Source organism: Weissella paramesenteroides (genome assembly GCF_051903945.1).
Taxonomy (GTDB): domain Bacteria; phylum Bacillota; class Bacilli; order Lactobacillales; family Lactobacillaceae; genus Weissella; species Weissella paramesenteroides_A.
Genome location: NZ_CP192268.1, coordinates 977,845 through 1,035,515 on the forward strand (window position 1 = coordinate 977,845; position 57,671 = coordinate 1,035,515).

Sequence of the window (57,671 nt, forward strand, 5' to 3'; positions counted from 1 at the left end):
GAAGCTTTAGCTGATAAAGATTCAGTCTTCTATTATTATCAAAAGTTGATTCAATTACGTCATGAGTTACCTATTATCACAACTGGGCATTATCAACTCTTGGATCCAGATGATGAAGAAGTATACACATACAAGCGTATTGGTGATGATGAAGAGTTATTAGTCATTAATAACTTTACTGCATTAGAACAGTCTCGTGACTATGATGTTCCTGCTAATGCAGAGGTACTAATTAGTAATTATCCAGATGATCAAGGCACAACATTGCGTCCATTTGAAGCAAAGGTATATCGTTACAAAAATTAATAACACAAAAAAGCACATCGTTTTGATGTGCTTTTTTTGTGTTATTAATTTTAATATAGCCAAGCGGCAAGTGCATATAAGAAAATGAGATGCGCTGGATAGAAGATATAAAAGAAGTATTTCATACCCCGTCCCTTTGATCCGTTATATAAAGCAATTGGAATGATGGCGAAAATCATCATCCATTGTGTAGAACCAAAGAAACCATAGATAGCTGCGACTACAACGATACTTAATAATTGTGCCCATCGAACGTTTCGGAATATATACATGATTGGAATAAGCAAAACCATGGCACCATTTTCTGCAAGCATAATTGCTGGATTAATGGCTAATAAAGCTTGCATGATCAATTTTTGAGTTAAAGAAATTGAACCACTTGATGCAAGTAAGGGCATCATGATTATTGATAACAAGAATGGCAACAAAAATAAGAGCACACCCACCGTGATATGTTTACCAGCATGACCATCCTTTACTTTCTCAAATTGATCGATGGCAACCATAAAAATGGTTCCAATAAACAAATCACGAAATATGTTATTGATCAATTGAACTTGTTCAAAACCAATAATTTGTTGTGTTAAGTTCATTAGTATTGCCATGACCACCATACTAATATACAAACGAAGCATATAAGTTTTCTTACTATGTGTATGGGCAAAGCCGACAACGGCCGTAAAGAAAAATAAAGTTGCTACTGGACGACCAAACCAATCTAACCATGCTGGTGCGCCAAACGGTGCAAAATTTTGATGAAAATGGTCAATGACCATTAAAACTAATCCAATGACCTTAATATCAAAGGTCGTCAGTTGTAGAAAATGTCCTTGCTTTGTCTTCATAAAAATACCTCTCAGTAAATATGTATTTGATTTATACAAATTATCATAAATGATATTATACAGAAAATAGTATCAAAAAAGCTACCGATTTCATCAAAATCGGTAGCTAAAAATTTTATATTTGTAAAAAAATTAGTTTTTGTAAACTGGTTTCTTAATAAATACCCAAATCAATAATGAAACGATCAACATTACCATATAGATATTAAAGACAACGGATAAATTACCACCAGCAAGTGATAAAATAATGGCACCTGCTAAACTTCCGAAACCAAATCCTTGGTAAATTAGAGAGTAGTTTTGACTATGATTTTTCAAGCCGAAGTAGTCACCAACCATAGTTGGATAAACAGTAATCGTACCACCAAAGAAGAAACCAACGGCAATCATTGCGGCATAAAATACCGGAACACTTAGATGACTGCTAAATGCCAAAGTAGCTACGGCAATAAAGGTTACAATGTATGAAAGAATAAACATTGGCTTACGGCCAAACTTATCTGAAAGTGATCCAATCAAGAAACGACCAATAGTATTAGCAATTGCAACTACGGCAACAATATTTGTCGCTTGTGCAATATCTAATCCGGCCAAATTTGTACCTAAGTTAGATGAAATTCCAGTTAAGTAAACAGACAGAGAAATTGTTAGCAAGGCAATGAATAGCAAGTATGCTTGTGGCTTACGTAGCATCTCACGAGTTGTGAACTCATGGTGAGTTGGATCGTCAATAACATCCTCAGTCTTTGCTTCTGGTGCATCATGAATGAATAATGCACCACCTACGATTAGAAGCATTGATAAGAATCCCCATGCCATTAAAGCGTGTGGCAAGTTATGAACGATATTCGTTCCTAGAAAAGCTGAATCAATATATTTGAAAACAAATGAGCCTAATCCATAGAAAGCAACTGAGATACCAGAAATAAGTCCTGTTTTCTCAGGGAACCATTTAATGGCATTTGATAGTGTTGACATATACGCAATACCATCGGCAGCGCCTAACATAACACCTGCTGACAAATAGTATAGCCATAATTGATCTGCAGAACTAACGCGTGATGCGATAAAGACTGAAATACCAAATAAGATACCTGCTGAGATCGTGACTTTACGAACACCAAATTTCTTAACTAATGCGCCAACAAAAATTGTTGATAATGATAAGGCTAATGCACCAATTGAAAAAATCAATGAAATAGATCCTAAATGTGGCTGGACAGCCGCAGGTTTACCTGTAGCTGGATCTAATACCAATTGATGAAACATCTTTAAAATTGGTGTGTTAAAAATACTCCATGCGTAAAAGGTTCCCACACCCAATTGCACAAGAGCAGTACCAAAAATTACCAACCAACGATTGACAACTTTTGGTTGACTCTCTGACGATAATGCAGTTTGCATAATAATATCTCCTTAAAAAACCTAAATTAAACGTACACGTCGTGAAAACGCTTACGGTATTTAAATATAGTCCCATTTAAAGGATTTGTCTACATAAATCGTTATAAAAATCGGGAATTTATTTATTCCAGATTCTTTTTGAAAGAAAAAAGATAGGTACACCTTATTTAGTGCCCTATCTCATTTAAATTGATATTAATACAAAAACGATTATCCCTCTAATTTATGGCTAAGTTTCTGTAGTTTTGTTTCAATTGTGTTTGTGTGACCAGGTCGAATATCGGCATTCAAAGAAACATATGCACGGATACCTTTATCTGTTAACGTTTGAATGGCCTTTTGCACAGTGTTCATAACATCTGACCACTCCCCCTCAATTTCAGTACCCATGGCGGTTGTTTTGTAAGTAAGTCCAGATTCTTCGATTACCCCAATTATATCGTTTACATAGCTACTTAGTTCATCACCAACACCAAATGGTGCTATCGCAACTGAAATTAACGTATTCATTTTTAAATCCCTCTCTTCAATACATAGTCTATATTTATTATAACATTTAATACATTACTTAGTGTTGTGCCGCTTGCTCCCAAAAAGTAAGTTCATATTGATAAGATGTTAAATATGTTGATAAATAAGCTTGCTGTGTTTCAAAAGATAGTTTCTGCCAGTCAGGTACCTGCTGATCAACTACTTGCCAGCTCCGTTGAGTGAATGCTTTATAATCGGAACTCGTGTAGTAAGCTAACCAAGGTTCATAGGTATTACTAGGAAACTTATTAATAAAATGAGCGCCTATTAAATGGTACGACTCCGTACATGGTAATAAAGCCAACATCGCATTTGTGGCATCACCTTGCATAATCGTCTTTTCCATGTGCTCTAGATAGGCTAAATTATGTTGGTCAGGTGGTATATTTAGCATTGCTTGGCTTGCTAACAAGGCATCGTGAGCAGTTTGTTCATCTGTAGACACAGGCTTTGAAGCTTGCTGTAATGGTGTTAATTTTTCTATCGTTAAGTCAAATAGTTTACCGAAATAGTCGGTATAATAGGTATCTTGTGCAACATAATAATCTCGCTGTGTTTGCGATAAATTATCTGATCCTATGCCTTGTACAAAAGATGAGTGATAGATATCATTCCGTACTGATGCTGACTGTTGTAATAGAAATTCATGAAAGGTCATTGGTTTCCCTCCGTCCCCATTGTGATAGCTACCCAATGATTTAATGGGCCATGACCATGACCAACATTGATTGTTTGACGAATGGCTTCGTAAGTAAATTTTTTAGCAACAGGCATAATATCCTTCAAATCATATCCTTTTGCTAGATTTGCAGTTATAAAAGATGATAAGGTATCACCAGTTCCATGCGTACGTTTAGTTTTGATACCAGGCATTGTGAGCCATTCTGATGAACCGTCAGCATATAGCATATAGTCAGCAAATTCATTTTTTGAATCAGCACGATGGCCACCTTTTATCAAGACATTTTTAACCCCCATATTTTGGATTGTCCTAGCTGAATTAATAATGTCTTGATCATTTTTCAATGCACTACCAACAAGTACTTCAGCTTCCGGTAGATTTGGTGTTATCAAGAATGCGAGTGGTATAAGTTCTGTCTTTAAAGTATCGATCGCTGCATCACTTAATAAGTGCGCGCCACCCTTTGCTACCATTACTGGATCGATAATTAATTTTCCAAGGTTATGTGTCTGCCATCCTTGTGCAACCGCATGAACACGAACCTCATCCAGTAATGCGCCAGTTTTGGCTGCTTTGATATCCAAGTCATCAGCAATACTTTTAAATTCCTCTAAAATAAACTTTGCAGGAATCGGATATTGATCCTGCACACCATAAGTATTTTGAGCGGTTAGCCCGACCACAATCGTCGCAGCATAAACGCCTTGATTATGAAATGTTTTTAAATCCGCATTGATACCAGCCCCACCACTAGCATCAGTTGAAGCAATTGTTATAACTTGTGGTATATCTATCATGATTCCTCCTGCATTTATGGCAATTTAAAAAGCACAGAAAACCAGGAAATTGGTTTTCTGTGCTTTAAATCGCATTGACCATTACTTTCCTTCGTTAGTACTAACTAAACAGGTTCAAAGGGTCCGTTAATTAACGTCTCAGCCAAAAGGCTCCCCTAGTAAATATTAAATTACATGCTAATTATCACATTTATTTTTGGGTAGGTCAACAAATTATAAATTATCTGATAGGGCTAGTATTTCTGCTACGATAAGATCGATACCAGTTTGGTAGTTCGCCAAATTAAAGGATTCGTTTGCTCCATGAGCTGTTGATGGTTCATCTGTTGGAATGATACCAAATCCAACACCACTTGACATTAGACGTCCGAAGGAAGCCCCACCATTAACGCCTTGGTCGGGTAATTTACCAGTAACAGACTGAAAAGCATTCGCTAACAATTTAACAAGCTGGTTATCTTGGCCCACATAATGTGGCACAAGTCCTGCCGGATCACGAACGATGTTAGTTAACCAAGGTTCATCAATCAATATTTGCTCAACGGTTTCGGCTTCATCAAACGCTAGTGAATGACGGAAGTTCAGGTTAATATGTCCAGCTGTATTGTTAATGAAGTCAGTAATGCCAACATTTTGACTGGTTTTTCCAAGCTTTGGTTCTGATTTACCATACCCAGAATGCTCACCGTAGGGGTCCTTATGTAATTTTTGTCCAATAAATTGTAGGAAGTTAGCCGCATTACCTTTAAAGTCATACTGTGCTAAAAAATTAGCAAGATAGGTTGCGGCGTTTTTGCCAGTTTCTGGGCGTGCAGCATGGGTTGCAACGCCTTGTACTGTCAGAACAGTTTGTTCACCGTTTGGATTTAAAGTTCCTGAAATATCTTCTGTTTGACAGTATTGGTCAAAGTTATTCTGCAAATCATTGACAGAAATGCCAGATAAAGTTGCAGTAGCAAATCCAGGTAAAACATTAGTTGCTGACCCACTTTTAAAGTTGATTAACTTAATTGGGGCATCTTTAGGATTTGTGGCATCAAAATATAAATCAAGCTGACTAATACCCTTTTCACCGTATGATAGATTTGCTGCACCATCAGGTGAAAAACCATATTGTAGGTCCCCTTCCTCTGCAAAATACTGGTGCATATCTGCCCATTCGCTCTCTTCATCAGTACCAATGATAAATCTAATTTGGTGTTTCAATGGGAGTTGGGCATCTTTAATAGCTTTAATTGCATAGTAAGTTAACATAACGGCTGCCTTCATATCATCTGCCCCTCGTGCATAAATATGATTGTCATCTTTAATAACTGGCGTGAATGGTTCAGTTTGCCATTGATCAATATCGTTTACAGGCACAACATCGACATGCACAATGACACCAATTGGCTGTTCATCATCTTCAGGTCCAATATAGATGTATCCTGCTCGATTACCAACTGTTCCCACTTTCTCAAAGCCATCACGCTTGGCAATTGTCATCATAAAATCAAGAGCTGCTCTTGGACCAGGTCCATAAGGGGCATCCGTTGTGGCTAGTGCATCATTTCTTACAGAATGAATTTTAAGCAATTCTGTCAAATCGTTTAACCAAGCATCATGATATGTTGCTGTATTAATTATATTCATTTAATAAATCTCCCAAATAATTCATTATATTATCATAATCTTAGCAATTATTGAAATAATATGCAATAAAAATAATTAAAAGCGAATAAATAAACAAAAAAGAGACTGATATATAACTAGCTATCATAAACTAAGAAGGCAGAAATCTACCTATTTGAATTTGGTGGATTTCTGCCCCTTTAAACGTGTTCCAAAAGACTGAAGCCTTGTTGTTACAATCGGCTTCAGTCTTTTGGAACACTCACTTTTTGTATCAAATTGTGCAAACTAAATCAAATGACGCTGAAATATTTCTTGATATAGTGCCGTTATTGTTGTGTTTGCAAGTCGTTTTGGCCGCTTAGCTACTAAAATTTGACTGACACCAGCCTCCTTCAATGTTTGCTTAGCCCAAGCTTTTGTTCCAAACAATGCCATTATTATGCCTCCTTTGTCGACTTAAACTATGAAATAAATGATTATATAAAATATAATCATCACAAAGTAACCATAGTACGAACAAGGCAGGTAAAGCAAGGAAAAGCTTTTACGATGTTATTGAATAACGAACATCAGTATTGGAATAACTAACAACATCAATAAGGTTGTTTGTGTAATACTAATAGACGCAAATTTATAATCTGCTTTGTATTCGAGAGCCATGACTGCTGCGTTGGTCATCGCGGGCATAGCGGACTGAATGATAAAGACTTGTTTCAATAAAGTAGGCAAATCAAATGGCATCATAATGAGAGCCATTGTGAGTGGTGCTAAAACAAAACGACTTAATGATAAGGTTACAGTCTCTTTATTTGGTAACAAGTCTTTACGAGAAGTCTTCGCAATGGCGAAACCAATAAATACTAGTGCCAAAGGAACATTTGTATCCCCTAATTCTGTTAAATCAGTAACTAAAAATGATGGTAGTTTTATATTAATAAAAACTAGGATTAGTGAGATGAGTAGCGCAATCATTGGTGGGTTAAAGACACCAGCTAGCGTTTTTTTCATATTAAAATGGTTATTGTCATGATTGCCATCGATTGAAATCATATAAACACCTATTGTCCAAAATACAGTCGTGTTGGCCATATAATAGATTAAGACATATGGTAAACTATCCATACCAAATAATGCCATATTAACTGGTAAACCAACGGTTATTGTATTTGAATTAAAAAGTAGCGATTGAAAAAGGCCTTTATGTTTTGGATCAACGTGAATAATGCGCGCAATAAAAAATGATAAGACTAACAGTAGCATCATACTGCTTAGTGGAAATAAAATATTTGTTCCCATTGCCAATAATGTTTTAGGTGTGAAGTCTTGAGGTATATGAACAATTAAATAAGCTGGTAATGCAACTTTTGAAATAAAGCCAGATAAAAATCGACTTATTTTACCATCGGAATCATCAAAAATGTTTCCCCTAATTAAAATAAACCCCATTGCTACTAACCCTAAAATCATTAAAACACCAGTTATACTATGGGTTAATGCCGCCATTTAACTATAAATTCCTTCTTTCTAAAAAGATAAAAAAAAGATGGCTAATTAGCCATCTTTTATGCAACAGTATTAATTAAAATTATGGCTTTTATTTGCTATGTGAAGTACATCCATCACTAACGCTAATTCTTTGTCATTAGTATTATATTTTTCAAGAAATTCTTGATGATATAAAATGCCAGCTAGTGAACCAACAAGAGGCATAATACGCTCTGATTCGCCTGGTAAAGTTTGAGTAAGTGATATTGCATTTTCAAAACTTGTACTATTCAGTATGACCCAAATCGTTGCTGCCAATGTATCAACAACATATCCTGATGTATGCAATGACTCTACAGATTCACTTTTTAAATCAGGTTTATTTAGTGCTTGAAATGCTGGTAAAAATTGTGCAAATATTTGGTGTTGTGAATAGTATTCATAAGAACCACTCACTGCTTGATCAACTGCTTCAATAAGCGACATATTTTGTAATATGTTATTTACTAGCATTGCATATAAACCACTAGCAATTAATGACTGGGGATGATTATGGGTCAAACCAGTAATCTGATGTAACATTAACATCGCCGGTTCATGAGAGACAAAATCTTCACCATATTGCGATCGTAGATACAATATAACCGGCGTAATATGCATTAGAGCACCATTTCCATTGTCGGATAGTTCACGACCACCTGAATTAAATGGATCACTTGTTCGCTCGTACTTATCCAATGCGAAGGTTGTTGTGCTACCAACAGTTATGGGTTTTTTGGCATGTTTAGTGTATTCACCGGATTGATACCAACTTAGGTATCGATCCATCATGTCAGTTAAATTATAACCATATGACAGGCTACTGATTGTTGCTAAAGTTAAAGCGGAGTCTCCACTCCATGATGTTCGCTGACTGTCAACTTGCCGTTGTGCGATTAAATCACCAGTAACTAAACCTAGCGTACTGTTATTTAGGGGACTATACGGTAAAACCATGTAAAACTCCATCCTTTCAAGAATATTATTGTAACACTCATGTAAACTGTTGGCAAATTAAGCGTGAATACACTATAATTATTTTTGAACATTTAAAGGAGCAAACAATGACAGAATCAACAGTAAACCAGAACTTTGACATTTTTTCACTCGTATTGTTACGTGATCATCTATTACCTGAATTATTACAAGATGATCAATCAGAGATTACATACTGGGCTGGTAAGTCAATCGCAAATGAGTTCCAATTAACTGGAACTAATGAAATTCAGAATTTCTTTATGTCGGCTGGGTTTGGTTACCTTTCAAACACTTCTCAAAAATCATTTGAACAAAAATGGTTACTAAATGGTCCTGTTGTTGACGAACGGTTGCTTAAGCATCCAGATGCAAGTTTTGCGTTTGAAGCTGGATTTTTGGCACAAGAAATCCAACAACTAACAAATTGTGGTGCAGAGGCACAGTGGGAAAATGGTAAAAATTCAGTAACCATTACTGTTATCACTGAAGAATCCATTGAGATGCCAGACTAACGAATCAAATAAAAGACCTATAAATTAGCTTGCAAAAAGCTAATTTATAGGTCTCTTTTTATAGTAGCGTAAATTTAATTAAATGAACCCACAAACTTATAAATTGGATAACCTTGTGAGGCAAACTTATGTTCATATTCTGTTTCAACATTGTCGATCATTTTATCTTCATCCTCATGAAGGTTTAAAGATATACCAGCTGGATTAAAACGAATGCCAAAGTTAGCAAAAGAATAAAGTGAATATTCAAATAAACCACGATTATCAGTTTTGAATTCAAGCTCGCCACCTGTGGGTAAAACGGCTTGATAACTTTTAAGGAATGACTTATAAGTTAGGCGACGAGATTCATGACGTGTTTTTGGCCAAGGATCAGAGAAGTTTAAAAATAGTTTACTAACCTCACCCTTAGCAAAGTATGTGTCTACACCGGCACCATCACCATAGATAAACTTTAGATTTGGTAGCTCAGATTCATCTTCATCTGCTTTACGACCGGCAACAGCCACTGCTGCCTCTTGAATTTCCATACCAATGAAATTGATATCAGGATATTTCTTAGCCATACCAATAATAAATTGACCTTTACCAGTTCCAATTTCAATTTGTAGAGGTTGTTCTTTCGTAAAAATGCTCTGCCAATTGCCTTTTAATGAAACAGCACGGTCTTGGTTGATAACGAGGTCCGCATGATTTTCTAACCATGGTTGTGCCCACTTTTTATTTCGTAAACGCACGAGTGTTTCTCCTTTGTGTGCTTTTATTGATTTTTTGTTCCGTATACCAGAATACCAAAATGCCACCTACCACGACAAGACAAATTAGATTTTGTAACAACAAATTAATGCTAGGGTCGGCGATAAAGCCAACAATCACCCATATTAATTGTGTTGCTACTAACCAAGGTAGCATTGCTAACTGAAATGCTCGTAAACGTTGTTGATTTGGGATTGGATACAAGAAATTAAAGACGATATGTTGATGTACATTGCTTAGTGGTATTAACTGTAACACTAGTAGGTAAAATAATATAACTAATAGTGTTGTTTGTAGCCAGCCAGTAGTAAACCATGCAGCTAGTCCACCAAATATAGTTAGTCGAAGCCACAACTTAATATATTGTGTCCGACGTATAAATGCCGTCACATACAACCTGGTAATTGGATTGTTGTTGTGCTTATCCCAAAAAACAATAAGCTTATCAGCCCAGGATTGCCGCTTTATCCATGGTGTAATTCCTGGTACGTCAATAAATAAGTTGAAAAATGATAGTACGATAAATTGATGATTTTCTTCAGATGTAACTAAATGCCGCCAATTAATTAATTTTGAATTGGAAGTATCTAAAAATAAACGCTGCTTTTGTGCAATATGTTTGGTTAGTAACATTTTTAAGGCAACTAAAACGATTGTAGCAACTAGAACTAATGGAATAGAATCTGTTAACAATCGAAAAATCATGGGCCATAATGCTAACAATACAATGCCTTCAACAATTCCATTAATAATCATGCTATATGTCGTTGCTTGCTTTATTAATTTTCGCAAGGATGCTTCATCACTTAACAGTGCTGTTGGATCAGCTTGTTTGATAAAATTAGTTGGATTTTTGAAAAAGATGAATGTCATTATGATGATAATGATGATTAGTAATCTTGTCCAAATATTTATGGGAGCAGTTTGCCATAATGATTGATATGCTAGTCCCCCAGCCCCTGCTAAAATAAATAATGCTAAGACAGCATGATCATTAAATACATACCTGAGGTACTTGAGGTATTGATGCCATCGCTTAGCGACACGATCTTGGAATAGATGATTTAATTTCATAGATCTTATTCCTCATTTACATTTAATTCAGGTACGAGTTTCGAAAAATCAGTTGCTGGCCCTTCTGCAGCTATTTGTCCATCCTTTAGGTAAACAAATTGATCAGCATGACTTGCAATGGTATTTAGCACATGAGTCGTTAAAAGAAAACTAGTACCTTCATTTTTTCTACTATCAATAAGGGTTAGTAAGTCATTAACAGCAATAACATCTAAACCTAAAAATGGTTCGTCAATGATAAACAACTTTGCCTCTGTAATGAAGGCCATCACAATCATTACTTTTTGACGCATACCCTTTGAAAAATGGGTAGGAAACCATGTTAATTTATCTTCTAGTCGGAAAATTTTTAACAACTGTTCAGCTCGTTGCCAAGCAACCTTTTCATCTAGCTGATAAGCAGCGATAGTTAATGCTAAATGCTCTTTTAGTGTTAACTCTTCATAAACGATTGGTTGTTCAGGAATATAAGCAAGTTGCGCTTTATATGCAACAGGGTTCTCTCTTAATGTTAAATTATTTAATGTAATACTACCCTGCTTGGGATTTAATAGACCAATAATATGATTGATCGTTGTTGATTTTCCAGAGCCGTTCAAACCGACTAACGCAGTTAATGTCCCATCAGGGATAGTAAATGAAATATCCTTTAAAACAGTTAGTTTGCCATATCCTCCAGATAAGTTCTTAATTTCTAAACTCATGTTATACACCTGTATTTCTATTATTTATTCTATTTTACCAAAAAACTTTCCATTATTTATACCAGACAGGAATTATAATTAACTGTATAATGAAGTTAATGTTAGAGGAGGAATATTAAGATGTCAGATGTATTTGATAAGATAATTGATGGTGAGATTCCTTCATATAAGGTATATGAAGATGACGATGTCTTTGCATTTTTAGATTTAACGCAAGCAACACCTGGGCATACACTGGTTGTCCCTAAGAAGCATGTCGCTAATATTTATGAATATGATGACGAACTAGCTGCACGTGTATTGGGTATTTTGCCTAAAATTGCTCGTGCTATCAAAGCAAGTGATGATAAAATTATCGGATTAAACATCATCAATAATAATGGTGAAGCAGCTGGGCAATCTATTTTTCACTCACACTTCCACTTAGTGCCCCGCTATATTGATGATGAGTTCGATATTCCTGTAGTTGACAATAGTGAAAAAATGACTGACACAATTTATCAAGAACGCGCAAAAAAAATTGCAGCACAATTTGAAAAGGATTAATTTATGTTTGAAAAAGCAAAAATACGATTCCACGATTTGAAAGATGCTATTAAATATGAGAAAGATTCTGTTAATGATATAAAAAAATCAGTCTCAGACATTCAAGAGTCTTTAAATGGTATTAATTCTTTAGTAAATGACTTGCAAGGTCAACTTAAAAAATTGGATTTCAAAAATAAACCTCATCTTGAGCGTATTAATGAAGCACAAACACGCATCACGGAATCTTTAGCTAACTTTCCCAAAAAGCAAAAAAAATGAATAGACATACCGAAGAGAGTGCAAAAATTAATTTCAGTCTCTTGGAACGTATTTAAGGGTGATCAATCTTCCGACTTCAGGTCAGTGGCGTGATCATCTTTTTTATTGCCTAATATGATAGACAATCATGTATTTGATTTTCATTTTGAATAAGCGTAAAATTACAAACGTTCGTTTTAAAATTACAAACGTTCGTTTTTTAGAATAAATATGCACATTTTTTTGATGTGAAGTGAGGTTTTTTTGATGAATCAGAAAGATAGTGCCTCATTTTTTGGTCAACCACAAGGTTTAATGACTTTGTTCTTTACTGAAATGTGGGAGCGCTTTTCATACTATGGTATGCGAGCCATACTATTATTTTATATGATATACGCCGCTGATAAAGGTGGTTTGGGATTTAATGCCGTCACTGGTGCGGCAATTATGTCTATTTACGGCTCGATGGTCTATCTATCAGGTATCATTGGTGGGTATCTAGCAGATCGTATTTTAGGCTCTTGGCGGACGGTATTTTATGGTGGTGTCCTCATTATGTTTGGTCACATTGCCTTATCAATGCCATTGGGAACAACTGGTCTTTTTTGTTCGATTTTCTTAATTACCTTAGGTACCGGCCTGTTGAAACCAAATGTCGCAACAATGGTAGGGAATCTATACGCCGCCGATGATGAGCGCCGAGATGCTGGTTTCTCAATTTATGTTTTTGGAATTAATTTAGGTTCCTTTATCTCTCCGATTTTAGTAGGATGGTTTCAAGTACATGTTAACTTCCATGTTGCCTTTTCATTAGCTGCTATAGGAATGTTTATTGGTCTGATTCAATATACGATTGATGGACGGAAACACTTAAGTAATGTTTCGAAAAAAGCGCCATCACCTTTGCAGCCTGAAGAAATCAAATCATTAATTTGGAAAGTTGGATTGGGAATTATTGTTATTCTGTTAATCTTAGCTATTTTACAAATGACAGGCACGTTGAATATTAATTCAATTATTAACCTATTAACGGCTGTTGCTATCCTTGTGCCAATTGCTTATTTTGTCGTCATGTTAACATCAAGTAAAACGACTAAGTTTGAACGACGCAAAGTTGTGGCATATATTCCATTATTTATTGCAGCAATGTTGTTCTGGGTCATTGAAGAACAGGGATCAGTTGTTTTGGCGCTATTTGCCTCAAACCAAACAGCGCTTCATGGCATTCCTGCTTCTTGGTTTCAATCATTGAACCCACTATTTATTATGCTATTTACGCCTTTCTTCGTTTGGTTATGGTCAAAGAAGTTACGTGATAAGCAACCGGCAACGGGCGTAAAATTTGCCTTAGGACTTGTATTTGCAGGTTTGTCATATGTTTGGATGGCTTTCCCAGGGATGCTATTTGGTGTAAATAATCATTTTAACCCACTTTGGCTTGTAGCTTCTTGGGCATTAGTTGAAATTGGTGAAATGTTAATTTCTCCAGTTGGTTTATCAGCATCAGCCAAGATGGCTCCTGTTGCATTCCAAGCACAAATGTTAACTGTTTGGAATCTATCTGATGCGACTGCTCAAGCAGCCAATGCACAATTAGTTAAGCTATATGCACCTAATACTGAAATTGCTTACTTCTTGATTATTGGACTTGTTACTGTGTTAGCAGGGTTATTGCTTTGGATTGCAACCAAAAAAATAAAAATTTTGAATGATAGTTTAAGTGAAGCTAATTAAGTAAAGTGCGCCATAATTGTTAGACATGAAAATCTAACAATTATGGCGCACTTTATTATTTACTTACCGATTTGTAATTTTAATTCCATGACTGCATCACGGAGATTAGCTGCATCCTCAAAATCAAGTCGTTTTGCTGCAGAACGCATTTGGTCTTCAAGATTTGCAATCATTGCATTTTGATCATCACGTGCCATATCTTTAAAGGCAACATCGGTAAAGCTACCCTTCTCGGTAGATTGATTCTCAACCTCATGGCTTGCCGAAATCAAATCACGAATGGCCTTCTTGATCGTGTGCGGCGTAATATTATGATCTTCATTGTATTGCATTTGTATATGACGGCGCCGAGAAGTTTCATCCATCGCTGCTTGCATTGAAGCAGTGACTGAGTCCGCATACATAATAACATGACCATTTTCATTACGGGCAGCACGCCCAATCGTTTGAATCAAGGAACGTGTGTTACGTAAGAATCCTTCCTTGTCAGCATCGAGAATTGCGATTAATGAAACTTCAGGTACGTCAATTCCCTCACGTAATAGATTGATTCCGACTAATACATCGAATTTACCAAGACGTAAATCACGAATAATTTCGGTACGTTCTAATGTTTTAATATCGGAATGTAGATATTTAACTTTAATACCAACATCCTCGAGATAATCCGTTAAATCTTCAGCCATTTTTTTGGTCAAAGTTGTAACAAAAACACGTTCTTCATTATCAACACGTTTGTTAATTTCTCCAATTAAATCATCAATTTGTCCCATAACTGGACGTACTTCGATTTCCGGATCTAATAGCCCGGTTGGACGAATGATTTGTTGTGCAACCTCTGTTTCAGGTACACGATCGTTTTCGTAGTCACCTGGTGTTGCTGACATATAAATAATTTGGTTCACATGTTTTTCAAACTCTTCAATACGCAATGGTCGATTATCCAATGCTGATGGCAAACGGAACCCGTAGTTAATCAAGGTCTCTTTTCTAGCACGATCCCCTTTATACATACCTCGAACTTGTGGCATGGTAACATGCGATTCATCCACAATAATAATAAAATCATCAGGGAAAAAGTCTAATAATGTAAAAGGTGGTTCGCCTGGTTGCCGACCATCCATATGACGTGAATAATTTTCAATTCCCGTCGTGAAGCCCATCTCTCTAATCATTTCAATATCATATTCAGTTCGCTGTTTCAACCGTTGTGCTTCAAGTAGTTTACCATCCTTTTCAAGCTTTTGTAATTGATCGTCTAGCTCTGCTTGAATTGTTTTTAAAGCACGATCACGTATCGCATCATTGGTCATAAAGTGAGTTGCTGGGAATATTGTGGCAAGGTCCAATTCAGCAGTTATTTCTCCAGTAAGCGAGTCAATTTCGCGAATACGGTCGACTTCATCACCAAAAAATTCAATTCGTAGTGCTTTGGCATCGGATGATGCTGGGAATACTTCTAAAACATCACCTCTAACGCGAAAACGGCCACGTTGAAAATCAATATCATTCCGTTGAAATTGAATGTCGATTAGTCGGTGCATTAAGTCATTTCTTTCTAAAATATCTCCTACTCGAACATTAATGACATGATCATGATATTGTTCTGGATTACCCAAACCAAAGATTGATGACACTGAGGCGACAACAATTGTGTCATTACGAGCTAATAGTGAAGCAGTTGCAGAGTTACGCAACTTATCGATTTCATCATTAATTGATGAATCTTTTTCAATGTAGGTATCTGATGATGGTACATAAGCTTCAGGTTGGTAATAATCATAATATGAAACAAAGTATTCCACGGCATTATTAGGGAAAAACTCCTTAAATTCACCATACAATTGTCCCGCCAAAGTTTTATTGTGTGATAGTACTAAGACTGGCTTGTTCGTTTGCGCAATAACATTCGAAATGGTAAAAGTTTTTCCAGTCCCAGTTGCGCCTAGTAATATTTGTTCTTTAATACCATTTTTTAAGCCATTAACTAACTTTCTTATAGCTTCAGGCTGATCGCCGGTTGGTTGATATTTTGAAACTAATTCGTATTCATTATCAGTATGACGATTAATCATTATAGATATCCTGCTTTCTAGCTAAAATTAAAAGAGCAGCTGAGACAGTTTATTTTCTGCAGCTGCCCTTGTTAATGCTATTTTGTAAACTTTCTAACGCCATTATAACAGACTAATCAGCATTAAAAATACCAATGTAAATACGTTGTAGTTTTTCGGAACCTGGGAAATGTTCATTTAATAATTCAGGTAATACTTCCTTAATGAAATATGCCACACTTGGCATATCACGAAAAGCAAAAATAGTTTCGAGACTTTCTTTATAAATTTCCGTAAAGACCGGTTCGGGATTGCCTTTTTGAAGTTCACCAAATGCCTCATATAATAGGTCTACCTTATCGGCAACAGATAGGATTCGGCCTTCTAAGGTATCATCCTTTCCCTCATGAAGACGACGGGTATAGACTTCTTGTAATTCTTCAGGTATTTCAGTCCGAATAAAATTATCAGACAACGTATCTTCTACATCTGCAAGCATATGTCTTAACGTAGATGATGCATATTTTACAGGAGTTCTGATATCACCAATAAAACGTTCAGTGATATCATGATTCAACGCCTTTTCATATAACATACGCCAATCAACTTCTTTGCCATGTGCTTCTTCAATATCTCCAAGGAATTGAGCCGCCTCAGCCACTTTCCAAGAATGAGCAGCAACCGAATGTGGTTGGTATTTAAAATATCCGGGTGCTCGAGTAATCATCTCTAGCTCATTCAAACCTGACAAATATTGGTGCATTCCCATTAGTATATGCCTCCTCATAAAATATATATTTTTATCATACTACTGTTAAATGTATAGAAATGCAAGAAAAAAAGCCACATTTCTGTGACTCTTTTATTGCGATTAGTATGAACCTAGGATAGTGACTTTATATTTACTATCGTTTGCTCCTTGAATTAAGTATGCTTGCATACCCGTTGATGCTTCTATTTTAATCTTTACTGGTACGCCCTTAGGTAGATAATTTGGTGCACTCTGCGCAATATAGTTAGCAAAACTTTCTATTTCAGTGGCTGAGTAGAATTGCGTTGAGACATCAACAATCAATCCCTTTAGATTATTTCCTTCATAGGATGCCTGTCCAGTTACAGAAGACAAATTAGGGAAAAAGCTTTGAATGTTATCTGAGAAGTTAGTAAAACTTGTATTCAATTTTGTTGCAACTGCTTTTTCATCACCAGTACCTGTCTGCATAGGTAATACAACAGTTTGATCATTTATGTCTGTCCAATTACCAAGTGTATTACCTGACTTTGAGACATTCCAACTGTAGAAATTACCACCTGCCAGTGAGTCATCCTTTGATTGGGCATACATAGCAACGTAGATTGGAATATCATTACCAATACCACTCATCTTACGGTATCTTTGGACAATTTCATTGGCCATTTCTTTACCTTTTTGAATACGATCGGCACTATTGATATCTTGTGTATAGCTAGCGCCATATTGTTCCTTTTGGTAAACATCCTGTGTATTCATAGCTAACCCAAGTACAATACCATTCAACTTTAGATTGCTACCCTCTTTAGTCATAAAGTCTTGTTCTTCGATAGTTTGCAAGTAAATTGGATTACGACTGCTGTCTGTTTTACCATTATCTACTGGATTTAAGCCAGTTGGATTACTATTTGATTTACGATCCAGCCAATTATTAGCGGTATCGGTTGTTAAATATTGTCCCTCTTGGAAAATATATTTTGATGTACTAAAGTGCTCTTTCGCGAAATCCTGTAAACCATTTTCAAAACTGACTTGATCATAAGTGTTATTTTGTTGAGTTGCAGAAACACCTCTAGCCTTACTCGTTAAATATCGACCATTCTTTATCACTGTCTGATAAGATGAGTTGTTATTTTTTTCGGTTATTTGAATTCCTTTTTTAGAACTTGATTTTGTTGCCGTGGTTGTTGTTTTGCCACTATTTGAATTTGAAACTGAAGAAGAGTTTTTAGAAAAAAAGTTTCCAAAGAAAACTAGTGCTGCAATTAACACCGCAACAACACCAATGGCAGAAAGCCATTTTACTGCACGCATACGTGTTCTCCTTTTAATCTAAACCATTTAGTTTAGAAATTTATTCATTATTATCCATAGTATCACGCAATTGTTTTTCTGACCAAATTTCAATATTTAAATCTTGGGCTTTTGTGAGTTTAGAACCAGCATTTTCTCCAGCAATCAGCAAGTCAGTTTTTTTCGAAACTGAGCTGGCCACAATAGCTCCTTGAGACTCTAACCATGCAGATGCATCACGTCTTGAAAATAGTGATAGCGAACCTGTTAATACGATTTTTTTGCCTGAAAACATTGGATTATCGATTACAGCTGTTTGGGAAGTAAATTCTGTATTGACTTTAAGATTTATAAAGTCATTTAATAGTTGCTGTGCTTGCTCTGTGGCAAAGTATTGTGCAACACTATCACCAATCGTTAACCCCATACCTGGTAATTTGGCAATGTCATCAGCTGTTGCTTCAGCTATTGCCTGAAGATTACCAAATTTTGTAGCAATTGTTTTAGCAGCCTTTGCCCCAACGTTTCGAATACCTAAGCCAAATAGTAAACGTTCTACAGAATTATTTTTTGATAAATTAATAGCATTTAATAGATTATTTGCAGCTGTATCACCAAACTTATCTAAGTTAATTAAATCATCATATTGTAATCGATATAAATCAGTAACTTTTGTAATTAATCCATGTGCTAGTAATTGTGAAATAATTTTAGGACCTAGTCCGTCAATATTCATGGCATTTCGAGAAGCAAAATGCGTTAATGATTCTTGTACTTGTGCAGGACAAGCTGGATTAATACATCTTAATGCAACCTCTCCATCAACGTGTACAAGTGATTGATGACAGGCAGGACATTCTTTTGGTAGTTCGTAAAGTACGCTATCTTCTGGCCGTCGTTCAATAATAACTTTCCCAACCTCAGGAATAATATCACCAGCTTTATGCAGGGTGACCGTATCACCAATTCGAATATCTTTTGCTTGTAAATAATCGGCATTATGCAGTGACGCACGAGAAACGGTTGTTCCTGCAAGTTGAACAGGATTCATCACTGCAGTAGGTGTTACAGCTCCAGTACGTCCGACAGTCCATTCAATATTTTGGATGACTGTCTCTGCTTCTTCTGGTGGAAATTTGTATGCAATTGCCCACTTTGGCACTTTCACTGTATTCCCTAGTTCTTCATGAAAACTTAAATTATTTACTTTAATCACAATACCATCAATACCATATGAAAGTGAATCACGATGATTTGTTTGTGAAACAATATAATTTTCAACATCTGCCATACTTGTAACAACAGCATTTGTACTGTTTGCTGGTAGACCTAATTGACTTAATCGTTTTAACAGTTCGGATTGTGTTGTAATGTTTAAATATCGAGGTGCATCTACTACCTGATACATGAATGCAGATAGTCTACGCTTTTTTGTAATAAGCGGGTCTAATTGTCTAAGTGATCCTGCTGCGGCATTACGTGGATTTGCAAATGTCGGCAAACCATCTCGTTCACGACTTTCATTTAATGAAACAAATGCTTCTTTAGGCATATAAATTTCACCACGAACTTCAATAGATAGCGGTTCACTTAATTTTTTAGGGATGTCATCAACGTACTTAATATTGCTAGTTACATCCTCACCAACATTACCATCACCACGTGTGGAAGCTTGGACTAACAGTCCTTCTTGGTAGACCAAACTAATTGCTAGTCCATCTATCTTTAACTCCGCATTATAGCTCAGTTCTTCGGTAAATGATTTTTGTGTGTTTACCATCCAGTTGGTTAATTCATCCATTGAAAAAACATCTCCCAAAGATAACATGGGAACGTCATGTTCAACCTTAGGTAATTCAGATTTTGTTTTATGACCACCAACCTGTTGTGTAATAGAGTCTGGGCTGGCTAATTCTGGAAAGGATGCTTCAAGTTCTTGTAAACGTTTATAAACTTTATCATATTCAGCATCTTCAACAGTTGGAGAATCATTTTCATAATATTCCTTGGCCCATTGCTGTAACTGCAATTGTAGCTTTTCCATTTGTTGAGCAGCTTCAGTTGGGTCTGTTAGAGTAACCTCTGTCATGATTAACCTCCTGTCTATTATTCAACTTTACTAATGGGAGCGAAGGCAGCTAATAGTCGTTTAATGCCTTGATCTGGAAAAGCGATGTCTAATTCTTTATCTTCGCCCTCTCCTGTAATCTTGATGACATGACCAATTCCCCACTTTTTATGTTGCACGGCATCACCAATTACCCAATCCTTCTTTTCAGCACCAGTATTGGTGACATTTGGTCTTGATTGACTAGTGAGCTGGACAGGTTGTTGTCGCTTACGGCCACTAAATGTTACTCCCTGTGCAGGAATAGAACGTTTACTGAATGGTAAATCTCTTTCACGATTCAAAGCTTGGAAACCGGAACCATCATACTTTTCATCGATTAACTTTGCATCAATTTCATCTATAAATCTCGAAGCAGGATTACTAGTTGTTCGTCCATATAATAATCTTGAATAAGCATTTGTTAGAAATAGTTTTTCTTTTGCCCGAGTAATACCCACATAGGCTAGGCGTCGCTCTTCTTCAAGTTGATCATCATCCGCGGCCGCTCTTGATAATGGGAAGATATTCTCCTCCATACCAACTAGAAAGACCACAGGGAACTCCAATCCCTTCGCAGCGTGAAGAGTCATTAATGTGATCTGGTTATTACTATTTTCATCAACGTTATCTAAATCAGAAACTAATGCTAGCTCACCTAAAAAGTCAACGTACTTTGAGATACTTTCATCACTTGGCTCATAATTTTTATCAAATTCTTCTGTAACTGATAAAAATTCGGACAAATTTTCAAGGCGTCCTTCATTTTCTGGCGTTGGTGACTTTTTAAGTTGGGCTTCATAGCCAGATTTTTCCAAAATAGATTTTGTTAAATCAGTCAAGCTTAAATCAAATGACATTTGTTTGATAAAGTCCGAAATCATTTTAGCAAAATCAGTTAGTTTATTAGCTGCTCTTGCAGAAAGTCCAGGAATTAAAGTCGCATTAGCCGCACTATCCAAAAGTGTCCAGTTGTTTTCTAGTGCAAATCGACGTAATTTCTCTAGTGAAGTTTGACCAATACCACGTTTTGGCTCATTAACAATGCGTAAGAAGTTTTCATTATCAGCTGGATTTGTTACTAATGACAAATACGCCAAAACATCACGGATTTCCTTACGATCATAGAATTTTGAACCGCCAACGACAGTGTATGGCATGTTGGCCTTTACCAACGCCTCTTCAACCCCACGCGATTGTGCATTTGTTCGATATAAAATGGCAAAGTCTTTATAATCATGTTGTTGCGAATCAACGGTGTCACGAATTTCTTTAATAACAAAAAGGGCTTCTGAGCGATCAGATTGACCACGATAGTATGTGATTTTTTCACCTTCACCATTATCAGTCCAAAGTTTTTTAGCAATTCGTTCATTGTTATTACGAATCACTGCATTCGCAGCGTCAAGAATCGTTTGTGTTGATCGGTAGTTTTGCTCTAGCATGACTGTTTTGGCATCAGGATATTCTTTACTGAAGTTCAAAATAATCTGCATGTTTGCACCACGCCAGCCATAAATCGATTGGTCTGAATCCCCAACAACCGCTAAATTACGGTGCTTACCCGAAAGTAATGTTACTAACTCATATTGTGCATCATTCGTGTCCTGGTACTCATCAACATGCACATAAAGAAACTTTTCTTGATAATAACTAAGGACTTCTTGATCTTTATGTAATAATTCTATTGTCAACATAATCAGATCATCAAAGTCTAATGACTGGGCTAAAGCTAAACGGTGTTGATATTCTTTGTAAGCTTTACCAACGATTTCCTCAAATGGACCCGTTGCCTTTTTAGCGTATTCTTCTGGCCCTTCCATTGCATTCTTTGCATTAGAAATGGCACCTAATACTGAACGAGGAGCATATTTTTCAATATCAACATTAAAATCCTTTAAAATCCGTTTTATTAAAGTACGCTGGGCACTTGCATCAATAATAGAAAAGTCTTTTTTATAACCTAACTTATCAATGTCACGGCGTAGAATACGAACAGCCAGTGCGTGAAAAGTCGATACCCAAACAGCCTCGGCATCTGATTCATCCACAAGCTGACTAATACGTTCTTTCATCTCACGCGCAGCTTTGTTAGTAAATGTGATTGCCAAAATACGCCAAGGTAAAACATCCAAATCCTGTATTAGATGAGCGACCCGATGCGTTAACACACGTGTTTTTCCAGAACCCGCACCAGCCATTATTAATAGTGGCCCTTCTGTTGTCATAACAGCTTCAGCTTGCTTATCATTCATACCCGCAAGTAACGGATTCATAGTATGTCTCCTCTCGAATTTCAAATATTGTCTAACTAATTGCGAATTTTTTTACCCCAATATTGATATAAATCAACTTTTAGTGCACCGTTGTATAATTTGCGCTTTTTTGTTGCTTTTTTACCAAATGCGGTTTCAAATTCTTCATCTGATGTCAAAATATATTTAGACCAAGTTGGCATATTGTTATAGATATGTCCCATTTGACTGTATAGCTTACGAGCAGCTTCTTCATCTCCTAGACGCTCACCATAAGGCGGATTAGCGACTAGGACACCATTAATTTTATCAGTTGACCAATCGGCTGCAGCTAACTGTTTAAATGTAATATCTTCGCCTACACCAGCAGCTTCAGCATTGGCTTTAGCAATCTCAATCATATTTTCATCAATATCGTAACCTGTTATGTCTAATGATTCATCAAAATTAATCATACTACGTGCTTGTGCTTTTAAGGTTTGACCAATATTTTTATCAAACCAATCCCAATCAGTAATATCAAACTCACGATTTAAACCAGGAGCAATATTGCGTCCGATTAATGCCGCTTCAATAGCAATTGTACCTGATCCAGTTGTCGGATCGACAAATGGGTTATCCGTGAACCAATGTGCTAATTTAACTAGTGCTGCAGCCATGGTTTCTTTTAAGGGAGCCCCACCTTTTTCTGTACGGTAACCACGTTTGAATAATGAATCACCCGTTGTGTCTAGTGTAATCATAACGTGGTTTTTATCGATGGCCGTTTCTAAAACATACCGTTGACCAGTTTCTGGAAGATAACTATGAGTATGGTAAGCCTCAGATAAACGCTTAACAATTGCTTTTTTAGTAATTGCCTGTACAGTTGGAACGGAATGTAGTATTGAATTTTTTGATCGTCCATTTACTGGAAAATTAGCATCGTATGGTAGTAAATCTTCCCAAGGAAATGATTTTGTTTTTTCAAATAATTGATCAAAAGTTTTTGCATCAAATTCTTGAACAACTATTTTAATTCGATCAGCGACGCGCAACCATAGGTTTGTTCGATAAATATCTTCAACAGTACCATCAAAAAAAACTCGTCCGTTTTCTGTTTCAGTTGCGTACCCCATCTCTTTTAGTTCGCGGGCCACTAGTGATTCCATACCAGCACCCATTGTTGCCATAAGTTTAAAGTTTTTCATGTTCCGTTCTCTTTTCAAGTTGATACTTTTTATTATAAATGAGATTAAAAATTTGGGCAAAAAGAAAACCGACGCCACAAGGACGTCGGCTGCCTGATGTATTAGCTGTAAGCCATGTTTTGTTCCAAATAAAAATTGGCAATTGTTATTTGGTGGTAATCATCTATCTCAAACATTTCTGTTTCCCCGACCATCACTTCTTTTTGTTAGGTCAAGCGCCCCTACCAAAGTTTGGGTTGCCCGCTCGTGGGGTTTACCGCGTTCCACCCATCGCATTTCTTTGATGGTTCGTCACTGTGGCACCTTAACAGTTACTAGATCATAGACAAAGTCCTTAGATCTTTCACTGGCCGTCATTCAAGTTACTTGAATGCCTAGCCTTATTTTTTCAGCTAGCGCGAACACTACTAACATCACAGTTAGTGCGAGCATGGACTTTCCTCATGCAGCATAAGCCACACGCAATTACCCACCAACACATCACGAATAATCATTATACACTTATTCAGCGGATTGTGAACTACTTTCTTTTACAATAACATCTTCTACTTCTTCAGGTTTGTCATCAATTTTTTCTTGATTTCTCTTAAATTGATCCGATGAAGCACCAAATACACGGCGTTCCAAATTTGACAAGCGCTTTAGAATATCCATATTTGTATTAACAGCAGGAGCAGGCGATGCTTTCGGCGTTGACGTTGGAGCTGCTGAAACTTGTTTTGTTAACTCAGCAACTTGATCTTTTAGTTTTTGGTTTTGATTATTTAATTCATTGATATTAGTCTGAAAGGCTTGATAGTCAGAAATAATCTCATCTAAATAAGCATCGACATCTGTTATATCGTATCCGGTACCAATCCGAGTTTTTTTAAAATCCTTGTTTAGAATTTCTTCACGAGTATGTTGCACGTTTTCCATCACTTGCACTCCTTAGTTTTCTTCTTATCCTAGTTTACCAGCTTTCTTTAGAGATGACAAAATTAGTTATGTAAAAAATAATATTTATTATTCTAAATAGTCAGATTTTTCAAGTTGGTATTCATCAGCATAATCTTGTAGACGATCTAAATCAATTAACATGACCGGATAATTGTGGTTTGACGCATAATTTTTCATCGCTTGATAGTCAAATCGAGCACGTGATGATTCTGCTTCCTCGTCATAAAAAATAATTGCTCTATCCGTATGGTTTAACATAAATTCTTGATACGCTTGTAATTGTTTTGGACTTTCATAATTTGAAGCAAATACTGAACTACTAAAGTCGACAGCTTGCTTTAAAGAAGTCAATTTATCCCGGTTGCCCTCCTGCCAGTTTTTTCCAAAATCTAAAAATGGTGTCATCAAAGCAATTTGGAAGTCTGGAAAATTTGTTTGCTTTAATCGCAGTGCTTCTTCTATTGCCCACTGTTCAATGCCAAGTTGCCCACCAGTGATGAGCCAACTGCAATTATCATAAATAGCGTTAGTCAAAAGTTTATTTAGGGCAAAATTAATAATGGCTAATTTTGGATCTTTATTATTAAAAATACCTAAATCATAACTTCGAAATCCGGTTATCCAAATACGATTCATTAAGTTTTATACACCTTCCTATAACTGATATTTTTTGACAAATCTATGGAACCTGTCACTATTACGCTACTTTTGGTATAATAACAAAGATAAAGTTTAACTATAGGAGTTCGTCATGGCTTTTAATTATCCGAACGGACAGTCCTTTGATAACAGTTCTTTCAAACAACCAAGAGTAAGTCAAGGTGGTTCGCAAAGTAATCGAGGAATGTCTTTAGAGGCTGATATCAACGCAGCGAATAACTATTACTTAGCAACTGGACAGGCAGTTATCCATAAGAAACCAACACCAATTCAAATTGTTAATGTTAGTTATCCGGCTCGTTCTGCAGCTAAAATTACAGAGGCATATTTTCGTCAAGCCTCTACAACAGATTACAATGGTATCTACAAAGGATATTATATTGACTTTGATGCAAAGGAAACAACCCATAAACGTTCGTTTCCATTAAATAATATTCATGACCATCAAGTCGAACATTTAAAATCGATTGTTAAACAACACGGCTTAGCGTTTATGATAATTAGATTTTCGGTTTTAAAAGAAACTTACGTCGTGTGGGCAGATCTTATTTTTCAATATTGGGATAATAAGGAAACTGGTAGAAAGTCCATTCCATATGAAGTAGTTGTTAAATCAGGCGAGTTGATTACACAAGGAATTAACCCTACTACTCCTTATTTAACGGCAGTGGATAAATTACTAGCACGACGTGAACAAAAAGGAGATAACTTAGTATGACGGAAGAAATGTCACGTGTTGAACGAGGACGTAACAGCACGAAAAATAACAAACGGCCAACGCAGCCGAAACCTAAAAAGTCTGGCTCTAAAGTAAAGCGTGTTTTGAAGTACACTTTCTGGACGCTTGTTATTTTATTTGTGGTTGGTGGATTTGCTGGTGCAGGTTTATTTGCTTATTATGCATCTTCTGCTCCTAAGGTCACGAATGCCGCACTAGTTGGAACTTCACAAACTAAATTCTTAGATAAAGATGGCAATGTATTTTATACAACTGGTTCAAAACGAGAAACGGCAAGACAGAGTGAAATTCCAAAGGAAATGCGTATGGCCGTTGTTTCAATTGAAGACCGACGTTTTTATAAGCATCATGGTGTAGATCCTCGTCGTATCATCGGTGCAGCTTTCGCTAATGTAACCGGTTCATCACTAGGCTTACAAGGTGGTTCAACGCTAACGCAACAGTTAATTAAATTAACTGTTTTTTCAACAAATGCCAGTGATCAAACGATTAAGCGTAAGGCACAAGAAGCTTGGTTGGCAATGAAATTAGAGAAGCAATATTCAAAAAATCAGATTCTAACTCTTTATATGAATAAGGTTTACATGGGTAACGGTGTGTATGGTATGAAAACTGCCGCACAATATTACTTTAACAAGGATTTGTCTCAATTGACGGTACCGCAGATGGCACTACTTGCTGGTCTACCTCAATCACCTTCTGGCTACGACCCATATACTAATCCTAAGGGTGCCACGCTTCGTCGAAATAATGTATTAAAGGCAATGGCGAATAATCATGTCATTTCTCAAGCTGATGCTACAAAATATAGCAAAACATCAATCAAAGATGGTTTAACTGCTGAACACGCAGCAGTTGATTCAGAAGATAAAAATGCTAAGGTTGATGATGCCTATATCACATCTGTACGTAATAAATTGACTAGCTTAGGTTATGACTTGAACAAAGATGGTTTGGTCGTACAAACCAACCTAGATCCTGATGTTCAACAACGAGCCTACGATATTACTAATACGAATGATTATGTCTCATGGACAGATGACTTGATGCAAGTAGGTTTGACAGTAACTAATCCAAATAATGGTGAAGTTATGGCTCAAATTGGTGGTCGTAAGCAGAGTGACTTGCAAGGAACAAATCGCGCAACGAACACAAACCGTTCATCAGGATCAACTGCTAAGCCATTGGTTGACTATGGACCAGCGGTTGAAAATCTAAGTTGGTCAACCAACCATACTGTTGATGATTCAGCTTATGTTTATCCTGGTACAAATACTTCTGTTTATGATGCTGACCGTGCTTATCTAGGAAAGATAACCATGCGTAAGGCCCTTGCCCTTTCACGAAACATTCCGGCTATTAAGACATTGCAGGAAGTTGGCTATGATAATTCATCTGCCTTCCTAAAAAAACTAGGGATCACGATCAAGAGCAATAATGGTAACCTAGTGGCAGCAAATGCGATTGGTATTGATGTATCAAGTGAACAAGAAGCTGCAGCATTTGCTGCCTTCGACAATGGTGGTACGTATTATAAGCCACAATATATCTCAAAAATTACTGATCAAAGTGGCGCTGTCAAAGAATTTAAAAATTCAGGAAGCACTGCTATGAAATCGTCAACAGCATTTATGTTAACTAATATGATGAAGTCAGTTATTACTGATTCATATGCCAAGATTATTAACACATCAGATTATGCCCAAGCTGGTAAGACTGGTGTTACAGCTTATGATGATTCATTGAATATGCCAGATGCCTCTGCCTCAGATGCTTGGTTTACTGGTTTCACGAAAGCAGCTTCAATTTCCGTTTGGACTGGTTACGATCAACCAAACGAAACTGGACATTCGTTAGCAGCTGGTGAGCAACAGTTTACTCCTCTTCGTGTATACAAGGCGTTGATGGATTATATTATGTCAGGTAGTGGTACTGATGGTTCGGATTGGACCATGCCAAGTACTGTAAAGAGTACAACAGTTAATGGTGTAAAAGAGTATTCAGTTGTTGGTGCCGATACATCTTCTGAAGATACAATCAGTCAAGTTGTTAAGAGTTCTTCATCTAAATCTTCTTCATCACGTAGCTCATCTAGCTCGTCATCAAGTACTAGTTCGGAGCCGTCTTCAAGCTCAAGTGTATCATCAAGTAGTAGTTCCTCATCATCAGCGTCGACATCGTCTTCTGATGAGTCAACTTCTTCTTCAGAACCACAGAGCAGTAGTACTTCTGAGGAATCAAGTACGCCGAGTCAACCATCGTCAAATAATGGTAATGGCAACTCACAGTAAGATAGATTTGAAAAAATTGCATAAAGTTTAAACGACTAACTGGTCGGAAATATTATGGTTTTAAACCAGATTTTCCGGCCAGTTTTTTTATGTTAAATTATAAATTTAACATAAAAAAACTGAGTTAAGATTATTCTCAACTCAGTTGGTGATTATTTTTCTATTTAAATTTATCCCAATCAGTATTTAAAATATCAACATCGGTTGGAATGTCGACGACTTCGTCAGCTTGCAATTGTTTATATTGACGATGTTTTTGTCTTTCATTTTTGATGTCATTTAGTGAATGGTAATTCTTTTTTTGCCAAGAAACAAGGATGGTTTCTATATACCGCAAATTGAGTGCTGAGTTTAACACAGCCTCTTGAACAGCAGCTTTAATAAACTTTGGATCGAAATGATCAATATCAAACCATTGCTTAATAGTCTCAATTTCTATCTGACTTAAAGGACGTCCAAACTCTTGTTCAATTAAATTGTAGATATCTGCCTGTTGCGTTTGTTGTTTATCTATATTAGGAATACCTTGATTATTAACACGTTCATCCGCATGTCCTTCTGTTGATTTTATATTTAATAATGCTAGATAAAGTGGATTAAAATCTAATTCTGTTGTCACCTTACCATCACTAGCATGACGACTTTTAAAGTTTACTAACCCTTTTTTACGCATGGCATCTAAATATGAAAAAACTTTTTTAGCTGACCACCCCATTGTCTGGCTAATTAATTCAGTACTAGGTTCGAAATTTCCTTTATCGATTCCCAATTTTGTTTGAATATATACAAGTAATTCTTCATTATTCATACCAATTTCTCGGTAATGTAATAGCAAAAAATTATCTAATGTTGTATGACCATTATTTAAAAATGTTAGTAGTTTATCCTGATCAATTTCCATTTTTCGGTCACCTCTTAATAAATATCAATTATAAGCATACCATAGTCGCATGTGACAATGAATACTTAACTTCAAGTACAGATTGAAGTTTTAGAAATGAAAATAACAAATAAAAACCGACACAAACGTTGATTTAACAACATTCGTAGCGGTCTAATAGTATTTATATTTAGTTTATGGCCAAAGACGGTTCATAGTTCTTGGGAACGGTATCGCCTCACGGATATGTTCTTCTCCAGTGATCCAAGTGACTGCACGTTCAAGTCCCAGACCAAATCCTGAATGTGGTACAGAACCATATTTACGTAAATCTAAGTACCAAGAGTATTCATCGATATCCAACCCCTGCTCCTTGATTCGCTTTTCTAGGTAATCAAAGTCAGTATCACGCTCTGATCCACCAATGATTTCACCGTAGCCTTCAGGAGCTAATAGATCGGCGGAAATGACAACATCATCACGATCTGGGTGTCGCTTCATATAAAATGCTTTAATTTCCTTAGGGAAGTTTGTGATAAATACGGGCTTTGCAAAATGGTTTGCTAAGAACGTTTCTTCAGGAGAACCAAAGTCAACGCCCCACTTCACATCAAAGTCATTTTCTTGCAATAGCTTAATTGCATCATCATAAGATACACGTGGATATGGCAGTTGTGTATATGACTTTAATAGTTCTTTATCACGACCAAGTAGGTCCAACTCATATTCATTACGATCCAACACTGATTGAATTAGGTAGGCAATATAACGTTCTTGAATTTTTAGAGAATCTTCTTGTGTCATCCATGCCATTTCCGGCTCAATCATCCAGAATTCAGTTAGGTGACGTCGTGTTTTAGACTTTTCAGCTCTAAATGTTGGTCCAAATGTAAAGACACGACCAAATGCCATTGCACCTGCTTCCGCATACAATTGACCTGTTTGTGAGAGATAAGCGTCATCTTCAAAATATTCTGTATGGAATAGCTCAGTAGTTCCTTCGGGAGCAGATCCAGTTAGAAGTGGTGAATCAATTTTAATAAACCCTTCTTTATTGAAAAATTCATAGGTTGCTGCTATCAATGTATTTCGAATTCGAAGGACAGCAAATGGTTGGATATGACGTAAGTATAGATGGCGATGATCCATCAAAAAATCTGTACCATGCTCCTTAGGAGTGATTGGATAATTTTCTGAAGAGCCAACAACTGTCAAATCCTTAACTTGCATTTCGTAACCAAATGGTGAACGCTCGTCGGCAACAATTGTTCCAATTAAGTACATGCTTGTTTCCTGTGAAAGTGCTTTTGCTTTAGCAAAAATTTCTTCACCAACCACAGACTTTACAACCACTCCTTGAAAAAAAGCAGTTCCGTCACGTAATTGCAAAAATTGCATTTTACCTGATCCACGTTTGTTCCTTAACCAAGCACCTAAACGTACTTCTTGGCCAACATAATTTTTCGCGTCTTCAATGCGAATTGTCTCCATTGTCCTGAGCTCCCTTGTTATTTGTTACTTTTATAAATGACGAATCGTTTGAACTTGTTTACCATCTGAAAACTGATAGGTAATAAAATTTAAGTTATTGTCCTTATCAACAAAAGTTAGTTGCCAAACAGGTACTTGTTTATAAAGTGCTAAACCAATACTCGTTACCTTTTTCGGATGAAATTGCTTGTTTGCTAGCCTTCTAACCTGTTTTTCGGATAAACCATCCGTCATATTTATAGTTGTTAGTTTATCTGATTTTCCTTGAACAATAACGCCGACTTTCTGATTTTTTTTGTTTTCGCCAACAGCACTATAGTAAACTTTCTGTCTAGAAATACGATAAAATTTTGATACAGAGGTCAACTTATTTGATTGCTTTGCAATTTTTGTGACACGTTCTTTAGCTGTATCAACAGGTTTTTGTGCTTCTCCCAGGATCGATACGCCAATCAAAATAATGAATAAAAACATCAGAATGCCAAGTAACCAGTGTCGAAGCCGCTTACCACGGCGTCCGTGTACCGTTGATCGCATCTCCATATTACTAAGCTCCTTTGTTGTGTATAGTTTTTGCCCACTGTAAAAATAAACCACTTATTACTTTACCAAAGTTTGACAGCATATTAAAGATATTTATGATGTTCATCAAAGAAATTCTTCAACTCTAGAGCTACTTCATAATCATTCATTTCTTTTTGAGGTAAATTAGATGGCATCATTTTACGTAAGGTTTTGCCATATGATTTAGTCAAAATTCTAGCATCATAAATAATGACCGCACCATAATCTGTAGGTGTCCGAATAAGTCTACCAATACCTTGTCTTAATCGTAAAACTGCTTTGGGTAAAGTACTTTGATAAAACGGTTGTTTACCTTCTGAACTGATAACAGCCTCTTCAGCCTTTTGTAGTACTGTATTTGGTCGATCAAATGGCAAACGAGCTATGATAAGCAGCCTGAGCTGATCACCAGGTAAATCAATGCCTTCCCAAAAACTAGCAGCACCAAGTACCACAAGGCCATTTTCAGATTGCATGCGTTTCTTTATCTTCCCCCGGGTACCAGTGACGCCCTGAGCTAATAAAGTTAGTGAACTTTGTTGAAATTTTTTATTTGATTGTATGTGATTATAGACTTGCTGAATAGTATCTAATGAATTGAATAATACTAATGTGTTTTGATTAACAGACGTTGTCACATCAACCAATTGTTTTGCTAAGTAATTTGAAAAATCTTTTTCTGTTGGTAAAGGTGCATTTTTCACCATAATCAAATCAGCTTGATTTTTGAAGTCAAAGATATCAGGATAATGTCTGACCGTTGCCGTCTCTTTATCCAAATTTAAACGATCGTATAAGTATCCTGATTTGGTTGATGTGAATAAAGTCGCCCCAATAATTGTGGGTGCCATGAAGTGCGGATACACTTTCTCTTTAAAATAATTTAAAGTATGCAGTAGACCACCACTTAACTGTAAATTACTACTATCATGACTTTGTGTCTCTGTTAGCCAAAAGATGCTGGCCTCTGGAAAATCAACTAAATCTTGTTGGAAGGTAGTTAATTGTTTTTCGTACTGGCTGATATTATCTAGTAATCGACGAAAATCAGCTAACTGTTGCCGTTCACCTAATGAAAAAGCTCCCTTTGTATCACTAAATTGTGTCAGCAATTCTTGTAAAGCATTTTCTAAGTCGGAAACTCCCGTATGAATACTTTGAACGTGGTTACTCTGATCAATCCAAAATTGTGCAAAATCATTGTTAGCTAACGCAATTTCATAAGTTCCTTGTGTTGCAGGGGCTTTCTGATTCAATAGAAAGCGGCGATACAACGAAACTTGTAATTGTGGAATCTCAACTGACAGCATTTCTAATGAACGAAGTAATTTATTCTTTAATTGATTACCACCAAATATGTTTCTTAAAATATCACCAACAGCTGGTTTTGCATCTTGCAAGATAAGATTAATTGCAGTTTGCACTCGTGCCAGCCATGTTTGTATTGGCAACTGATGACGGCTTTGATTTAAAACAGCGTCCGGTAAATTCTGAGCCTCATCAATAACTAAATACGGTTTATTCTCAGAGGTACCTAATTCATTGGCATATTCTGCTAAATAACTGTGGTTGACAATTAAAAATTGGGCATTTTGCGCAAGTACATATTGCCTATCAAAAAACTCGTAACCATAAAATGGCGATCCTGCAGGATTATTTGCGTTTTGAGATAATTTTGCAATAAATTTTTGTTGTGCATTCATGAGGTGTAATTCATCAAAGTCCCCTCGCATTGTTTCCGTCAGCCAAACTAAAATTTGCGCTTTAATAAATTGCAAAGATGTTGTGCCTTCATCAATTTGCAAAGAGCGTTTAAAACTTTGCAAATTCAAATACTGTCGACGACCTTTCAGGCTAACTGCACGTACCTCAAATGGTAGCACGTCATGCAATACTGTATTGACGGTTTCTGTCACTTGAGTTTGCAAAGTGATTGTTGGTTCAGTAACAATCACCTTTTTTTGGTTTTGATTGGCTAGGTATGCATAAGGTAGTAAAAACCCTAATGTTTTACCCATTCCTGTTGGCGCCTCAGCTATAAATGCAGATTCTCCAGGCTTTTCTGATAATAAATTACCTGAGTAATGATTATTAATAGCATTCATTAGTTTTGCTTGTTGCTCTCGATAAACTAACTGGCTACCATACAGCTGTTGTTTAGCTGCTCGTTTTGCAGGATAAGTGACACTCTTTTTGGCAGCTAATGGTTCCGGATCACTAAATCGACGAATAGCCAAACCATCAATCACCTGTAATTGCTTAGGTAATGGTTGTCGCTTGATTTTTGCTTTTGTAAGGGCCTTCTCAAACAACGTTTTTGTGTTTTGAGGTAACACCAACGGCAAGTCAACCAACGATTGCAAAGTGACCATCGGCAAACTTTCAAGACGATTAAAAATTTCAATCAATAGTGCTGCTGTAGCTAATGCATCACTATCTGCCTGATGTGGTCGTCCATGTGTTAAGGCCAAATATGATGTTAAGTCAACTAATCTAAATCCCGGTGCGGTTGGCCAAACGATTTGACTCAATGTTACCGTATCAATTGCTACTAAATTCAGAGTCGTCATGCCAATTCGTTGAAATTCTGCGTTTAAAAATGGTAAATCAAAATTGACATTGTGAGCCACAAAAATAGTGCCAGTTAGCATTGTATGAATTGATTCAGCAACCTCTTCAAATGAGGGAGCCCCTGCCACCATTTCGGAGTTAATGCCCGTAAGTTGTATGACATTACGTGGAATTGATTCATGAGGATTGATGAGTGTTGAAAACTGATTAATTATTTTTTTGTTTTGTATGAACGCAATCGCAATTTGAATTATACGACCTGATTCGCTCGTTGTACGGGTTGTTTCTAGGTCGACAACCGCATAGATGTCCTTATTTAGCATCGAAACGTACCACGACTTTCTCTTAGTAATCTTATGTTGATTATAGCATATTTGCAGTTTAATATTTATCGATAATAGCAACAAATTATTTCCCAAACATATAAAATATATCTAAAAATTACTTATTCAGAATATTTTAAAATTAAAGATTAAAAAAACTTTTAAGTTTGAAATCCTAATATCTATGATGTAATTAGTCATTGAATTTGGTATGATTAAGAAAGCTAAAATAAAAAATAGAATGGATTGGTAATTTCAAAGTGAAAAAACCAGGAATTGGCGTCAGCCATGCCAAAGTTATTTTACTTGGCGAACATGCGGTCGTTTACGGCCAGCCAGCTATTGCACTTCCTTTAACGGATTTAGCAATGACTGTAAAAATCGAATCACGTGAAGCAGGTCAGGTTGTGCTATCACAATCCTATCAAGGCCCATTGGTAGCAATGGCGGAAGTCTATGAGGGAATTCGACAACTTATCAACCGTTTATTGCAGCATTTCAAATCAGATGAAATGCCCTTTACAATGACGATTACATCCAATATTCCTCAAGAACGAGGTATGGGTTCATCAGCAGCAACTGCAATCGCAATTGTTCGAGCCTTTTTTGATTTTTTTGGTGAGTCATTATCTAAACAAGAACTGCAACGTTGGGCAAGTATCGAAGAAGCTATCACACATGGATCCCCTTCTGGATTAGATACCGCAACGGCAGCACATGATGAAGCTGTTTGGTTTATTAAAGGGCAGCAACCTGAAAAAATTGATATGTCTCTAGATGGCACGTTAATTTTGGCCGATACAGGTATCCAAGGTCAAACGGGATTAGCCATTTCGGTTGTCCGTGAGCATTTAACAAACGATCCTGAAGTTGGACAACAACATATTGATAAAATTGGTGAAATCGTTAAAGCAACAAGAGAAGCAATTGCTGAAAATAATTTAGCGAAAATAGGCCATTTTATGAACGAGGCTCAAAAGCATCTGTCTGCTTTAGGCATCTCGCATCCAAAATTAGATGAATTAATTGCGGCAGCACGTCATGCTGGTGCCTTAGGAGCTAAATTAACTGGTGGTGGTGTCGGTGGTACGATGATTGCAATCACAAAAGACGATGAACAAACAACTCGAGTGATCAAAGCACTAGAAGATGCTGGCGCACAAGAAGTTTGGACACAAAATTATACCAATGACAAATAGTTTTAGGAGTATTTAACATGCATTATACCGCTCGGGCGCATACAAATATTGCATTACTAAAGTATTGGGGAAAAGTAGATGAGGCACTCATTACACCTACGACAACCTCAATTTCATTGACACTAGACGAATTTTATACTGATACAACTGTTTGGTTTGATAAGTCGTTGCAGAGTGATCAATTAATTCTTGATGGTGAAACAGTTTCTGGTAGTGCTGCTCAAAAGGTCAGTCGATTTTTAGATGTAGTCCGAGAAATGGCTGATGTCAATGACAAAGCATACATTGTTTCTAATAACCATGTACCAACAGCTGCTGGATTGGCATCCTCAGCCTCAGCCTTTGCGGCTTTAGCTGGTGCTGCTAGTCGAGCTGCTGGATTAAATTTAAGTGTTACGGAATTATCTAGATTAGCACGTCACGGCTCAGGATCGGCGACAAGATCAATATTTGGTGGTTTTGCTAAATGGGTCCCTGGTGATGATCGTACATCATTTGCTATGCCCATATTTGAAAAAGTTGATTGGCCTATTCAATTATTGACGGTGGTTATTAATGATCAGCCTAAAAAAATTGGATCACGTTTAGGTATGCAACATGCTAAAAACACTGCCCCTTTTTATGACATGTGGGTAAGATTAGCTAATAGTCAAGTTAATGACATGATTTTGGCAATTCAACAACATGATATAGTGAAATTGGGTGAACTTGCTGAAGCAAATGCTTTGCAGATGCATGCAATGAATACAACAGCTGTCCCTCCTTTTAACTATTTGACTGATAAAAGTTGGCAAGTTATAATGATTGCTCAGGAATTGCGAGAGCAAGGAATTCCTGTGTATGCAACGATGGATGCTGGCCCTAACGTGAAATTAATTTCTAGACCAGAGGACACATTCATTATTAAAAAAGAACTTGCCAATATAGTGACAAGTTCGCAAATTATTATCGCTAGTCCGGGTCCCGGAATAAAAGTTACTTCAGGAGATAAAATATGATAGCAACTGCTAAAGCGCCAGGTAAATTGTACCTTGCCGGTGAATACTCAATTACTCTTCCAAATCAGAGTGCAATTATTGTCGCCGTTGATAAGTACATTACAGCACAAATTGATAAGATCGATATTCAAGAAATTCAATTGAATAGTGACCAATTAGGAGATCTTACTATTCCAGTCGAGCAACTGGATCAGATATCCTATCCAGATGACTGGCAATTGGTTATACGCACGATCCAAGTGTTGAATAAATATCATTTTGATGATACTTCCGCTTTTCCAGGTATTAAAGTAACTCTAACAAGTGATCTCACTTTTGAGGGTAAAAAGTTAGGATTAGGTTCTTCTGCTGCAGTTGTCATGTCTATCATAAAGGCATTCCACAAACTGCTTGATCTTAAGTTAACTGAACAACAACAATTTAAATTAGGGACACTTGTGATGTTAACCCTACCCCACTTTGATAAAGGGTCAATGGGTGATTTAGCAGCTGCAACATATGGTGGCGTCATTTCATATCGTAAATTTGATGATCAATTTGTAAAACAGTTGATACAACAAAATTCAGATTACGAAACAATCATAAGTACACCTTGGCCATATTTAGACGTTCAACAATTAAATTGGCCATCAGAATGGCAACTTTTAGTCGGTTGGACTGGCAAGATTGCAGATACACAGAAATTGCTTGAAACAGTATCTTCAGCAGAACAAGTAAAGGCAAAAGAAATGTTAGCGTTACAAACGCGAGATATTATTACAAATATCAGTATGGGAATCAATAATGCCGACTATTCATTGATTAGCATAAACATTTTTTATAATTTGACCAACTTAATGGCATATACCCATCAAGTTGGTATTAACTATTTAACTGAAGATTTATCAAATGCCATTTCCGAAGCCGTAGATTTAGATGTTCCTGCAAAGGTTTCTGGAGCTGGTGGTGGTGATAACGCTATTGCTATCGCCGATAATGATGAGGTGGCTGAAAAGCTTCGTCAAGCTTGGCAAAATGAAGGAATTATTCCGTTGCCATTAAATATTGCATTATTAGGAGAATGATCGTTATGGAATCAGCGCACGCACATCGAAAAGATGAACATTTAGCATTGGCTGAAGCCGAATATCGGAGGCATCAACCAGTATCATCATTAGAACAAGTTCGGCTGATTCACCAAAGTTTACCGGAATTAAAAATTAGCGATGTTTCGACAGCGATTAGGGATGAAAACTTCAACTTTACCACCCCTTTTTATATTGAAGCAATGACTGGTGGTAGTGTTCGTACAGGTCGTATTAACCAACAATTGGCTGAAGCAGCTAAAGAAACCGGCTTAGCAATGGCTGTTGGTTCTCAAAGCGTTGCTTTAAAAGATAAAGATGCTATTGACAGTTTTACCATTGCCCGTGAGACAAACCCAGACGGTTTTATTATGGCCAATATTGGTGCCGGGCATTCAGCACAATCAGCACAGCAAGTTGTTGATATGATTGGTGCAAATGCGCTTGAAGTACACGTCAATGTCGCACAAGAAATCGTTATGCCTGAAGGAGATGAAAATTTCTTATGGCTTGATAATATTATCGAAATTATTCAAACCGTATCTGTTCCTGTCCTAATTAAAGAAGTTGGTTTTGGTATGGATGCGGCAACGATTAAAAAATTATACGAAAATGGTGCCGAGTACATTAATGTTGGTGGCCGTTCTGGTACAAATTTTGCTGTTATTGAAAATCGCCGTCATCGTGATAAGGAATTCAATTATGATTTTTTATATGATTGGGGACAAACGACCGCAGAAAGTCTATTAGAAGCACAGTCATTACAGCAAAAACCTATCATTTTTGCAACAGGTGGTATTCAAAATCCGTTAGATGTTTTAAAAGCACAAGTTTTAGGGGCTAAAGCTGTGGGAGTTGCTGGACATTTTCTTCATACAACTCTTCAGGATGGCACAACTGGTTTAATTAATGAGATTACAAATTGGCAGCAACAATTAAGAAAATTATATGCGCTTGTTGGTGCTCATTCTGCAAATGATTTAACCAAAGTCTCCTACATACTATCGACAGAGTTACAAAATTATAAAAATCAACGACAATTATAATTTTAACGTTTCGGTTGTAATTACAAAGGTTTTCTTAAACATTTAAAATGAATCTTCAATTTGCTTAATTTCTCACCTACTTTAAATGCAAAGGCGTAAAATTAAGATATGAAAAACATGTTAACAGAAAGTATTCGTCAAAAAACTGACGATCAAATTATTGACGCAACGCTGACCTTGTTGCAAAGTCAATCCTACGACCAACTTGCGGTTACAGAAATCACCCGTAAGGCAGGCGTGTCACGGATGGCTTTCTATCGCCATTTTGGTACAAAAGAGGCAGTCATTAAAGCTATTGTTGTCCAATTAACACAAGATTTTGAAAAGGAAGCTGCGGAATTACCTTTAAATTCTAGTGAAATTTCACGAGCATTTTTTGGCTTTGTAAAAGCAAATGGTATTGCAATTGCTGTCTTACTTAATGCCGGGTTACGAGAACAATTCTATCCCCCACTAAGAGATATATTGCATGGTTTATACGCAGAATTACTACAAAGTAAGATTTCTTTTAATCGTTCAATTGACTACGTTTCTGACTTTACTGCATCAGGTATGCTTGCTTTAGCTATCCGTTGGATTGCAACTGGCGCACATGAATCAATAGACCAGATGGTAGAAATTGCAAATGAAATGACCACTGACCAACATGCAAACATTTAATTATATAAAGTAAAAGGACTTGATAAATTGTTTATCAAGTCCTTTTGTTATGTGTTATTTACGTTGTTGCTTTCCAGCGTTACGACCACCATTTGAATTGCTTGTACGTTCTTGAGTTGATTTTGTAATATCTTTACGTCCAGCTTGCTGTTGTTGCTGCTGTTGTTGTTCTTGAGCAGCTTGCATTGCTTCAGCAAATCGTCCGGTTGGCTTTGATTTAATTTTACCAGCCAAAGCGTCATCAACAACATCTTTCACTTCAAAAGTTTCAGCAACATGAGCTTTCAACTTTGGACGCCAAACAATAATAATTAGAGTTTGGAGAATCATCACTAGTGCACCAGCGAAGAAGTATAGCGCAATACCAGCATTAGTAACCCAAGTCATAAACAACATCATTACTGGCATGACATACATCATCATTTGCATCTGTTTCTTTTGCTCCGCAGGAACCCCAATTATTGATAGGTATGCTTGAATACCATAAGCAACTGCTGTTGCGATTGCTAAAATTGGTGCGTGAGAAGAAAGATTAATACCAAAAAATGATGCATGAGCTATTTCATTAGAATATCTAATTGCTGAATAAAGTCCCATAAAGATTGGCCATTGAATAATCAATGTTGTAAAGTTCATACCACCTAATAACGAGACATTATTCTCACGATAGATTGTCATCATTGCTTGTGAAGCCAATAATTGTTCTTCTTGGGTTTGCGCATTTTTTTGAGCATCTTGTACTTTTTTTAATTGTGGTTGCAATAAACGCATTTTTTCTTGTTGGATTGTTGCGTTACGTTGTTGATGAACCATCATTGGTAGCAAAATTAGTCGTACAGCTAAAGTCAAAATAATAATTGACCAGCCAACTGCATTTACTCCCCCTATTGTTGATTCTGACCAGTTCATAAAGTCAGTCAATGGACTTTTCAGAAAATCTGCATGTCCAGTAACGAACAAAACGACTAGCACAATTAATAATATGGGTGTTAAACCTTTAATTTTCATGGAGTATGTCATCCTACCTATTTCATTTTTTCAAGTAATAATTATATCACGAAACGTGATATATGTTCTAATTCTTTGGCTCCCCTAAGAAATTAAGAGTTAAATTTATTAATAATAGACGCAATATCTTTAATAACGAGTGACATTGTGCCGTCTGGTTTGTTAATAAATTCAACCTTACTTTTATCTTGGTAGACATCCATTGGAATAGAAATTTCAATTCCTGAATCAAGTTTAAAACGTTGTAAACGATATTTTTTTTCAATCTTTTCAATATTTGGTACGGCAATATCCTCGTTTAAATGCTTATCATTTATGATTTCGTGATATGCTTCTTTTGCTGAAGTATTGCCATTAAAAACTGATTCAGCAATTGCAGCAGTACTAATTTCACCATCATCCTGAACATTATCAAAAATTGTATTCTGTGTATTTGCTAACACTTCATGTTCGGGAAGATCAAATTTACTAGCGACAGATTTAACAGCTTGTTTGATCACTTTAATATTGTCTTTAGTTGAATTCTCTGGTGAGAGCTGCAAGAATTTTTCTGAAAAATAATTAACGCGATGGCCATCAATTAGATAACGTTTTTCTAGTAGTTTATAGGTACCAGACATTAAATTAATTAACACACCTTCATCAACAGTCTGTGTTGCGGCGGGTAATACTGCTTGATTTAAGACCAAGTTATTAATTAATTTGTCATCTTGATATTCAACTGCATGTGTATATCTCGGCGTGAAATTCAATTTCAACAGGCCAAAGAAATCATCAGCACCCTCTGAGAATTCGACAGCCAATAAATCTCCTGCTGGAATAGATTCACTGGGAGCAATAATTTCGAATAATTGTTCAGCTAAATCTGTTGCTTTCTCTGTAAAAGAACGTGTGTCATTATCTGATACAACCCTGCCAATTGTGTCGTTGTCAGTTAATTGACCTACCTTGTAGTTGCTATTTTCAAATTTTTCAATCAACTTCTCAATGTAATCATGTAAATTAGGCTGAGCTAAATCTAATTCATTCTGAGATGCAATTAAATTGCCACTATTTTTGTCTAAAACATGCAAAATCACGTGCTTAATAATCATATTTATATCCTTCATAACAAAAAAGTAAGGTCAAATAGCAATAAGAAATTTTTCTCGTAACTATCATGCCCTACTTTCTTTATTAATTTTTATCCATGTTTTTAATTGGTAATGTGATTCTAAAAATTGATCCTTGTCCAATAGCAGATTCCAGTTGAATATGTCCACCATAACCTTCTACCAGCTTTTGAGCAATACTTAGCCCCAAACCGTTACCACCTTGTTTTCGAGACCTTGCCTTATCAACACGATAGAATCTATCGAAGACACGACTGGCATCTTCAGGGCTAATCCCTTCACCAAAGTCTTGAACAGCTAACTCAACAACATTTCCTGAACGTGAAGCAGCAAAATGAATTTCTTTTCGAGACTGGCTATACTTAACAGCATTATCAGACAAAATAATCAATATTTGCTCTAGATGATCACGATTCATATTAACAATAGTTGGACCTTTTAAATCATCATCTATCATGAAAGTAAATTCAGGGTGAATCATCTTAAAGTTCGTATAAATGCCATTTATCAACTCTTTCGCATCAGTATCGCCATCTCGAAAAGTTAATTCTACCTGGTCAGCACGGGTCAAGTCTAACATTTCTGACACTAAGCCTTCCATTCTACTTATTTCTTGTAGCGATGCAGCAATTGATTCATTTAGTACTTTCGGGTCATCTTTTCCCCAACGGTTTAGTAGTTCCATATGTCCTTTAACAATTGCAACAGGTGTTCGTAATTCATGAGAAACATCTTCTACGAATTGATGTTGTTGTAGAATAAAGCGTTGCATGCGGTCTAACATATCATTTAGCAGGTTAGATAAATCAGTTAATTCATCCGGTTTGCGTTCTTCATTAACAACGCGAACTTGAGCCTGTGGATCACGATTAATATCATCAACAGTTTTCTTAATATTATCAATTGGACGTAAGAAAAATCCTGACAACCAATAACCCCATAATGCAATCAAAAATGAACCAAGAATAATAAGAATTGCAATGATAGAATAAACACGATTGAACGTTTTATGATAACTCGTTAAATGATTTTCGACAACAATGTGACCAATAATCGTATGGTTATTATTGCGTAATTCCTGATGGCCAACCAGCATCTTTACACCTTGAATACGTTCTGTTCTAATAACTCGCTTCTTAGTCTCATGAAATGGAATCCTGGCTCCTCCGACAGGATATATTTGCGCACCATTTTCGTTATATACACGAATTGTATAATCTTTTCGAGTAATTTGTTGCAACACTGGATCATTAACGACTTGATCAAGATCTGTGCTATCTGGACGTAGTAATTTATCAATTTCAGAGGGTAACATCTGAGATTCATTAATATGCTGCAGTCGATTAGTTACGGCATTTAGCGAACTAGATACCTGCTGCTTTTCAGTGTCCATCATTTGCGTTGCAAATGCTTGCATCACAAACCATGTAAAGATAATAAATATTAAAAAAACACCAGCAACAGATCCAAGTGCCCATTTCCATTTTAAGGAAAGGCCTGTACGTTGTGGTGTTTCTTTAATAATGGACGTTTGCCTACCCATTAAAATTCCTCCAAATTACTGGCGCATTACGTATCCAGTACCACGAACCGTTTGGATATATGATGCTCTTGAATCAGGTTGATCGATTTTATTACGAAGGTAACGGATGTACACATCAACAACATTGGTCTCAATTTCTGAATCGTATCCCCAAACCTTCTTAAGTAACTCTTCACGTGATTGAACAACATTAATGTTTTCCATTAAAATTAATAGTAATTCATATTCACGTTTTGTGAGATTAATGATTTCGTTACCGCGACGGGCAATTCGATTCTCTTTTTCAACTGTCAAATCACGATATCGAACGACGCTTTGATGAGTACTATGCTCTTCTGTTTCAATATCAATACGACGTAGAAGTGCACGAACTCGAGCCAATAATTCTTCAATTGCAAATGGCTTAACAACGTAATCATCTGCACCGTAGTCCAATCCTGATACACGGTCGATAACAGAATCACGTGCAGTCATCATAATAATTGGTGTATTCTTTTCTTCACGCAAGCGGCGGGCAACTTCTAAACCACTTAACTCGGGTAACATTAAATCAAGCAAAATTAAGTCAAAATCATTTGCTAAGGCGGCATCTAACCCACTACGCCCATTATCCTCAACGTGGGTTTCATACCCCTCATGTTGTAATTCTAACTCAACAAAACGAGCCAAATTTTCTTCATCTTCAATCACAAGCACACTGCTCATACGCTATACCTCTGGTTACTTTCTTACAAGATATAATGCCACTCCACTACTCTGGCATATTTATTCTAATCATACCATGATTTTCTAATAAATCATAGTTCTCCCCTATTAGAGTCGACTTTTTGATGTTTTTGATAAAGCAAAAAAATTATAATCGTGATTGGTAGCGTAATTATGACCCCTAGTAACGCGTATAGTAGTGACAACATTGAGGAAGTAAATAATTTTGCATTCAAAATCTCGCTAAATGTATATTTTAATTTACTAAATAATACAGCTAGACTAAGAAAGTCTGCAAGAAATCCAAAGAGTACAGTATTAACAGCAGTACCTATAATTTGTTTGCCAAGTAATTGACCAACACCAATCAATTCATTGTCTTGAAGTGACGGTTTGCTATTTAATAATTCGCCAATACCTGTTGCAATGGCAACCGATGCTTCAGCAATCGCTCCCAATGTTGCTAATAGGGCAGCAACAATTCCTAAGGTACCAAAGTTTATATTAATAGCTAGTGATAATCCCTCTAACTCCTCAGAATTTTCTTCTGCAAACCCCTGCGCAATGGCAATATGTTCAGTAGGTAATATAACCGCTAATAAAATTAACATAACAATGAGACTTGCAATTAACGCAATGATTGTCGTTCTTTCATCAGCACTTGCACTTAGAACGGTGACAGTTAATAGACTTGCACCACCAATAAGTAACACCCAAAAAGCATTAAATTGAAAACTAATCAATATAGTCATCACGACCATAATAGCAAAACTGATCCATAAACTAACAAAAGCACCAATTCCTTTAACACCACCAATTGCTAGCATTAAAACGAATAAGATAACTGATAACATCATTAGAACGCTCATGATTGGATACCTGCTTTCTTTTGTTGCCATTTATGAAGGATCCAAACCCAAAATATACCAGCTGGAACTGTTAAGACGATACCAATGGCACTAATTAGTGTTTGAATCATCCCCAGTGATAAGTTCATTGTGTAAGTGAATCCCCAATTGTTCCCATTTCTCAGGTATAAAATTGCCATTGGAATTTGTTCAGCCATAAAAATTAAGAACAATGTATTACTTAATGCCCCAAAAATTTCCTGACCAACATGCCGACCAGTGATTAATAGGTCCTTCAAACCAATATCTGGATGTTCATGTTCAACACTGAAAAGTGTCGCAATCATATCTGTTGCCTCATCCATGACAGCTCCAAGCACACCGACTAACGTCATTGATAAGAACATTGGTTGTGGTAATTGGGTTATAAACGACATTAATTCAAAATGGAGTCCCTTACCCTTTGTTAAGTTGAACACCAGCAAACCAATTGACATGGCTAATATTGTCGAAGTAATCACAGTTAACAAAACAGTCCAAGTGAGTCTGTTCTTTATTCCCATAACAAACATTAATGTTATTGCTGAGGCAATCAGACTAAACAAAATAAACAGCCAGAAAATATTAGCATCTTTTGTGATTAAATTCAGGTATATTGTAAAAATAAATAGCAGTACATTAAGAAAAAGTGATGTGGTCATCATTACACCCGCTTTTCCGGTGGTAATGATTAATACACCAATAACTAGAATTAAGATTGGTATCCAAAAAGTATCTCTTTTAAAGTCCTTTAAACCCCATGATTTTTCTGACTTTGATAAGAAAATTTGATCATGCTGGTGTAAGGGTTGTGTAATGGCCATTGCCTCATCATAAGTATTTGTAAATGAAATAATTTCATTTTTCTTCTCGGTATTTAATATTTTAACCTTAACCCGCTCGTCATGTTGTTTGATATTATTACCGTATTGATCCTGTAAAGATTGAGATGATAAGTGTTTCACACTCATCACTTCCCCTACAGGTTGTTGATACCAACTTGCATTATGTCGTAATACAAAAAAGCTTGTAATCATCAAAATAAACACAACGAGGAATTTTAAAACAATGATTTTTGTGCTTCTTTTTTGCATTAATTAAACTCCCGACGATTCGCTCCTGCCATTTGGACTTCTTTAGAAAGAAACTTAATTCGCTGCATTAATCGTTCTGCCTTGACAGGTTCTGCGCCATCCTTGGTAACAGTAAAGTGTTCTTTTTCTAGTTGCTGCATAGAAAAATTAGAAGTAAAGAAGGTCGTCAATTCATTTTGCATGCGATATTCTAAAATAACGCCCAAGATATCATCTCTGACCCATGAGGTTAATGACTCTGCACCAATATCATCGAGGACTAGAATAGGCACTTGTTTAATCGTATTAATCATTTCTTGTGGCTTTTGGTCTGTTCCAATTGATCCACGAATTTCAACAACAAAGCTTGGTAAATGTACTAAAGTAACAGGAATACCTTCTAAAGCTAATTCATTTGCCATTGCCCCCATCAGATGAGTTTTACCGACACCATACGAACCATGTACATAAAGTCCACGGTGATAATCATCAGGGTCTTGTATATACTCATTAATAAAGTTTAATACACCAGTTAAAGCAGCAAGTCGTTCAGCATCATTCCCAGAAAAGTCATCTAAACGCGCCTTTTTAATTAACTTTGGCATACCAATTGACTTTACTAAATGTGCCTGCATACTCATGCGTTGCGCTAAGAGCGTTTCTTCATCCGGCTCATAGATAATAACAATCCGTCCTTCTGTCACAGTTAAAGCTGGTGTATATCCCTTATGTACTACTGGTTTGCCATTTTTTGCATTATTCCGTTGTGAATAATATTCGTAAAGGACTGCAAAATCACGTTCAATTATTTTACGAGAAAGTGTCACCTTATTCTCATTGAAAAACCGGCGAATATCAGCATCTTTAAAAACTTCATTTTGTAATGCTTGGTATCGCGTATTTAATTGCTTTCGATCCATAAAGTCCCGTAATGCATCCCCAACATTCATTGGAGATGAGTCTGATGTTTTTATTTCTTTTTCAAATTCTTGTTCACTCACAGTTAGTTCTCCTCTGAATTATTCTGTTTGCGTCGGGCTCGCATTGCTGCCAAAGCTTCTCTAGCCGAATCAGCATCTGCTTTGGAAATTGGTGTACCATGTTGATTTTCCCAATCAGGTCGTGTTTCTTGCTTACCTTGCTTATTTTGTCGTGACCATTTTTTTGATGGTTGTAACGTTTGTCGAGATTGCTGTTTCTTAGATCGACGTTGTAGATATTGTAACGCACTGACTGCATCAGTAACATCACTTTGTGCCCAATCATTCACAAGTGTCTGTAAAATTGTTTTATTTAATGTTGTTTTGTTCTCAATAACAGTTAATTCATACAGCACAATGTTTAGCACTTCAGGCGCCACAATATTCATTTCTGCAATATCCGAAATAGCTTTCACCTCGTTATCAGCAACAAATCCATTATTTTTTTGCCGTAAATTCTTTAAAAATTGTAACGGTGCTACTGATTGCGCAGTACGTACTAATCGAATTGCAGGATTAGATTCATCATGTGATAACTGTTTGGGTTCGTTGGTTTGTACTTTTGTTTCAACCCCTTTTGTACGTACTTGTATTTGTCTGAAATTACCTTCAAGTGACTTCTTTATTGCTGGCAAATCAATTTGTTTATTTGGTGAAGTTGTCGCTTGAATAACTCTGACTAACTCAATATCCGATAAACCATATAGTGTCTTTTGAATCATTAAATCAGCTTCATTAGTCTGTAGCGTTCTCAATTTAATACCATAAGACTTCAACATATCAGCCATCAAACCTAAATTCAGAGATTTTGTGGCTTCACGAACTTTTTGAGCTAAACCTTGTTCATGATCACTTGTTGAAAATGGTGCATGATTTCGATGAACGAAACTTTCCTGACCAGCTAAATCAAAAAAAGTCTTTGACACGTTCTCACCAGCAATTTTTTGTGAATCAGGTAGTTCATCCTTGACCAGTTCATCGAATAATTCATCACCAAGATAATGTGCTAGCAGACTAGAAAGTAATGCATCTGAAAGAAATGCTCGTACTGCCATTGGTGGAAAAATTCGATACGTCCATTGTGAACCAAAATTAGTAGTTTGCTTATATGATTTTACTAACCCCATACCTTCCAATTTACTCCGGGCAATTAGGAAAGCCTGTTGATTCATTGCTAATTGATCCAAAAGATCGATATGTCTATTTTTTGCCTCTGATGTTTCTCCAATTGTCGCCCAGGCTAGATAAAGCGTATACGCATCACGGCCAATGATTGGTAAGTATACTTTAGTTAATGATCGTACTGCAGTCATATCAATTAATTCATCATATACAAGCCGATAGCGTTGTTGTATAGAAAAGTCTGCCATGATTCACGTTCTCCTTTACTAAATCGATTCAGTAATTTTTTGAATAACTTTATCCACTTGTGTTAACGTGTTTGCAATTGTACCTGAATTATCAATGATAAAATCGGCTAATTTTTCTTTCTCAGAAAGAGGCATCTGCGCATCAATCCTGCGCTGTGCTTCTTCCTCAGTTAAATTGTTTCGTTGCATTAATCGGTTTAATTGTATTGATTCTGGTACTGTTACAACCATAATCGCGTCTGCACCAGCGATATTATGATTCTCCAATAATAGTGGAATATCTAAAATAACTAATGGCGTTTTGTCCTTAGCTAATTTTTGTAATTCATCAGTCATCATTTGTTGAATCCGGGGATGCGTAATGTCATTTAATTTTTGACGAGCTGTCATATCATTAAATATGATTTGTCCTAAAAGTTTTCGATTTAATGAGCCATCTGATTGCAACACTTGCTTACCAAAAGTATTCATAATATCAGTTAGACCTGGCATACCTGGCTCGACAACCTTTCTGGCATATTCATCAGCATCTAATACCGGAATTCCCTTAGTTTTTAAATAGTTTGAAATGGTCGTTTTGCCTGTCGCAATACCACCTGTAAGTCCTAATTTGAACATCATTTTGTCCTTTCAACCTGACAAACTGGGCAATAAGTTGTCCCTCGCTGAGCAACTTTAATCTTGACCAATGGTTCTCCACAGCGTAAACAAGGTTCTCCCACTCGTCCATAAACTTGCAATTCATTTTGGAATTCTCCAGCATTACCGAATACATTTGTAAAGCTATGAACTGTCGTCCCATGATGCTCAGTGGCTCGTGCTAGTTCAGCAATGATATTTTTACGTAAAATAGCTAGGTCGTCTGTCGTTAATTGATTTGCTGCTGTAAGGGGATGAATCTTTGATTGCCAAAGTGTCTCATCCACATAGATATTCCCTAATCCAGCAATATGATTCTGATTTAACAAAAACGGCTTCACGTGCATTTTTGATTTACCAAATTCAGAAATCATATAATCCAATGTCAATGTATCTTCTGTTGGTTCAGGTCCAATCGTTGCTAATCCGGCCACTGTCATAACCTGATCATTGGGTACGATATTCATACGACCGAACTTACGCGTATCTCGATAGAACAGATCCACCCCATGATCTAGATGGAAAGTTACTAAATCATGTTTACCTGGCTTTGTCCCAGCCGGTACGGTATAGTATGACCCCTCCATGCGAAGATGTGACACCATGGTGATGCCACCTGTAAATCTAAATAATAAATATTTTCCGCGACGATCGATCTTTAGAATTGTTTGATTTCGTAAAGCTTGATCAAATTCTTCTGCTGTAAACCCGCCGACTGTTTTTTCCCATCTAACTTCTGTGCTTTCAACCGTGCGACCTGCCACTAAATTTGTCAGTCCGCGACGAACAGTTTCTACTTCTGGTAGCTCTGGCATATCTCTTTTAAACCCCGTTGTATCAATGTTTTAAATTTTATTCTTAACAAAAATCTTAACTAATGATTTTTTGTTTAACCTTTATTAAGTTTAACCTTACCTGTTTTAGTCCTACATAATATTATACTATCTTATCCGAAACATGAAAAAAAGCCCACTAAGTTATGCAATTTAGCATAGCTCAGTGGGTTTGATTTTATTTAACTTCAGTTAGTAACTGTTACACTTTGCCATGTTTCATAACTAGTGCTGAATTTCATGATACTAGTTGCACTAGCTTTAATTTTATCTAATTCAGATTAGAAGATTAAAACCACAAAAGCTAAAAAAGCAGGTAATCCTTGTATGATGAGTATTTTTTTAGCAGCTGTTAGACTACCATAAATCGCTACTAGAACCACAAACAACATTTCTAATTCCAACATTGTTGTTTGCTGTGGCCCTTTCAAAAATACGAGTGTACCAATAATCAATGCACCAAAAAGGCCATTATATATTCCTTGATTGGCTAATAAAGTTTTAACTTCAGGCATTTTAACAAAAGATTCATCTAATTCAAATGCATTTGCTTGTTGTTTAGGCGCTCCAAACATTTCTAAAATCATAATACCTATTGCCTCAATGCTCACAATAGCTATCAAAATAGTTTCAATCATAAATTTTTTCTCCTGTGACAGAAATTACGTGCATCATTTTATCTTAACAATAACTTTTCCACGAGCATGATGTGTTTCACTACGCTTTTGGGCAGATTGTATTCCCTCAGTTGTAAGCGGATATGTGCTATCAATCACAATCTTCAAATTATTATTTCTAATTTGTTTGCCTAAGAAACTAAGGTCTTCACCATTTGGCTGTAACCAGCCAGTCATTATATGCTTATCTGACATCTCTTTTTGTTCTTCAGTCAACGCACCGGAAATCGTTACAAAACTTCCACCAGTTTTAAGAATACTAATACCACCCTCTATATCATTAACCGTGTCTAAAACAGCATCATAATCAGATAGTACTTCAGTGATTGTATTTTCATGATAGTCTATTACTAAATCCGCACCTAACGACTTCACAAATTCAGTGTTATTTTCACTAGCAGTAGTAGCAACAAAAGCGCCAAATATTTTTGCTAATTGGATTGCAAAGATACCTACGCCACCTGCACCACCCTGGATAAGTATTTTTTGACCAGCTTCTAAATTGAGTTGTCTTAACATTTGTAAAGCTGTTAAGCCTGCCAGAGGAACTGCAGCTGCTTCTTCGAAACTAATATTTTCAGGCTTCAACGCTAGTTTATCCTCTTTTACAGCCGTATATTCTGCATAAGATCCGTTCGTACCAATAGGATCTATATCTGGCCGAGCAAATACCTCATCTCCAATTTTAAAGCCTTGTACTTTATCTCCCAAAGCAACAATTTTTCCAGCTAAGTCCCAACCTAATACTACTGGAAATTGCCATTTAAACATTGATTGAAGTAAACCTTGACGAGCTTTATAATCAATCGGATTTATACTACTAGCAAAATTTTTTACTAACACCTCATCCTCTTTTAGGATAGGCTTATCTATATCAGTAACCTCAAGTTGAGTTACATCACCATATTCTTTAATAATAGCTGCTTTCATCATTTTTCTCCTAAGCTAAATACTGGGCAATCATAGGCAACAAGATACCAGAATGTGTCGGAAAGGCAAAAATTTGATTTTGAATATCTTCAGAAGTGTATTGATGATTTATTACCTGAACAAGATCATTAATGATCTCTGGCGCGAAATCGCCAATTATCGAAGCACCTACTAATCTTTTGTCTTTATTGAGAATAATTTTTATCTTGGCGTCTTCATCATTCAAAGTCTGAAAACGCATAAGTTTACCATATGGTATTTCGTATATCTTTAATTGTTTGTCATTTTTTGCCATACCAACTGTGACACCAACTTGAGCTAATCGCGGCAGGGTAAACGCAACCGATGGTACAACAGGATATTTTATAGGATTAGAATCACCTAATAAAATTCTAGCAATGTAGTTTGATTCAAACGTTGCAGTTGGTGTAAGGCGTGGTATTAATTTATCTATAACGTCTCCACTAGCATAAATATTTACATTAGACGTTTGTAGATAGTCGTTAACAACGACACCATGATTATTATATTCAACGTTAGCAGCATGTAATCCAAGATTTTCAATATTAGGTATACGTCCAGTTGTATCCATCACATATTCAGTCGTGTACTTTTTTCCTTGAGCTGTTTCAAGAATATACTGATTATTTTCTGTCGAAATTACTTGAGAAACACGTTGATTAAAGTCAAATTCAATACCCCTATTAATCATATCTCTCACAACTTCTTGCGAATATTCACTATCAAAACCAGAAAGTGCATGATCACTATATTCAACTATAGTCACCTCACTACCGGCAGCACGAGCAATTGATGCAAATTCCATTGCAATATACCCTGCACCGATAAACACAATTGAATGTGGCATTTCTGATAATTCCAAAAAATCAGTACTATCATGTAATAATTCATTACCAGGAATAGGTAATTTTGCAGGTTTTTGTCCTGTAGCAATAACAAATTTATCTGCTTGGTATGTTATATCATTTACCATCAATGTTTTTACATCCGTAAATTTGGCATGTCCTGAAATAATATCAATACCATCTACTGAAAGCATATGTGCAAGGCCTTCGGACAACGGATCAATTACCTTATGTTTGTATGCCATTAATTCTGGCCAAATAATATTTGGTGTTTCATCAATTCCTATTCCATGATAGTGATGCAAATGATGGATTAATTCTGCTGGACCATCTAGCAAGATTTTAGCGTTACATCCAAAGTTGGTACAAGTACCAGCAACTTTATTTTCTTCTACCAAGGCAACTTTTTTACCAGCTCTTGATAAGGTTTGTGCTCCGTGCCATGCTGCATGACCACTCCCAATAAATATTACATCATAGTTATCCATTTAATTGATTCTCCCGTTTACGAGCTAAAATCATTTTCTGTAATGTCTCGTTTAAAACTTTATTTTCAGAAATAATTGTAGATACTGGTTTGGTACTAGTTGCAATCAATTCATCTCGTATAATTGCAATATTCAATAATATTTGTTCAAAAACTAAACGCTTTGATTCTGATATTTTTAAATATTTTACACGTCGATCCACTTCACTAGGTACCTTGATAAGCCATTTTTTACTAACTAATCTATCAATTACTGGTGTAAGTGTATTACTTGATAGATCTAATGCCTTACCGACATCCATTAACTTAGCAGATTTATTTTTATAGACGATAAGCAATGACATATACTGCAAGTAAGACAAGTCATAATCTCCTAGCACCTCTCCATATAAATGATGAAAATAACGATTTGTAGTATATACAGACAAACACAATTCATCATACAGTGTATCTTTATTAGACATATATGATCTCCTTTTTGACAATTATATCGTACACGACATAATCGTCAATATCAACTTTGTAACAAACCGTTCTTATAATTATTTAAAATGCTTATCTGATTTCTTCTAAAAATACTGATATTTAATATCCTCTTATAGAAAAAATCCCACTAAGTCATTCTGTCAGAATAACCTAGTGGGCTTGATTTTATTTAGCTTCAGTTAGTGTCTCTGCATCTTCCCACACGTTGCCATAACGTGTGCCAAATGCAATACCGTCCTTATCAACACCAAGTACTTCAATCCGATCAGAATATAGTCGAAAATAATCGCCAACTGCCAATTTTTGGTCAGTAGTTTTCTTTCCATTCTTGTCAACCTTATCGACTGATGCAACTCCTAGTCCATTAGTAATCCAATTGATATCCTTACCACCTGCCAATTCATAGTTAACAACTTGCCACATATCATTGACGTATTTCATGGCATCTACTCGATATGCAGGACGATCCTTGAAATGCTCACCAACATGTAATACCTGATCGGGCTGGTTCACAGTTGGCTTAGCAACTGGTTTTGTGGTCGCTTGCGCCTGACTAATTTTCTCTGACCAATCAGGCAGCAATATTGAACCGTCCAGTCCTAGTGACTTCCAGTTATTGGTGTATTGCCAAGTAATCACCCCGTCTACTGATGAGAAGTAGTTGAAATCGGGGTAAGATGTACCCGGATAACCAGCAATCCAAGTTACATTTGGAAATGCCTTATTAACTGCAACATGATTTACATGTGCATTAATGAAGTACTTACCATTACTAACGGCACCGTCTAATATCAACGTTCTGAAATCATCAGACATAGCAATTTTTAAAACTTTACGCTACTGAGGTGTATAAGCTCTTTTAAGACTAAACTTCTTCATCATTCAAATTACCTACCTCCAGTGCATCCATAATTCTAGCCAACATTACTTCTTCACTTGACTGATCATCATCAACATCAAGCTTTACATTTCCTTCACTATCCATTGCTAAGACATCATAAGCACCGAACTCTAAGTAATTACCAATATCCGAAAACGACTGTTTCATTAAGTCAGTTAAAATGTCTTGTCGGTTTGCTCCTAAGTCATGCAATCGTGCTTCACGCAGTTCCTGAATAAGCGATTGTACCTTAGCATTTCTTAGCATCCTAGAACCGTTAACCATTGCTGTTGCATAGTCCACATCATACACATTGATGTATGCTTGCGTGGCGTTGAAAAGTCTCACATACTTGATACACAGGCTTTTTGATTATCCGTTAAGTCGCTATCAGCTAACTCATCAATCACTTGGTCCGCCTTTTGAGACACTGCAACGTGTTTGTGTTGCGTTGCATTTTTGTTGCGTTTTGTTGCAGCACTTTTTGTCGCAGCTTTAGAAACTCTATCTGAAACATCATCCCATTTGTAACGTGATTTCCATGAACGAATGGTTGAGGTGGATTTACCAATCTTTTGCGCAATATCTTTAATCTTCATACCAGCTAAGTAATCTTGCTTAGCCTGTTCTTTTAGATTCATTACATATCACCACCCCTTTTCTTGTTAACTGACTTGTGTTGCTTAATCTGGGCTTGTTTCTTTAATTCTTTTCGTTCTTGTGCATCCAATTTGCCAATAATGGAGGCCTCAACACTTCGATACCACGGTTACATAAATAAGTCTCCAGTGAATTTATTTTATGTTATATTATTTAAGTAGGTAAATAAGGGGGTATACGTATGTTTAATGTTATTATTAATATATTGGCGACTATTATATTTATTACTGCTATTGGAACTTTTATTGTTCTAAGGCCATCATTTAAATCATTTACAAAATCTCAGAAAATATGGATCATTATTTTAGTTATATCAACTATAATTTGGTTCTTAATGACTAACATCCCTGACTTCATTAACGGGGTTAGAGATGGATATGAAGAAGGATTTAATAGTTACAAATAGCAAAAAAGCACTATCAAATTTGATAGTGCTTTTACTTTGTATAAATTTAATTATCTAATTCTTTCAACTGCAATATCATAGAATTTTTTGTTCAACTCAATGCCAATAAAATCACGATTTGTTAACTTAGCAGCAGCACCAGTTAAGCCACTGCCCATAATGTTATCTAATACCAAATCACCTGGCTTCGTATAGGTCTTAATCAAATAGCTAAGCAGGTTAACCGGTTTCTCAGTTGGATGTACACTTTTGCCATGTACAGATGGTTGCTCATACTCCAATACGTCGATTGGATAACGCTTAACTCCATGAAATTATCCTAAAAATCCATTTGATGTCGTGACTCGTCCTACACAAATTAATACTAAACGTGAACGTAAACAAGAAAATTATCTCAACTCAGAACAACTCACTCGATTCCTACACTATTGGGAATCTAAACCAGTCCCACAGTATGCCTATTTCCGTTTTCTAGCGTATACAGGATTGCGACGTGGTGAAATAATTGCTCTCACTTGGGATGATTTAGATTTTAAAAATAAAAAGGTTCACATTAACAAATCGGTTGGATTAGATTATAGAAATCATACGACTAACTTGTACCTTAAATCCGTAAAAACTGGAGCAGGTAATCGAATACTATCCATAGATAGTAAGACAATCGAAATGTATGAAGGCATATATTGCACCTAAAAATGCGATGAACGTTATCTGGCCAGGCAAACAAACTTACATGGATTTTAATGTTCCTGAACGTTGGCTTCAGCGTATGCGAAAAGAACTTCCTAAACAGGATAATAATCTTAAACATGTTTCATTGCACGGATTACGTCACACCCATGCGACCCTCCTAGTTGAACAAGTTGCTAGTCAGGGAAAAGCAGCACCTATCAAAGCTGTTCAAAAACGATTAGGTCACGCTGATGTCGTAATGACTTTGCAAATTTATACTCATGCTACAAACAAAGAAGATGAAATCATCGATGAAATCTTAGACACTGGATTTAACTAAAGCTAATTCTCATGTGTAGTTTCTATGTGTACTTTCGACTTAAATTGGCTAAATTACCCTAATTTTATTAAATTATTTCTGATAGCTCTAGAATATCTCTTTTAACCCCCGTTGTATCAATATTTATATTTTAATCAATCACTATTGTTTTATTAGTGATATTGGTATTAAGTTATGCAATTTAGCATAGCTTAAATGCAATAATGTTTAATCACAACGCATCATTCCTAAACACAATAATTTTAATATATTTTACCTGAATATTGACGTATAATAGCTGGTGAATTAAGTGCTCTACTTTTTATAATTGGTTGTCTGCCGAAACCTATTTTCGAATTGTAAATATTTGGGGAATTTAAAAACGTCCAATAATAAATAAAACATGTAAATATTAATGAGAAATAAATATTGGGAACTAATCAGTACGTACCAAAGGAGTATGACATGAATCGTCAAAAATTAATTAATTTGGTCAAAACGCATACAAATTCTTTTGAAGACTATCCTTTTAATAAAAAAAATAGTCACGAAAAAATCATTTGGACAGCTATAAAACAAGTGTCTAATAAAAAGATAATTGCTTTAATTTTTGAAAAAGATGAAAAATTGATGATCAATCTTAAATTAGAACCTCAACATGGTGAACTTATGCGATCCCGTAATGGTGTATACCCCGGCTATCATATGAATAAAACTCATTGGAATACCATAACTGTTAATAAAACCGATGTTTCAAAAAGTGAATTAATAAATATGATTAGAGAATCAGACAAGTTAACCCAATAATACTTGCAGAATAGCAACAAAATTGGCATACATATTACGTGCAACAATGATCCACGCTAAAAGCTTATTAGGATTATTAGATGGGATAATGGGCAACGCTACTAAGGTTGCGTACAAATCAATCATTTATCGTTCAATTTCTAAGTTTGCTACTGAAACAGCCGGGCATTTTGACTTGGATAGAGTAATAAAAATTGGGATTTCTGATCAAGTTGCACCTTCAGAAGTTTTACAATTTAAAAAGGTGAAGATTTATTAGATGTTCAACGCTTGCTTGCAGAAAAAATTTTATAATTTTAAATATGAGGTATTGATATGGGACCAGAAAGAAAATTTGGTAGGTCATCATTCTTTGATGGCGGTTTATTAGCATTAATTGGTTGGACAATTTTAGGTTTCTTAGTCACTGTATTATCTTTCGGAATTTTATATCCTTGGTCATTAGTTATGGTCTATGGATGGAAAATTAACCACACCGTTATTGATGGTCATCGTATGCGATTTACTGGATCCGCCTTTGGACTATTTGGAAATTGGATTAAGTGGTTATTCCTAATTATAATAACGATTGGAATTTATAGTTTCTGGGTCGGCATAAAGCTAGAAGATTGGAAAGCTAAACAGACTACTCTCATCAATTAATAGTAAAAAATACCCTGCTGGTGGCCATACGTATATCCCTCGAAAGGCAAGCTAATGAGACTTTGGCACGAAACATTGATACCTAAATTACCTAGACAACAATTGCTTGGCCAACATAGAGAATGCTGTGCGCTTCGTGGTGGTGGCTGGGGCAAGAAACACCAAACAGTTAACTATGTGTTCACACAGTCGCCTTACAAGCTCTTTCAGTACCATGAAAAAGTTATGCATGAAATGCAACGCCGAGGATACAAACCTAATGAACTTTGGCTAGATCCATTATATCGAGGCACTAAAGTACCACCATATGATTCATTACATGCTGTAGATCTAACTTCACCTATTTTTCCTGAACACAATAATGTCT

The 57,671-nt window shown here is 36.2% G+C and carries 60 protein-coding genes, 1 other RNA gene and 1 riboswitch (2 of these 62 only partly in view); of the genes, 18 read left to right on the forward strand and 43 right to left on the reverse strand.

Translation table 11 applies throughout. From position 1 onward, the window contains the following. Positions 1-306, forward strand: partial view of a glycoside hydrolase family 13 protein gene (locus tag ACQ4QH_RS04650; protein WP_439819444.1) — the 3' portion only. The gene continues 1,380 nt to the left of window position 1, outside the view; 306 of the gene's 1,686 nt are visible here — the last part of the coding sequence; its start codon lies off the left edge, out of view; the stop codon is at positions 304-306. A 50-nt stretch (positions 307-356) separates the two neighbouring features. On the opposite strand, the gene ACQ4QH_RS04655 is transcribed toward ACQ4QH_RS04650, so the two are convergent. From ACQ4QH_RS04655 to ACQ4QH_RS04695, 9 genes are all read right to left on the reverse strand, one after another. Further along, on the reverse strand, positions 357-1,151 hold the full coding sequence (locus tag ACQ4QH_RS04655; protein ID WP_439819445.1) for a TraX family protein: 795 nt from the start codon (positions 1,149-1,151) through the stop codon (positions 357-359). A gap of 132 nt (positions 1,152-1,283) precedes the next feature. After that, positions 1,284-2,555, reverse strand: coding sequence for an OFA family MFS transporter (locus ACQ4QH_RS04660; protein WP_439819446.1), 1,272 nt, complete (start codon positions 2,553-2,555; stop codon positions 1,284-1,286). Between the two features lie 210 nt (positions 2,556-2,765). Continuing rightward, positions 2,766-3,065, reverse strand: coding sequence for an MTH1187 family thiamine-binding protein (locus ACQ4QH_RS04665; protein ID WP_002827191.1), 300 nt, complete (start codon positions 3,063-3,065; stop codon positions 2,766-2,768). 58 nt (positions 3,066-3,123) lie between these two features. Further along, a complete protein-coding gene (locus ACQ4QH_RS04670; protein ID WP_439819447.1) occupies positions 3,124-3,744 on the reverse strand; it encodes a TenA family protein in 621 nt (206 codons plus the stop codon). Next, positions 3,741-4,565, reverse strand: a complete 825-nt coding sequence (thiD, locus tag ACQ4QH_RS04675) for a bifunctional hydroxymethylpyrimidine kinase/phosphomethylpyrimidine kinase (RefSeq protein ID WP_439819448.1) — start codon at positions 4,563-4,565, stop codon at positions 3,741-3,743. Before thiD ends, ACQ4QH_RS04670 begins: the two co-directional genes overlap by 4 nt. Positions 4,566-4,634: 69 nt before the next feature. Continuing rightward, a riboswitch (TPP riboswitch) is annotated at positions 4,635-4,732 on the reverse strand. Positions 4,733-4,778: 46 nt separating this feature from the next. Beyond that, a complete protein-coding gene (locus ACQ4QH_RS04680) occupies positions 4,779-6,197 on the reverse strand; it encodes a Sapep family Mn(2+)-dependent dipeptidase (RefSeq protein ID WP_439819449.1) in 1,419 nt (472 codons plus the stop codon). Positions 6,198-6,464: 267 nt separating this feature from the next. Next, positions 6,465-6,614 carry a hypothetical protein gene (locus ACQ4QH_RS04685; RefSeq protein WP_439819450.1) on the reverse strand — a complete coding sequence of 50 codons (150 nt, stop codon included), beginning with the start codon at positions 6,612-6,614 and terminating at the stop codon, positions 6,465-6,467. Positions 6,615-6,731: 117 nt separating this feature from the next. Continuing rightward, on the reverse strand, positions 6,732-7,682 hold the full coding sequence (locus ACQ4QH_RS04690) for an AEC family transporter (protein ID WP_439819451.1): 951 nt from the start codon (positions 7,680-7,682) through the stop codon (positions 6,732-6,734). A gap of 72 nt (positions 7,683-7,754) precedes the next feature. Further along, the gene (locus ACQ4QH_RS04695) at positions 7,755-8,660 is read right to left on the reverse strand and encodes an ADP-ribosylglycohydrolase family protein (RefSeq protein WP_439819452.1); all 906 of its coding nucleotides are present in this window, start codon (positions 8,658-8,660) and stop codon (positions 7,755-7,757) included. Between the two features lie 107 nt (positions 8,661-8,767). Between ACQ4QH_RS04695 and ACQ4QH_RS04700 the strand changes: the two genes are divergently transcribed. Then, on the forward strand, positions 8,768-9,193 hold the full coding sequence (locus tag ACQ4QH_RS04700; RefSeq protein ID WP_439819453.1) for a DUF2507 domain-containing protein: 426 nt from the start codon (positions 8,768-8,770) through the stop codon (positions 9,191-9,193). A 74-nt stretch (positions 9,194-9,267) separates the two neighbouring features. On the opposite strand, the gene trmB is transcribed toward ACQ4QH_RS04700, so the two are convergent. Genes trmB through ACQ4QH_RS04715 form a run of 3 tightly spaced genes read right to left on the reverse strand, consistent with a single transcriptional unit; the run spans position 9,268 to position 11,727 of the window. Then, complete coding sequence (trmB, locus tag ACQ4QH_RS04705) at positions 9,268-9,930, reverse strand: tRNA (guanosine(46)-N7)-methyltransferase TrmB (protein ID WP_439819454.1); 663 nt, start codon at positions 9,928-9,930, stop codon at positions 9,268-9,270. Next, positions 9,914-11,023, reverse strand: a complete 1,110-nt coding sequence (locus ACQ4QH_RS04710) for an ABC transporter permease (RefSeq protein WP_439819455.1) — start codon at positions 11,021-11,023, stop codon at positions 9,914-9,916. The genes trmB and ACQ4QH_RS04710 overlap by 17 nt, the downstream gene beginning before the upstream one ends. Before the next feature lie 5 nt (positions 11,024-11,028). Further along, a complete protein-coding gene (locus tag ACQ4QH_RS04715) occupies positions 11,029-11,727 on the reverse strand; it encodes an ABC transporter ATP-binding protein (protein ID WP_439819456.1) in 699 nt (232 codons plus the stop codon). Positions 11,728-11,847: 120 nt separating this feature from the next. Between ACQ4QH_RS04715 and ACQ4QH_RS04720 the strand changes: the two genes are divergently transcribed. The 3 genes from ACQ4QH_RS04720 (at position 11,848) to ACQ4QH_RS04730 (ending at position 14,247) form a co-directional block, all read left to right on the forward strand. Continuing rightward, the gene (locus ACQ4QH_RS04720; RefSeq protein ID WP_439819457.1) at positions 11,848-12,273 is read left to right on the forward strand and encodes an HIT family protein; all 426 of its coding nucleotides are present in this window, start codon (positions 11,848-11,850) and stop codon (positions 12,271-12,273) included. A gap of 3 nt (positions 12,274-12,276) precedes the next feature. After that, complete coding sequence (locus tag ACQ4QH_RS04725; RefSeq protein WP_439819458.1) at positions 12,277-12,534, forward strand: hypothetical protein; 258 nt, start codon at positions 12,277-12,279, stop codon at positions 12,532-12,534. 246 nt (positions 12,535-12,780) lie between these two features. Continuing rightward, positions 12,781-14,247, forward strand: a complete 1,467-nt coding sequence (locus tag ACQ4QH_RS04730; RefSeq protein WP_439819459.1) for a peptide MFS transporter — start codon at positions 12,781-12,783, stop codon at positions 14,245-14,247. Positions 14,248-14,306: 59 nt separating this feature from the next. Here the strand turns inward: ACQ4QH_RS04730 and uvrB are convergent, their stop codons facing one another. From uvrB to ACQ4QH_RS04775, 9 genes are all read right to left on the reverse strand, one after another. Next, the gene (gene uvrB / locus ACQ4QH_RS04735; RefSeq protein WP_439819460.1) at positions 14,307-16,322 is read right to left on the reverse strand and encodes an excinuclease ABC subunit UvrB; all 2,016 of its coding nucleotides are present in this window, start codon (positions 16,320-16,322) and stop codon (positions 14,307-14,309) included. A gap of 112 nt (positions 16,323-16,434) precedes the next feature. Further along, positions 16,435-17,070: a YfbR-like 5'-deoxynucleotidase gene (locus tag ACQ4QH_RS04740; RefSeq protein ID WP_040760127.1), complete on the reverse strand. Its 636-nt coding sequence runs from the start codon at positions 17,068-17,070 to the stop codon at positions 16,435-16,437. 102 nt (positions 17,071-17,172) lie between these two features. Then, entirely contained in the window at positions 17,173-18,366 is a 1,194-nt protein-coding gene (locus ACQ4QH_RS04745; RefSeq protein ID WP_439819461.1) for a CamS family sex pheromone protein, read from the reverse strand. Positions 18,367-18,406: 40 nt separating this feature from the next. Further along, positions 18,407-20,434 (reverse strand): NAD-dependent DNA ligase LigA, encoded by a 2,028-nt coding sequence (gene ligA, locus ACQ4QH_RS04750; protein ID WP_439819462.1) that lies wholly within the window; start codon positions 20,432-20,434, stop codon positions 18,407-18,409. 17 nt (positions 20,435-20,451) lie between these two features. Next, complete coding sequence (gene pcrA, locus ACQ4QH_RS04755; RefSeq protein ID WP_439819463.1) at positions 20,452-22,728, reverse strand: DNA helicase PcrA; 2,277 nt, start codon at positions 22,726-22,728, stop codon at positions 20,452-20,454. Positions 22,729-22,763: 35 nt separating this feature from the next. Beyond that, positions 22,764-23,897: a THUMP domain-containing class I SAM-dependent RNA methyltransferase gene (locus tag ACQ4QH_RS04760; RefSeq protein WP_439819464.1), complete on the reverse strand. Its 1,134-nt coding sequence runs from the start codon at positions 23,895-23,897 to the stop codon at positions 22,764-22,766. Positions 23,898-24,000: 103 nt separating this feature from the next. Next, positions 24,001-24,374: RNase P RNA component class B (gene rnpB, locus ACQ4QH_RS04765), an RNA gene on the reverse strand. A gap of 24 nt (positions 24,375-24,398) precedes the next feature. Further along, positions 24,399-24,815, reverse strand: a complete 417-nt coding sequence (gene gpsB / locus ACQ4QH_RS04770; RefSeq protein ID WP_251940468.1) for a cell division regulator GpsB — start codon at positions 24,813-24,815, stop codon at positions 24,399-24,401. A gap of 87 nt (positions 24,816-24,902) precedes the next feature. Then, positions 24,903-25,472 carry a DUF1273 domain-containing protein gene (locus ACQ4QH_RS04775; RefSeq protein WP_439819465.1) on the reverse strand — a complete coding sequence of 190 codons (570 nt, stop codon included), beginning with the start codon at positions 25,470-25,472 and terminating at the stop codon, positions 24,903-24,905. Positions 25,473-25,587: 115 nt separating this feature from the next. On the opposite strand from ACQ4QH_RS04775, the gene recU reads away from it, so the two are divergent. Both recU and ACQ4QH_RS04785 read left to right on the forward strand, forming a co-directional pair. Then, on the forward strand, positions 25,588-26,214 hold the full coding sequence (gene recU, locus ACQ4QH_RS04780; protein WP_439819466.1) for a Holliday junction resolvase RecU: 627 nt from the start codon (positions 25,588-25,590) through the stop codon (positions 26,212-26,214). Then, positions 26,211-28,526: a PBP1A family penicillin-binding protein gene (locus ACQ4QH_RS04785; RefSeq protein ID WP_439819467.1), complete on the forward strand. Its 2,316-nt coding sequence runs from the start codon at positions 26,211-26,213 to the stop codon at positions 28,524-28,526. The genes recU and ACQ4QH_RS04785 overlap by 4 nt, the downstream gene beginning before the upstream one ends. A 160-nt stretch (positions 28,527-28,686) precedes the next feature. On the opposite strand, the gene ACQ4QH_RS04790 is transcribed toward ACQ4QH_RS04785, so the two are convergent. The 4 genes from ACQ4QH_RS04790 to ACQ4QH_RS04805 form a co-directional block, all read right to left on the reverse strand. Further along, positions 28,687-29,427 carry a DnaD domain-containing protein gene (locus ACQ4QH_RS04790; RefSeq protein ID WP_439819468.1) on the reverse strand — a complete coding sequence of 247 codons (741 nt, stop codon included), beginning with the start codon at positions 29,425-29,427 and terminating at the stop codon, positions 28,687-28,689. 174 nt (positions 29,428-29,601) lie between these two features. Further along, complete coding sequence (gene asnS, locus ACQ4QH_RS04795) at positions 29,602-30,897, reverse strand: asparagine--tRNA ligase (protein WP_002827148.1); 1,296 nt, start codon at positions 30,895-30,897, stop codon at positions 29,602-29,604. A gap of 30 nt (positions 30,898-30,927) precedes the next feature. Then, on the reverse strand, positions 30,928-31,440 hold the full coding sequence (locus ACQ4QH_RS04800; RefSeq protein ID WP_439819469.1) for a cell wall elongation regulator TseB-like domain-containing protein: 513 nt from the start codon (positions 31,438-31,440) through the stop codon (positions 30,928-30,930). An 83-nt stretch (positions 31,441-31,523) separates the two neighbouring features. Further along, positions 31,524-34,355, reverse strand: a complete 2,832-nt coding sequence (locus ACQ4QH_RS04805; RefSeq protein WP_439819470.1) for a helicase C-terminal domain-containing protein — start codon at positions 34,353-34,355, stop codon at positions 31,524-31,526. Positions 34,356-34,615: 260 nt separating this feature from the next. Here ACQ4QH_RS04805 and mvk point away from each other — a divergent pair, with 260 nt between their 5' ends. The 5 genes from mvk to ACQ4QH_RS04830 all read left to right on the forward strand — a co-directional run bounded on the left by mvk (position 34,616) and on the right by ACQ4QH_RS04830 (position 39,322). Next, positions 34,616-35,554 carry a mevalonate kinase gene (gene mvk / locus ACQ4QH_RS04810; RefSeq protein WP_439819471.1) on the forward strand — a complete coding sequence of 313 codons (939 nt, stop codon included), beginning with the start codon at positions 34,616-34,618 and terminating at the stop codon, positions 35,552-35,554. A 17-nt stretch (positions 35,555-35,571) separates the two neighbouring features. Continuing rightward, complete coding sequence (gene mvaD / locus ACQ4QH_RS04815; protein ID WP_439819472.1) at positions 35,572-36,552, forward strand: diphosphomevalonate decarboxylase; 981 nt, start codon at positions 35,572-35,574, stop codon at positions 36,550-36,552. Then, a complete protein-coding gene (locus tag ACQ4QH_RS04820) occupies positions 36,549-37,616 on the forward strand; it encodes a phosphomevalonate kinase (protein WP_439819473.1) in 1,068 nt (355 codons plus the stop codon). The genes mvaD and ACQ4QH_RS04820 overlap by 4 nt, the downstream gene beginning before the upstream one ends. 5 nt (positions 37,617-37,621) lie before the next feature. Next, positions 37,622-38,662, forward strand: a complete 1,041-nt coding sequence (gene fni, locus ACQ4QH_RS04825) for a type 2 isopentenyl-diphosphate Delta-isomerase (RefSeq protein ID WP_439819474.1) — start codon at positions 37,622-37,624, stop codon at positions 38,660-38,662. Positions 38,663-38,779: 117 nt separating this feature from the next. Beyond that, positions 38,780-39,322: a TetR/AcrR family transcriptional regulator gene (locus ACQ4QH_RS04830; RefSeq protein WP_439819475.1), complete on the forward strand. Its 543-nt coding sequence runs from the start codon at positions 38,780-38,782 to the stop codon at positions 39,320-39,322. 54 nt (positions 39,323-39,376) lie between these two features. Here the strand turns inward: ACQ4QH_RS04830 and yidC are convergent, their stop codons facing one another. From yidC to ACQ4QH_RS04920, 18 genes are all read right to left on the reverse strand, one after another. Then, positions 39,377-40,330 (reverse strand): membrane protein insertase YidC, encoded by a 954-nt coding sequence (gene yidC / locus ACQ4QH_RS04835; protein WP_439819476.1) that lies wholly within the window; start codon positions 40,328-40,330, stop codon positions 39,377-39,379. Between the two features lie 92 nt (positions 40,331-40,422). Beyond that, entirely contained in the window at positions 40,423-41,424 is a 1,002-nt protein-coding gene (locus tag ACQ4QH_RS04840; RefSeq protein WP_439819477.1) for a nucleoid-associated protein, read from the reverse strand. An 82-nt stretch (positions 41,425-41,506) separates the two neighbouring features. Then, positions 41,507-42,985, reverse strand: coding sequence for a HAMP domain-containing sensor histidine kinase (locus ACQ4QH_RS04845; RefSeq protein WP_439819478.1), 1,479 nt, complete (start codon positions 42,983-42,985; stop codon positions 41,507-41,509). A gap of 15 nt (positions 42,986-43,000) precedes the next feature. Next, positions 43,001-43,690: a response regulator transcription factor gene (locus tag ACQ4QH_RS04850; RefSeq protein ID WP_002827135.1), complete on the reverse strand. Its 690-nt coding sequence runs from the start codon at positions 43,688-43,690 to the stop codon at positions 43,001-43,003. Between the two features lie 92 nt (positions 43,691-43,782). Further along, on the reverse strand, positions 43,783-44,589 hold the full coding sequence (locus tag ACQ4QH_RS04855) for a YibE/F family protein (protein WP_439819479.1): 807 nt from the start codon (positions 44,587-44,589) through the stop codon (positions 43,783-43,785). Then, the gene (locus ACQ4QH_RS04860; RefSeq protein WP_439819480.1) at positions 44,556-45,671 is read right to left on the reverse strand and encodes a YibE/F family protein; all 1,116 of its coding nucleotides are present in this window, start codon (positions 45,669-45,671) and stop codon (positions 44,556-44,558) included. The genes ACQ4QH_RS04855 and ACQ4QH_RS04860 overlap by 34 nt, the downstream gene beginning before the upstream one ends. After that, positions 45,671-46,651, reverse strand: a complete 981-nt coding sequence (dnaI, locus tag ACQ4QH_RS04865) for a primosomal protein DnaI (RefSeq protein ID WP_439819481.1) — start codon at positions 46,649-46,651, stop codon at positions 45,671-45,673. Before dnaI ends, ACQ4QH_RS04860 begins: the two co-directional genes overlap by 1 nt. Positions 46,652-46,653: 2 nt before the next feature. Beyond that, the gene (locus ACQ4QH_RS04870) at positions 46,654-48,000 is read right to left on the reverse strand and encodes a helicase DnaB (protein ID WP_439819482.1); all 1,347 of its coding nucleotides are present in this window, start codon (positions 47,998-48,000) and stop codon (positions 46,654-46,656) included. An 18-nt stretch (positions 48,001-48,018) separates the two neighbouring features. Then, entirely contained in the window at positions 48,019-48,621 is a 603-nt protein-coding gene (gene coaE / locus ACQ4QH_RS04875) for a dephospho-CoA kinase (RefSeq protein ID WP_439819483.1), read from the reverse strand. After that, positions 48,618-49,454 (reverse strand): bifunctional DNA-formamidopyrimidine glycosylase/DNA-(apurinic or apyrimidinic site) lyase, encoded by an 837-nt coding sequence (gene mutM, locus ACQ4QH_RS04880; protein WP_439819484.1) that lies wholly within the window; start codon positions 49,452-49,454, stop codon positions 48,618-48,620. Before mutM ends, coaE begins: the two co-directional genes overlap by 4 nt. Before the next feature lie 299 nt (positions 49,455-49,753). Next, positions 49,754-50,110 carry a DUF1304 domain-containing protein gene (locus tag ACQ4QH_RS04885; protein WP_439819485.1) on the reverse strand — a complete coding sequence of 119 codons (357 nt, stop codon included), beginning with the start codon at positions 50,108-50,110 and terminating at the stop codon, positions 49,754-49,756. 33 nt (positions 50,111-50,143) lie between these two features. Then, entirely contained in the window at positions 50,144-51,079 is a 936-nt protein-coding gene (locus tag ACQ4QH_RS04890) for an NADP-dependent oxidoreductase (RefSeq protein WP_042493118.1), read from the reverse strand. 10 nt (positions 51,080-51,089) lie between these two features. Further along, positions 51,090-52,433: a dihydrolipoyl dehydrogenase family protein gene (locus ACQ4QH_RS04895; RefSeq protein WP_439819486.1), complete on the reverse strand. Its 1,344-nt coding sequence runs from the start codon at positions 52,431-52,433 to the stop codon at positions 51,090-51,092. After that, a complete protein-coding gene (locus ACQ4QH_RS04900; protein WP_140836836.1) occupies positions 52,426-52,896 on the reverse strand; it encodes a transcriptional regulator, SarA/Rot family in 471 nt (156 codons plus the stop codon). The genes ACQ4QH_RS04895 and ACQ4QH_RS04900 overlap by 8 nt, the downstream gene beginning before the upstream one ends. 187 nt (positions 52,897-53,083) lie before the next feature. Then, positions 53,084-53,734 carry a lytic exoenzyme target recognition domain-containing protein gene (locus ACQ4QH_RS04905; RefSeq protein ID WP_439819487.1) on the reverse strand — a complete coding sequence of 217 codons (651 nt, stop codon included), beginning with the start codon at positions 53,732-53,734 and terminating at the stop codon, positions 53,084-53,086. Positions 53,735-53,783: 49 nt separating this feature from the next. Then, a complete protein-coding gene (locus tag ACQ4QH_RS04910; protein ID WP_439818003.1) occupies positions 53,784-54,146 on the reverse strand; it encodes a terminase small subunit in 363 nt (120 codons plus the stop codon). Then, on the reverse strand, positions 54,143-54,439 hold the full coding sequence (locus tag ACQ4QH_RS04915; protein WP_439818004.1) for a terminase gpP N-terminus-related DNA-binding protein: 297 nt from the start codon (positions 54,437-54,439) through the stop codon (positions 54,143-54,145). Before ACQ4QH_RS04915 ends, ACQ4QH_RS04910 begins: the two co-directional genes overlap by 4 nt. Positions 54,440-54,914: 475 nt before the next feature. Continuing rightward, complete coding sequence (locus ACQ4QH_RS04920) at positions 54,915-55,145, reverse strand: DNA methyltransferase (RefSeq protein WP_439818005.1); 231 nt, start codon at positions 55,143-55,145, stop codon at positions 54,915-54,917. A 58-nt stretch (positions 55,146-55,203) separates the two neighbouring features. Between ACQ4QH_RS04920 and ACQ4QH_RS04925 the strand changes: the two genes are divergently transcribed. The 6 genes from ACQ4QH_RS04925 to ACQ4QH_RS04950 all read left to right on the forward strand — a co-directional run. Continuing rightward, positions 55,204-55,557, forward strand: coding sequence for a site-specific integrase (locus ACQ4QH_RS04925; RefSeq protein ID WP_439818006.1), 354 nt, complete (start codon positions 55,204-55,206; stop codon positions 55,555-55,557). Further along, positions 55,535-55,876 (forward strand): tyrosine-type recombinase/integrase, encoded by a 342-nt coding sequence (locus ACQ4QH_RS04930; protein WP_439818007.1) that lies wholly within the window; start codon positions 55,535-55,537, stop codon positions 55,874-55,876. Before ACQ4QH_RS04925 ends, ACQ4QH_RS04930 begins: the two co-directional genes overlap by 23 nt. A 444-nt stretch (positions 55,877-56,320) precedes the next feature. Further along, positions 56,321-56,662 carry an MmcQ/YjbR family DNA-binding protein gene (locus ACQ4QH_RS04935; protein ID WP_439818008.1) on the forward strand — a complete coding sequence of 114 codons (342 nt, stop codon included), beginning with the start codon at positions 56,321-56,323 and terminating at the stop codon, positions 56,660-56,662. Between the two features lie 22 nt (positions 56,663-56,684). After that, positions 56,685-56,921, forward strand: a complete 237-nt coding sequence (locus ACQ4QH_RS04940) for a PH domain-containing protein (RefSeq protein WP_439818009.1) — start codon at positions 56,685-56,687, stop codon at positions 56,919-56,921. Between the two features lie 56 nt (positions 56,922-56,977). Beyond that, positions 56,978-57,304 carry a YjgN family protein gene (locus tag ACQ4QH_RS04945; RefSeq protein WP_251940537.1) on the forward strand — a complete coding sequence of 109 codons (327 nt, stop codon included), beginning with the start codon at positions 56,978-56,980 and terminating at the stop codon, positions 57,302-57,304. 54 nt (positions 57,305-57,358) lie between these two features. Further along, positions 57,359-57,671, forward strand: the 5' portion of a protein-coding gene (locus tag ACQ4QH_RS04950) for a TIGR02328 family protein (protein WP_439818010.1). Its footprint extends 50 nt past the window's final position; only the first 313 of its 363 coding nucleotides appear in the window; it begins with the start codon at positions 57,359-57,361; the stop codon falls past the right edge of the window.

Excerpts from the sequence above, each read along its gene's own strand:
- ACQ4QH_RS04655 (WP_439819445.1), bottom strand. The coding sequence starts at position 1,151 with ATGAAGACAAAGCAAGGACATTTTCTACAACTGACGACCTTTGATATT.
- ACQ4QH_RS04660 (WP_439819446.1), bottom strand. The coding sequence starts at position 2,555 with ATGCAAACTGCATTATCGTCAGAGAGTCAACCAAAAGTTGTCAATCGT.
- ACQ4QH_RS04665 (WP_002827191.1), bottom strand. The coding sequence starts at position 3,065 with ATGAATACGTTAATTTCAGTTGCGATAGCACCATTTGGTGTTGGTGAT.
- ACQ4QH_RS04670 (WP_439819447.1), bottom strand. The coding sequence starts at position 3,744 with ATGACCTTTCATGAATTTCTATTACAACAGTCAGCATCAGTACGGAAT.
- thiD (WP_439819448.1), bottom strand. The coding sequence starts at position 4,565 with ATGATAGATATACCACAAGTTATAACAATTGCTTCAACTGATGCTAGT.
- ACQ4QH_RS04680 (WP_439819449.1), bottom strand. The coding sequence starts at position 6,197 with ATGAATATAATTAATACAGCAACATATCATGATGCTTGGTTAAACGAT.
- ACQ4QH_RS04685 (WP_439819450.1), bottom strand. The coding sequence starts at position 6,614 with ATGGCATTGTTTGGAACAAAAGCTTGGGCTAAGCAAACATTGAAGGAG.
- ACQ4QH_RS04690 (WP_439819451.1), bottom strand. The coding sequence starts at position 7,682 with ATGGCGGCATTAACCCATAGTATAACTGGTGTTTTAATGATTTTAGGG.
- ACQ4QH_RS04695 (WP_439819452.1), bottom strand. The coding sequence starts at position 8,660 with ATGGTTTTACCGTATAGTCCCCTAAATAACAGTACGCTAGGTTTAGTT.
- ACQ4QH_RS04700 (WP_439819453.1), top strand. The coding sequence starts at position 8,768 with ATGACAGAATCAACAGTAAACCAGAACTTTGACATTTTTTCACTCGTA.
- ACQ4QH_RS04710 (WP_439819455.1), bottom strand. The coding sequence starts at position 11,023 with ATGAAATTAAATCATCTATTCCAAGATCGTGTCGCTAAGCGATGGCAT.
- ACQ4QH_RS04715 (WP_439819456.1), bottom strand. The coding sequence starts at position 11,727 with ATGAGTTTAGAAATTAAGAACTTATCTGGAGGATATGGCAAACTAACT.
- ACQ4QH_RS04720 (WP_439819457.1), top strand. The coding sequence starts at position 11,848 with ATGTCAGATGTATTTGATAAGATAATTGATGGTGAGATTCCTTCATAT.
- ACQ4QH_RS04725 (WP_439819458.1), top strand. The coding sequence starts at position 12,277 with ATGTTTGAAAAAGCAAAAATACGATTCCACGATTTGAAAGATGCTATT.
- ACQ4QH_RS04730 (WP_439819459.1), top strand. The coding sequence starts at position 12,781 with ATGAATCAGAAAGATAGTGCCTCATTTTTTGGTCAACCACAAGGTTTA.
- uvrB (WP_439819460.1), bottom strand. The coding sequence starts at position 16,322 with ATGATTAATCGTCATACTGATAATGAATACGAATTAGTTTCAAAATAT.
- ACQ4QH_RS04740 (WP_040760127.1), bottom strand. The coding sequence starts at position 17,070 with ATGGGAATGCACCAATATTTGTCAGGTTTGAATGAGCTAGAGATGATT.
- ACQ4QH_RS04745 (WP_439819461.1), bottom strand. The coding sequence starts at position 18,366 with ATGCGTGCAGTAAAATGGCTTTCTGCCATTGGTGTTGTTGCGGTGTTA.
- ligA (WP_439819462.1), bottom strand. The coding sequence starts at position 20,434 with ATGACAGAGGTTACTCTAACAGACCCAACTGAAGCTGCTCAACAAATG.
- pcrA (WP_439819463.1), bottom strand. The coding sequence starts at position 22,728 with ATGAATCCGTTACTTGCGGGTATGAATGATAAGCAAGCTGAAGCTGTT.
- ACQ4QH_RS04760 (WP_439819464.1), bottom strand. The coding sequence starts at position 23,897 with ATGAAAAACTTTAAACTTATGGCAACAATGGGTGCTGGTATGGAATCA.
- gpsB (WP_251940468.1), bottom strand. The coding sequence starts at position 24,815 with ATGGAAAACGTGCAACATACTCGTGAAGAAATTCTAAACAAGGATTTT.
- ACQ4QH_RS04775 (WP_439819465.1), bottom strand. The coding sequence starts at position 25,472 with ATGAATCGTATTTGGATAACCGGATTTCGAAGTTATGATTTAGGTATT.
- recU (WP_439819466.1), top strand. The coding sequence starts at position 25,588 with ATGGCTTTTAATTATCCGAACGGACAGTCCTTTGATAACAGTTCTTTC.
- ACQ4QH_RS04785 (WP_439819467.1), top strand. The coding sequence starts at position 26,211 with ATGACGGAAGAAATGTCACGTGTTGAACGAGGACGTAACAGCACGAAA.
- ACQ4QH_RS04790 (WP_439819468.1), bottom strand. The coding sequence starts at position 29,427 with ATGGAAATTGATCAGGATAAACTACTAACATTTTTAAATAATGGTCAT.
- asnS (WP_002827148.1), bottom strand. The coding sequence starts at position 30,897 with ATGGAGACAATTCGCATTGAAGACGCGAAAAATTATGTTGGCCAAGAA.
- ACQ4QH_RS04800 (WP_439819469.1), bottom strand. The coding sequence starts at position 31,440 with ATGGAGATGCGATCAACGGTACACGGACGCCGTGGTAAGCGGCTTCGA.
- ACQ4QH_RS04805 (WP_439819470.1), bottom strand. The coding sequence starts at position 34,355 with ATGCTAAATAAGGACATCTATGCGGTTGTCGACCTAGAAACAACCCGT.
- mvaD (WP_439819472.1), top strand. The coding sequence starts at position 35,572 with ATGCATTATACCGCTCGGGCGCATACAAATATTGCATTACTAAAGTAT.
- ACQ4QH_RS04820 (WP_439819473.1), top strand. The coding sequence starts at position 36,549 with ATGATAGCAACTGCTAAAGCGCCAGGTAAATTGTACCTTGCCGGTGAA.
- fni (WP_439819474.1), top strand. The coding sequence starts at position 37,622 with ATGGAATCAGCGCACGCACATCGAAAAGATGAACATTTAGCATTGGCT.
- ACQ4QH_RS04830 (WP_439819475.1), top strand. The coding sequence starts at position 38,780 with ATGTTAACAGAAAGTATTCGTCAAAAAACTGACGATCAAATTATTGAC.
- yidC (WP_439819476.1), bottom strand. The coding sequence starts at position 40,330 with ATGAAAATTAAAGGTTTAACACCCATATTATTAATTGTGCTAGTCGTT.
- ACQ4QH_RS04840 (WP_439819477.1), bottom strand. The coding sequence starts at position 41,424 with ATGATTATTAAGCACGTGATTTTGCATGTTTTAGACAAAAATAGTGGC.
- ACQ4QH_RS04845 (WP_439819478.1), bottom strand. The coding sequence starts at position 42,985 with ATGGGTAGGCAAACGTCCATTATTAAAGAAACACCACAACGTACAGGC.
- ACQ4QH_RS04850 (WP_002827135.1), bottom strand. The coding sequence starts at position 43,690 with ATGAGCAGTGTGCTTGTGATTGAAGATGAAGAAAATTTGGCTCGTTTT.
- ACQ4QH_RS04855 (WP_439819479.1), bottom strand. The coding sequence starts at position 44,589 with ATGGCAACAAAAGAAAGCAGGTATCCAATCATGAGCGTTCTAATGATG.
- ACQ4QH_RS04860 (WP_439819480.1), bottom strand. The coding sequence starts at position 45,671 with ATGCAAAAAAGAAGCACAAAAATCATTGTTTTAAAATTCCTCGTTGTG.
- ACQ4QH_RS04870 (WP_439819482.1), bottom strand. The coding sequence starts at position 48,000 with ATGGCAGACTTTTCTATACAACAACGCTATCGGCTTGTATATGATGAA.
- coaE (WP_439819483.1), bottom strand. The coding sequence starts at position 48,621 with ATGATGTTCAAATTAGGACTTACAGGTGGTATTGCGACAGGCAAAACG.
- mutM (WP_439819484.1), bottom strand. The coding sequence starts at position 49,454 with ATGCCAGAGCTACCAGAAGTAGAAACTGTTCGTCGCGGACTGACAAAT.
- ACQ4QH_RS04885 (WP_439819485.1), bottom strand. The coding sequence starts at position 50,110 with ATGATTGAAACTATTTTGATAGCTATTGTGAGCATTGAGGCAATAGGT.
- ACQ4QH_RS04890 (WP_042493118.1), bottom strand. The coding sequence starts at position 51,079 with ATGAAAGCAGCTATTATTAAAGAATATGGTGATGTAACTCAACTTGAG.
- ACQ4QH_RS04895 (WP_439819486.1), bottom strand. The coding sequence starts at position 52,433 with ATGGATAACTATGATGTAATATTTATTGGGAGTGGTCATGCAGCATGG.
- ACQ4QH_RS04900 (WP_140836836.1), bottom strand. The coding sequence starts at position 52,896 with ATGTCTAATAAAGATACACTGTATGATGAATTGTGTTTGTCTGTATAT.
- ACQ4QH_RS04905 (WP_439819487.1), bottom strand. The coding sequence starts at position 53,734 with ATGTCTGATGATTTCAGAACGTTGATATTAGACGGTGCCGTTAGTAAT.
- ACQ4QH_RS04915 (WP_439818004.1), bottom strand. The coding sequence starts at position 54,439 with ATGAATCTAAAAGAACAGGCTAAGCAAGATTACTTAGCTGGTATGAAG.
- ACQ4QH_RS04930 (WP_439818007.1), top strand. The coding sequence starts at position 55,535 with ATGAAGGCATATATTGCACCTAAAAATGCGATGAACGTTATCTGGCCA.
- ACQ4QH_RS04935 (WP_439818008.1), top strand. The coding sequence starts at position 56,321 with ATGAATCGTCAAAAATTAATTAATTTGGTCAAAACGCATACAAATTCT.
- ACQ4QH_RS04945 (WP_251940537.1), top strand. The coding sequence starts at position 56,978 with ATGGGACCAGAAAGAAAATTTGGTAGGTCATCATTCTTTGATGGCGGT.